Below are 57,671 nucleotides of genomic sequence, written 5' to 3'. Positions count from 1 at the left end.
GACTTCTTCTGTATAATCATCTAACTCTTTTGCATCAGCATTTTTATTGAATTCTGGCACCAACATATCATGCCTAATTCCGCTACCAATAAAAGATTTTTTTACCTTAGGGTGCTTATCTACAGCCTGATATAACTCTGTTAATGGCTTATGAGACGTATCTAAATTACTACAGATTACAGGCGAAATACAAGAAGGTGCCACACATTTATCGCAAATAGATTGCACTTTTCCCTTCATCTTATACATATTGGCAGATGGTCCTCCAATATCTGACAAATAGCCTTTAAAGTCTGGCATATTTGCTACCTTATCTACTTCTTTTAAAACCGATTCTTGACTACGACTAGCTATAAATTTTCCTTGATGTGCTGAAATAGTACAAAAACTACAACCTCCAAAACAACCACGATGTATATTTATAGAAAACTTAATCATTTCAAACGCAGGAATTGGCCCACGTTTATTGTACTTAGGATGCGGTAAACGCGTATAAGGTAAATCAAAAGAAGCATCAATTTCTTCTTCTAACATGGTAGGAAACGGTGGATTAATCACCAACATTTTATCATTAACCTGCTGAAAAATTCTGTTAGCTTTAAGCTTATTAGATTCTTGCTCAATAACCTTAAAATTTGATGCAAATTTTTTCTTATCGTTTAAACATACCGTATGCGAATGAATTTCTACATCTTCCCAATTCTTATTTTTAGGAATCGCTTCATCCTTATCTAATAAAATCGCTGTTTGTTTAATCGTTTTTAAACTAGAAAACGGTACACCTTTTTGTAACAACTCCACTACTTCTCGTAATGGTTGTTCTCCCATACCATAAACAAGCATGTCTGCTTTAGAGGTTTCTAAAATGGTTGGTAATAGTTTGTCGCTCCAATAGTCATAATGGGTTACACGACGTAATGAGGCTTCTATACCACCAATTAAAACGGGAACATCTGGAAACTTCTCTTTAAGAATCTTAGAATAAACAGAAGTTGCATAATCTGGTCTAAATCCTTTATCTCCATTTGGTGTATATGCATCTTTATCACGACGTTTTTTAGTTGCCGTATAATTACTTACCATAGGATCCATACAACCACCTGTAACCCCAAAAAACAATCTTGGTGTTCCTAGTTTAGTAAAATCTTGTAAATTGTCATGTACACTTGGTTGTGGAACAATAGCCACCTTTAAACCGTAACTTTCTAAAATACGACCAATTACAGCAGGACCAAAAGAAGGATGGTCTACATAAGCATCTCCACTGAAGAGTATAACATCTAATTCGTCCCAACCTCTTAGTTTTACTTCTTTATTAGTTGTTGGCAGCCAATCTGTAAGTTGATTCGTTTTCATAGTGCTGCAAAGATACAGCTAAAATAGTTTTGTATTAAAATTAAAGTTTTACCCATTTTATATCTCACTTTTTAAAGCTCTACGCTCTCACCTATTTCTAGTAACATTAAATCCTTATCCTTATCAAAGAATTTACGTTTAGCTTCTTCGTGGTTGATTTCAATATAACCAAAAGTATCAAAATGATAACCCAAAACTTTATCACATTCTACAAAATCACTGGCTAAAATAGCATCCTCAATTCCCATGGTAAAATTATCACCAATTGGTAAAATAGCTAAATCTAGTTTGGTCTGCATAGGAATTAACTTCATGTCCATTGTTAAAGCTGTATCACCAGCAATGTAAATGGTTTTGTGCTCACCTTCTATAATAAAACCTCCAGGTTGTCCGCCATAGCTACCATCTGGAAACGATGACGTGTGTATAGCGTTAACGTACGTTAATTTTCCGAAATCAAAATCCCAAGAACCACCATGATTCATAGGATGCCCTTCTAAATTTTTCTTTTGAAAATATTGAACAATTTCAAAGTTTGAAACAATAATAGCACCTGTGCGTTTGGCAATAGCTTCAACATCTAAAATATGATCTTGATGTGCATGCGTCACTAAAATATAATCTGCTTTTAAAGTATTAATATCAATATTTGAAGCCTTTTCATTTCCTGTTATAAAAGGATCTACTAAAATATAAGTATCCTTAATTTGAATGCCTAACGAGGCATGACCGTAAAATGTAATTTTCATATAAATAAATTTTAATATTTAAATACTAACAATTTAATCGTTTAATCATATAGAAATAAATTACTCTAATCTCATAAACTGTCTTTTCTTTCGCCCATCACTCATCATAATAAATATATCATTATTAAAAGTACCATAATATGGCAAATAGTATGTTTTACCTTTATTATCTTGAATTTTACTATAAATAACCTCTCTCGAATTATTATAGGTTATATCGTATAAAGAAGACGACTCAAACCAGCCTTGAGATACCTTAGTTCTACCATCCTTTTTTTCCAATAGGTTTTTTCCTGAATTAAGCAAAACATGAAGCTCATCATTTTTTAAGAATGCATTATAAGATGGTGCTGTTGCTCGTTTAAATATACTTCTTCCCCAATCTAAATTTCCAGAAGCACCAAACTTTAAGATTAAAATATCATTATAATGGTAGGTAGTTTGCCAATAACCTCCATTCATTCCATTAGAGATGTATGTTTGAGTTATATAAAACTCTTCTGCTAAAATGTACGTGTTACCCGCGGAATCTTCAAGAATATAATCTATATAAAAACTACTTAACTCTTTACCTTCTTTTTTGGTGCCACGTTTATCTCCAAATAAGTCTTCGTAAACATCTAATGGCAACTCATAATTTTTTTTACTAGCAATAGCAAAATTTTCAGAATCTATTATAAAATTACAACCTCCTTTTATATTACCTGAACGTTTCTCGGAATAAAAACCTAATAAATGTAGTTGATCTTTAATAGTAGAAATATTTAAGCTTTTTATATGCTGATTTTCTAGAGACACTAATAATTCTTCGTTACTATTTTCACTAACCTTATTAAGAATAAAGTCGTAATTAGCTTCTCCCTTTTTCTTTTCTCGTTTACCTTCTTTATAGAGTTTACCGAGTACAAATACTTCAGCATTATTAGATACAGAAATATCGTTATGATTAAAATACTTTTCTTTATGCTTTTGATAGCTTTTTGTGTACAATAACTCTAAAGTATTGGCATCGAAAACACGAATTGCATAATCATTAACATCTTTAAAAATATTATCTGTTGCTATTGCTAGGTACTTTCCATTTGGAGAGATATCAAAACTAGTCTGCCTATCATTTCTATTAAAAAACAATCTTCGCTTTTTGGCTACAGTGACTTCAAATAAATTCTTTTTAGTATGCTCACCAGTTTTAACATTAAAAATATGACAATAAACTATACGCTCTTTAGCCTTTGGAGAATAAACCGTAAAAACTTTAATTTCATCACCAAATACAACTTCTCCAACATACACTTCTTTTTTATTACTTTCTACTAAGGCACTGTGTAATTTATTTAGGTCTTTATCAAAAACATCAAACAAATAATCTTGTTTGCTTTCTCTCACAACTCCTGTTTGATTATTATTTGTATAAATTGTTAACAAATTTACCGCTTTTACTTTATCCTTAAACTCTTCACTTTCAACAACCTTCAATGTTGTTTTTTGAGCAAAAGAAAATAACGTAGTAATTAATAATATTACTATTAAAACAGATTTTTTCATAAAATCACTTTTATATTAAAAGTGAAATTTAATACAAAATATAACCAACACCTAATAAAATTGAATAGAGAAATGTAGATAATGCAACAACTTTTAACTGACTATCAAAATCGCTTGCAGAATGTGCGACTTTTACATTTTTAACGTGAATGATTAACGGAATAAATGCTATTAAATATAAAAAGTTATAAGGCTCAACATAATAAAGGATTGAAAAAACTGCCGTTAAAAGCATAGCTCCTATAATTAAAAAATAATGATAGTTTTTGGCACGTGTTAATCCTAATTTAACAGCAAGTGTAATTTTATTAGCTTTCTCATCGGATTCGATATCTCGCATATTATTTAAATTAAGTACTGCTACACTTAAAAAACCTAAAGCAATTGCAGGTAAAACAACAACGTGGTTAATAGTATGCATGTACAAAACATAACTGCCAATTGTGCTTACCAATCCAAAAAACACAAATACAAAAACATCACCTAAAGCTCTATAACCATAAGGCGAATCACCCATGGTGTATTTTAATGCTGCGTACACTGATAAGCCTCCTAAAATGAAAAATAAAAAGATATATAGAAAATTTGAAGCTCCAAAGGCTACCCAAATTAACGTAACTATTAATATAATAGAGATAACAATGTTTAAACGTATAGCTTCAAACATCTGAATAGGTGTAATTAATCCGCTCTGCAAAGCACGTTCTGGACCAACACGATCTTCGTTATCTGTACCCTTTACACCATCGCCATAATCATTGGCCAAATTAGACAAAATTTGTAAGCTAATGGTTGTTAAAAGCGCTAAAACAAAAACTAATAGGTTAAATTTTCCATTATAATAAGCAAAACTACTGCCTAAAATAATGCCAGATACCGACAGCGGAAGTGTTCTTAAGCGCATGGCAGAAAGCCACGGTTTAATATTGTTCATTACAGTTTCTTATGATTAAGGAATCCATTTTTTAGGAAAGTTAGGCTTTCTTTTCTCTAAGAAAGCATCACGACCTTCTTTAGCTTCGTCTGTCATGTAAGCTAAACGTGTTGCTTCACCTGCAAATACTTGCTGACCAACCATACCATCATCTGTAAGATTCATAGCAAATTTTAGCATTTTTATAGATGTTGGTGATTTAGCCAATATCTCTTGAGCCCACTCATAAGCGGTCGCTTCTAATTTGTCATGAGGAATAACAGCATTTACCATTCCCATCTCGTAAGCCTCTTGTGCAGAATAATTTCGACCTAAAAAGAATATTTCTCTTGCTTTTTTCTGCCCAACCATTTTGGCTAAGTAAGCAGAGCCGTAACCACCATCAAAACTAGTAACATCAGCATCAGTTTGTTTAAATATTGCGTGTTCTTTACTCGCTAATGTTAAATCACAAACCACATGTAAACTATGTCCGCCACCAACTGCCCAACCAGGTACAACTGCAATAACAGCTTTTGGCATAAAACGAATAAGCCGTTGTACTTCTAAAATATTTAAACGATGATAACCATCTTCACCAACATAGCCTTGGTGACCTCTGGCCTTTTGGTCTCCTCCAGAACAAAAACTCCAAATTCCATCTTTAGTAGAAGGACCTTCTGCACTTAAAAGTACCACACCAATATCTACATCTTCATTAGCATCATAAAATGCATCATATAACTCTGATGTTGTTTTAGGTCTAAACGCATTTCTTATATCTGGTCTATTAAACGCAATTCTTGCAACACCATTGCATTTTGTGTAAGTTATATCTTCATAAGATTTGGCAATTTTCCAATCTATTTCACTCATATTTAAATATTTTAAACGTAAAAGTAAGTATTAATTTTATATCTATTTTAGATGAATTCCGTCGTCTTTTATTTCAATTTGACGTTCTTTATAAAGGGAACCAATAGCTTTTTTAAAGCTTTTTTTACTCATTTGAAGTTGATGCTTTATGTCTTCGGGATTAGATTTATCATGAAGCGGAATAAATCCACCGTTATCATGCAATTCATTTAAAATAAATTCTGCATTAGGTTCAATATTTCTGTAACCTATTTGATTTAAAGAAATATCCAACTTATTATCTGGTCTTACCTTTTTAACAATCCCTTTTAACCTATCTCCTACGCTAATATCTTTGTAAATATCATCGTTAAAAATTAAGCCTAAATGTGTTTTGTTTACAATAACATTCATCCCTAAATCTGATGGATGAGACACTATTAAGTCTACTTCATCAAACTGAGCTACGGTTAATTCTTTGTTATCTAAAAACTGATTGGTTTTACTTGATGCTACCAAACGCTCGGATTCTTCATCTAAATAACAATAGACTAAATACCATCCGCCGGCTTTCATTTTAAAAGCTTGTTCTCTAAACGGACAAAATAACTCTTTAACTAAACCCCAATCTAAAAAAGCACCATAATCAGTCACTTGGTTGCATCTTAATAATGCAAAATCGCCTTTTTTAATATAAGGTTGATCTGTAGTTGCAACAGGTCTTTCTTCATTATCTAAATAAACAAAAACTTCAATAGTATCGCCTATTTCAAATTCTGTTGGCACATATCGATTTGGCAAAAGTACTTCACCATCTTCGTTATCCCCTAAAAATAATCCTGGCTCAGTGTCTCTTAAAATTTCTAATGTATTGTATTCACCTAATTTTATCATGCCACAAAGGTATTGATATTTTAAATGAATGTGGAAAAAGATTTAATTGTAACTCAAAATAATTTACATAAAAAAAGCGCTGTAATAATAAAATTACAGCGCTTTTTTTATAATTTAAAATCTAATTAAGAATAAATAGACTCTTTACCGAAATGCTTACATAATAAGTAATAAACAACAGCTCTATACTTAGTTCTGTTAGACTTACCATAAGTTTCAATTACTGAAGCGATAGCATCGTCTAATGCATCTCCTTCACTTAATCCTAATTTTTTGATCAAATAATTGTTTTTAACCGTAGCTAACTCTTTAGCATCTGAACCAGAAACAGTTGAAGAATCTGCGTTGTAAATAGAAGGCCCTAAACCAATAGTTACTTTAGTTAATAAATCCATATCTGGAGTAACACCACATTTATCTTTTAAATCTGCTGCGTACTTTACGATTAAGTCATCTCTTTTACTCATTTTTATTATCTGTTTTTTAGTTAATTAATAACGTTTCCCCTAAAGGTAGTTATTTTTTAGAAACAGATAAAATGAAAAAGTCACATTTTTTATTCATCATAAAATATTTAATTACTTAATAAACTTAAAATAGCTTAAAAGTATCTTATCATTACTACGAGATGGTGTAAAAATTTCTAACAATTTTGGCTGTTGAGATTCTTTGTAAAAGTCAATTAAATGTTCTTCTAAATGATTTTGATTATCAGCTCGATAATACAAAAAGCCAAACATATTGCACAATTGTTCTGCGGTTAAATGATGCTTGGTTTCAAAATAAGTATCAAAATTATCTGTGTTTTTATTTCCTGGTAAAATTCTAAAAATTCCACCACCTTCATTATTAATAACTATAATTCTAAAATTGTTAGGTATGTAATTATTCCAAAGTGCATTGCTATCGTAAAAAAAGCTTAAATCTCCAGTTATCAATATAGTTTGCTTTTCTTTACCAACGGCTGCTCCAATAGCTGTACTTGTACTACCATCTATACCGCTTGTTCCTCTATTGCAAAAGACTTCTATGCTTTTTGGTACTTTAAATAATTGCATATATCTAATAGCAGAGCTGTTACCAACTTGCAATAAACTAGATTTAGGAATACTTTTTATAATGGAATTAAACACTGTAAAGTCTGAAAATGGCAACCCTTTTAAGTAGATATCATGTTGCAGTCTTCGTTTTTGCCTTACCGCTAACCAAGTAGCCTTATAAGTACTTTTTGTGTGATGTGTTACTTGTGGTAAAAAAGATGCTAAAAACGTGTTTGGAAGCAGTTTAATATGTTTGTCTAAACAAAAGAAAGTGTCGTTTGCTTTGCTTAAACCAACGTGCCAATGATGTTCTGGCTTATAGGTTCTTAAAAATGCTTTTATTTTTTTAGAAACAATTAATCCTCCAAATGTTAACAACACCTCTGGTTGTAATGCTTTAAAATCAACGTCTTCTAAAGGCGCTATCATTTTATCTATGCCAGGAAAAAAATCTTTATGGTTAAGATTAGATGTGGTTTCTGTAAAAACAATGATACTATCATCATCTGCTATTTCTTGTACCCATTGTTCTTCTATAGAATTGGGTTGCATTACACCAACCAATATCATTTTTCGTTTTGCATTATGCCAAACATCAATTAAGCTCTTTATCTCAAAGGCATCTACTTTATCTGTTCTATTCTGAATTTTAAAAGGCTTTGGATTAATTGATAATTCATTGGTAGTTTCATACAAAGGTTCATCAAATGGAATATTTATATGAACCGGTCCTAAACTTAATTTTGAAACGGTTAAGGCATCATGTATTTCAGATTCATTATAAGATTGAATGTCTTTTTGAAGCCCTAAAAAACGTTCTAATTTATTCTCTAAATTTTTAAATATTGGTAATTCATTATCAGGTGTTCCGTTTTCAGAATCCTTTAAATCTAGTTTTAAATTGGCGTTATATAAAACATGTTCTCCAAAGACATTTTTTTGTTTTATGGTTTGTCCATCTCCAATATCTATTAAATGTTTTGGCCTGTCTGCAGATAAAACCACTAACGGTATATTACTGTAAAATGCTTCTGCTATTGCAGGATAATAGTTTAAAAGTGCACTACCAGATGTACATACCACAGCAACTGGATCTTGTAATTGCTGTGCAATTCCCAATGCAAAAAAAGCCGCACAACGTTCGTCTACTATGCTATAACACTTAAAAAAATCATCGTGCGTAAAACCTATATTTAAAGGCGCATTTCTGCTTCCAGGTGATATAACGATATGCTTTATATGATGCGTTTTACATAAGGTTGTAACGGTTTGTGCTAATGGAATTTTTGAATATATCATAAAATCAATGTTCTGATATTATAGTATCTCGAACTTTATTTTTTTGTTTTTCTAATTTAAAACCGAACCAATAGTTCGGGTTTTATTAACAGTCTCTTCCCATTCTTTTTCAGGATTAGAGTCTTTGGTAATTCCGCCACCAACATAAATTTGTGCTGTATTATTAACCAATTGCATGCAACGCAAATTAACGTAAAAATTAGACTTTGTTTTCACCACAGCATAGGCGTTATTTTCAACATTTCGCCTATTGGTATTTCTAGTCGTAGATTCCTTCAAATTAAGTTCACCTAAAAAACCAGTGTAAAAATCGCGATTATAATTTTCTTTTTCAAGTATAAAATCTTTGGCATTAGCTTTTGGAAATCCACACACTGCTGGTGTAGGATGCAAAGCTTCTAATATTGATTTTAAATCTGAATCATCCTTAATTAAACTTGTGATTTTAGTTTTAAGATGCAATAAACTACCTGCTCTTATTGTATCAACTTCAGATACATTTATCTGCTTGGTGTATGGTTGAATTTGAGCTTTAATATAATTGGTTACAATTTGCTGTTCTTCAATTTCTTTGGGTGTCCAGGTTGGTTTAGAAACACGTCTATAAGATTGTGTTCCTGCTAATGAAATAGTAGTGAGCTGCTTGCCTTCTACCTTTAATAATAACTCTGGTGTTGCACCAATCCATAAACCTACTTTTGGGTGATACCAACAATAAACCATTGCATTTTTATAACGATTGAATAAACGCTTAAATATAGAAATAGGATTAGCATCTTGAAGCGATTTTGATACAAATCGAGACAATACCACTTTTTCTAAATCACCATTTTCTATACTTTTTATACCTTTTGACACTAAATCTATGTGCTGAATTTTATCTAATTGGTCTTCAATAATATCAATAGAATCTATCTGGTCTGTTTCTAAAGCGTCTATCTCAATTTCAGAAATCAAACATGCTTCTTTTGGAAATAAGACGCTTTTGTCCTCTAAGTTGAATGGTGAAAATACAAAACCACTTTCGGTAAATGAATCCGTTTTATGCAAAACAGTATCATTTTGCAACCAACATTTTATTTTAGAATTAATAGGTCTACTATAAACTACAAAAGGTAATTGCTTAGTATAATGTGCTTCTAAAGTTTCAAAAAATGAATCTTCGGTCATTCGTTTTTTATTTTTTTGGAAGAGAAATGGTTGACAAACGGCAAACTGAAATTAAATTATCGGCTTCATCTGTAACTTTAATATCTAATAATTGTGTAGTTCTTCCTTTGTGTAAAAAAGTTGCTTTTGCATAAATATAACCTTCGCTAACACTTTTAAGGTGGTTAGCAGTAATTTCTAATCCACGAATAAAAAACTTTTCGGTATCTATAAATACATGCGATGCAAAACTACCTACACTTTCGGCTAAAGCTGCCGTTGCGCCTCCATGCAATACACCATCTGGCTGATGTACTTTGGGTGTTACAGGCATTCTTGCGGTTAAAAAATCGTCTCCAAAATCCACAATCTCAATACTTAAAGTTTCCATTAACGTATTCTTACTTGCAGCATTAGCTTTTGCCAACATGTCTTCTTTAGATAGTTGCATAGAATTAGTTTATTTTTATACTTCAAAGATAAAGAAACCACCTTGAATAATGAATTCGCAAGAGAAAGAAATCACATATAACACCAGTAACTCCTACTCCACTTTAAACCAGTTAACACAGCAAACTAAAACTGTATGGTTAGTTTGCCATGGCATGGGATATTTAAGTCGTTACTTCTTAAGATATTTTAAAGCCTTAAATGCTGAAGAGAATTATATTATTGGGCCACAAGCACCAAGCAAATACTATATTCAACCAAAAATGCATGTTGGTGCTAATTGGTTAACAAGAGACAATACGGAAGCCGGAATGCAAAATATTTTGAATTATTTTGATGCCGTTTTAGAAGCAGAAAACATTCCTGAAAATGTAAATCTTATCATTTTTGGATATTCTCAAGGTGTTAGTGTCGCTATGCGTTATTTGGCGAAACGACAATTAAAATGTAGTCAGTTGGTGTTACATTCTGGCGGAATACCAAAAGAACTCACACCTAAAGATTTTGAGTTTTTATCTGAAGATACTCAGGTAAAACTAATTTATGGAACGGAAGATGAATATTTAGATAAGGATAGAATTACAATAGAAACTGAACGTGCAGAATCACTTTTTGGAAATCGATTAACTGTACTTCCGTTTGAAGGTAAACATGTTGTCAATGTTGGTTTTATTAATGATTTACTGCCTTCATAAGATTATGGTAGAATATTTTAAAAAAAATGTATTGAAAAACTTAATTCTAAAGCTTCTCAATACATTTTTATTTATGTTTATTATAGAATCAACTCGTCTTTTGTAACGTTTTATTCTTCTCTTTAAGAATTGCTAATTGCTTTTCTATAAACGTAATGGCTTGTTCGGTTTTATAGCTAGATTTAGACGTGAACTCTTCCATATCTTTTAAGAATTTTTCTTTACCAGATGCAACTGCTTTAGATAAATCGTCTTTTACTTCCGTTAAATCACTAGACAGTTGGTCTTTTATATCTTTACCTTCTTTTTTAAGTTTATCTCTGGTAACGCTTCCTTTTTCTGGTGCTAATAAAACACCTGCTGCTGCACCTAATAATACACCTAATACTACTGCTCCTTTATTAATCATAACTTCTTTTTCTTTTTAATTAAACTTGTTCTACTTTATACGTCGCAGAACTTTCTGTTTTGTTACAAACAAATTTAATGCCAAGGATTTATGAACTTAAAAAGACTAATTAAATTACATAAACTTACCATTTAACGGTTAAATTCTTATCCAATCGGAAATAAGTAATGTTGAAATAATAAAATAATACTTTGCTAAACCAATCTAAATTAACCGAAATGAAAATTCTACTTACTATCATAACATTATTCATAATTTCAACAAGTAATGCACAGCTAATGGCAGAAGACGACCAATTACACTTCGCAGTTGGCGCAACAATATCTGCTACTTCATATGCACTAATTTATTCGAAAACAAAAAACTCTAAAAAAGCATTTTGGTATAGTTTAGGTCTGTCTACTTTGGCTGGTTTGTCTAAAGAAATTTATGATGGCTACATTATAAGTGGAAAATTTGATTCAGATGAAGCTGCATATACAGTTCTTGGCGGCTTTGTAGCGAGTTATACGTTTAATATTTTTACAAGACAAAAGAAAAAACCAGAACTACAAGATGAAGAACTACCTGAGAACTAACGCTATGTTTAGAATCATTTAATTTTTCTAATGAACATTAAATTGTCATTATTAGCCATCCCATTAGGGTTGCAACCAGGTTTACCTTCAGGAATTTCAATACCTAAGTTTTCATAATGTGTAATCCAACCACTATGAAATTGATGTGTTTCAGCATTTTTAAACGTCATAGGTTCTAATTTAAAAATAGAATCTGCCTTAAATAGCTCATAAATATACTCCGAACAATAATACCCTTCATCTTCTAAAATATAGGTGCTGTTATAAGAATTACCTAAAAGAGATTTAGCTTTAACTAATGCGGTTTCTATTTGCTTATCTTCTAAGGTTTTTATTCGATATAAATCCACAGTATAACCTATAGAATCTTTTGCAGTAATAAAAGCTTCTAAAGGTTCTCTAATAACGCCCTTTCCTAAATCTGAGTGATAAACAAAAACATCACCATTGCTTACCTCGCAAATCCCAATATGTGAGTAATTTGTAGATTTTGAAGTTTGTGTAACTTCATTTATAGCTTGAGATAAATCACTATGTGCATTTCCTCTAAAAATAATATCACCAGACTTTATTTTTAGTGAATCGGTACTACAAGAAATACATAAAACAACTAATAAAATAGACACAATCGGCTTCAAATCTAGCTTATTAATTTGTTTACAATGTCTTTAACAGGAAGAATAGCATTAGTGTGCTCAATACTTGGGCCTGCAACCCAAACCGTCTTATATGTGGCTTTTTTTGCAGCTTTTTCTGTAGCTTTCATCCCTATAGAAAACCGTATCATTTTAACCCATTTCTTAAGACTCTTATTCTTATTTAAAAGGTTTTCTATCCAAGTTGCTTTTGTTCCAATTTTTTGAACGTATGGTGTATTTATTACTGTACAAGGTGTACCAGAAATTCGTTCTGTCATTACAATATCTTTAGCACCATAATCTACACAAGCCTGTTTGTATTCTTCCGTAACACCTGATTCAATAGATGCAATAAACGGACTCCCAACAGAAACACCTTCTGCACCATAATTCAGCATTTTGTCTATATCTGCTTTACAACCAACTCCACCAGCAGAAATTACTGGTATACTCAATTCTGAACTTAAAAGAGTGGTTAGTTCTTGTGGTGAAAGGTTACCTCTATGTCCACCAGCTTCATTATTTACAGCAATAGCTGCATCGGCACCTAACTGTTCTACTTTTTTGGCAAAGCGTAAATCTGTAACATCACAAATTACTTTAATACCAACGGCATGTGCCTGTCTAATGGTTTCTTCTGGACTACCTAAGGAGGTAATTATAAAATCGCATCCTTCTTCGCAAATGGCTTCTAATTGCGCTTTGTATTTAATATTAGATTTATTAACTATTAAATTAAAACCAAATGAACCACCTTCTACTTTTGCTGCTTTTAATGCCTTAATTGCAGCTCTTAATTCTTCAATTGTTCTGTAATTTAATGCTGGTATACAGCCTGCAATACCACTTTTCATAGCTTCTGTGACCATAGCCACATTAGAGACTAAAAACATTGGTGCTTGAATTATTGGATATTTAGTATTTAGTAATTGTGTTAATTTGGTTTGCATTGTAGAGATATTTTTAAACAAATATAGTATAATTTTTATTATGCGTGCATAATAGTTTTATTCTAAAAACCGATAATATCCGCATTTTAAATATGCTCCTTCTGCAAAACTGACAGGATGGTCACTGTCGTGTTTTGTCTTTAATTCTATTTCAAATAATCTATGCTGAGCATTTAAAACTCTATTGTTTAAGTCAAAAAAAGACTGAGCAGTTACTCTAGAAGAACATGATGCAAGAACGAGCATACCATTTTTAGACGTAAGCATAATACCAAGTTCAGCTAATTGGGCATATTTCTTTTTAGCTAAATCCACTTCAGATTGCTGTTTAGCGAAACTTGGTGGATCAATGACAACTACATCATACCTTTTTCCTTTCTCAATTAATAACTTCATTTCTTCAAACGCATCTCCAGAAATGGTTTTATGTTGACCAGAATATTTATTTAATTTCCCATTAGCCCTTGCCATATCTAAAGCTTGTTTGCTTATGTCTAAACTTGTGACTTCAGATGCATCATTAGCCAAAGCATGTACTGAAAATCCGCCTGCATAAGAAAACACATCTAACACCTTTTTTCCTTTGCTAAGCTCTCCTACTCGTTTTCTATTGGCTCTATGATCTAAAAAATAGCCTGTTTTATGACCTTTTATAACATTTGCTGAAAAATTAACATTATGCTCAACAAATTCTACAACTTCATTTTTAAGGATTCCAAATATTACCTCACCATCTTTTAAAGTATGATTTTTACTATTTTGTAAACCCCTACTTAGGCGCATAACAATAGTTTCAGCTTTAGAAGTTTGCTGCAAGCTTTCTAAAATAGCTTGTAAATAAGGTAACCAAATTTCAGAATATAATTTAACGACTAATACCGTATTATAAACATCTGCAATTAAGCCTGGAAATCCATCATTCTCTCCAAACAGCAACCGATAACTATTAGTGTTTGTTCTCAGTAAATCTTTACGTTTATTATAGGCTAATTCTATTTTATGATGAAAAAAATCAGCATCAATCTTTACTTTAGTTTCGGCATTATGAATGATTTTAATTCTAATTGGCGAATTACCATCATATAAACCCAAGCCAATAACCTTATTTTTATTTTTACTAAATATTATAGCTAAATCTCCTGTTTTTGCATTATCAGTAATCTTAACTATACTATTAGAAAACACCCAAGGATGTCCTTTAACCACAAATTGTTCGCCTTTAGCACTAAGCTTTACAGCCAAATTTTTAGTTTCGGGTGTATTAAAGTTGATATTAAATTTCATAAGTATTCTTGGCAATTTTTTGAGTTTTCTAATATAAAACGTACAAAATTAACTTTATAATTTTAGCAATTTGGTAATTTGTAGGATAAAATATACAGTTTGACTACCAAAGGATTTTAAAACTTTTAATGGTAATATATTTGAGCGATAACCCGAACCTATCATTGATCGCAGGTACAATAGTTAATGTACATACAAAGATTGGAAAATTATGTATTTTAAATACGAAATCTTCTCTAGATCACGATTCTGAAATGGCTGACTTTTCTAGCCTAGCTCCTAGTGTTAACGTTAGTGGCAATGTAAAAATTGGCGAATGTTCTTCAATTTGTCTTGGCGCTTCTATTATACAAAATTTAAGTATTGGTTGTCATACAGTTGTAGGTGCTGGTTCTTTAGTTTTAAAATCTATCGGTAATTATAAGCAAGCCTTTGGTAGCCCAATTGACACTGTAAAGAGCCGAAAAGCAAATGCTGTTTATTTACAATAAACCCTTGTAATACCATTAAAACAAATTGTATTTATAGATTTAATTTAAAAACATCGTAATCAAAATTTACTAAATTAATCTGTTTCCGTTGTAATAGCCAAATTTAAAATTCATATGCTTATATTTGTTTGTAAGAACCAACTCTATCAATGGCAATTGTTGCCATAACCTCTTTGCAAACTGATGAAAAACATTTTAATTTATGGCGCTTCTGGTCATGCAAAAATGATTGTAGATGTTATTAAAAAAAATAATAGCCATAATATTATGGGATTTATTGACACTTACAAGCCTTTAGGTTACCAATTAAGTAATTATAAAGTTATTGGTCATAGAGAACATCTAAAACAACTCTCTATAGATTTAAATATTGAAGGAATAATCATAGCTATTGGAGATAATTTTACAAGACAAAAAGTTTCTGATAATATAAGACGTATTTTGCCTAATATTCAATTTGAAACTGTGGTACATCCAACTGCTACTTTAGCTGGTGATATTATTATTGAAGAAGGTTCTGTAATTATGGCTAAAGCGGTTATAAATGCTGGTGCCAAAGTCGGAAAATTTTGCATCATTAACACAGCATCCACGCTTGGACATGATTCCGTTATGGCAGATTATTCTAGCTTAGCATCTGGTGTTACTATTGCTGGCACTGTTAAGATTGGTTTTTGTTCTGCAATATGTTTACGCTCCATTATAATACAAAATGTTGAAATTGGTAACAATACAGTTATTGGTGCAGGATCATTAGTTTTACAATCCATAGGCGACTTAAAATTAGCTTATGGAAATCCCGTAAAAATTATAAAAGACAGAAAAGTAGATTCAAAATATTTAAGTTAAAATTAATGAGATGCTATTGAATTTTGCGAGACATAAATTCTTCTGGTTTTTAGATGGTTTAAAAGGAAGTAAAATTAAAAATCAACTTATTGAAATTAAACTTGGTGTTGAGCAACCTAATTCTACACAAGCTCAACAATTAAAAGATAAATATATACAACAGTTGCTTAGTCATGCTGTTGCCTCTACATCATTTTACAAAACGTATACAGATTATACTGAACTTTCTAATTTTCCTGTGATTAGAAAAACAATTATTCAAGATAATTTTGAAGCGTTTCAGTCTAGAATATTTAAAAATGAAAATAACTTTAAAGTTTCAACTAGCGGATCTACAGGTGTTCCGTTTTTCTTATTTCAAAACAAAAATAAACGTCATAGAAACCATGCAGATGCTGTATATTTTTATAATCAATCTAATTTTAAAATAGGAAATAGACTATACGAACTAGAGGTTTGGAGAGACCATAATAAAAAAGGGAAATTTAAATCTTGGATACAAAATATTGTTCAATTTGATATTTCTAGATTAACAGATCAAAGAATTATTACCTTTTTCAAACTTCTAAAAAACAATAAACAGTCTAAAACTATACTCGGTTTTGCCTCTGCACTAGAAATGATTGCGCAGTATCTAGAAAGGCATAATCTATTGTTTAAAGATTTAAAAATCAACTCGATTATAGCAAATTCCGAATATTTAAATTCTTACACAAAAACCACTCTAGGTAAGCACCTTAATACAACTATTTTATCTCGATATTCTAGTGAGGAAATTGGAATTATTGCTCAGCAAACTTTATATAATCCAGATAAATTTATAATCAATCATGCGAGTTACCAAGTAGAATTATTGAATTTAGAAAATGATTTGCCAGCAAAACAAGGTGAGCTAGGTAGAATTGTAGTTACAGATTTATTTAACTACGCCATGCCAATTATTAGATACGATACAGGCGATATTGCTAAACTTGAAAAAGATAGTAACGGTATAACCTATTTTACTCAAATTGAAGGTAGAAAAATGGACCTCATCTATGACACAAAAGGCAACTTACTCTCCTCTTTTGTAGTTTATACTAAATTTTATAAATATTATAGCTTACTTAAACAGTATCAATTTATACAACAAGATGCTAAAGAATATGAAGTTAAATTAAACCTTCAGGAGTCCACCTTTCCTTTTGAAAACCAATTAATAGCTGATATTAAACTAGATTTTGGTGAAGATGCAGTTGTACATATTACTTATGTAGATGAAATACCAGCTTTATCATCTGGAAAAAGAAGAAAAGTGATTAATAATTATAATGGTTAGTTTTTTGATTTTAATGCTATTTTTAATATTTCATCTGTAAAATCACCAAACAAAGGTCCATTTGTAATTTGATGTAAATCTACATCTTGATAATACGTATTATATTCAATAAAAATTGGCGAATTATCTTTGTCTATACCAATATCCCAAGATATAAATTTAAAATATGGAACTTTGGGATGCATGGCCTTAACCATGTTTAAAACCTCAACGTAATTAGGAATTTGAAAGCCTTTAAAAGCAACATTGGTATGCGATGCTGTATAAACTTTACCATCTTTAGAATACCCTTTATCTTTTAGCTTTCCGTTTTTGTCAATACCACAAACTATGCCTCCTCCAGAAAAATTATCGGTATGGCTGCCTTGCTGACCTATTCTCAGTACAGCAGACAAAACATGTGTACCGTCCTCTTTAAGATACGTCATTAATCTCAGCGTATTAAGAGACGAAGGGTTTAAAGACGCTAATGCCTCGCTTTGTTGCACACTTTCTTGAACAATAAAGTCCTTTTTGTAATACATAAACAATTCTAACAAAGTAAAATTTTTAAAGGACGTTATATTGTTGTCAACAGTAAACGTCTCTACCATTGTTCCGTTTCCAGAATCAATTGTTGGTTTAATAACCAGTGATATATCATTAGATTTACAAGTTTCTAATGCCATTTTCTCAGATACAATAGCACCATTTATATAATAGAATCCATTTATGTTTTGCACAACACATTTAGGCTGATGTATATTTTTAAATAAATTATAAGATAAGTTTTTATCTAATAATGCAGGCCATTGCCGCATTTGATTAAATTTTGGTGAAATAATAGCACAGAACACATCTTCTGGTATATAATTAGTATAAAACTCACCATTAATACTTTTATAATATTGATGCCAATAGGTATTAGAAATTTTACAGCCTTTGGATTTAAAATAAGCCCTTGTTTCTTCTATTTCTTTAGAATCTAACTTGGGTGTCCTGTTACTTTTAAGGGTTATTTTAATTGATTTCCTGGTATTCATCTTTAAATTAAATGCCACTAAGCGTTTCTTGGCATCTAGAATATGCTGTGTAAATAGATGTTTAAGAGAATGGTAAATAGGCATCAATTAGAAGTTTAGTACAAACTTAAGATTTCATTTTATAGAAACTTAAAATTAATTTGATAAATTAAAAATAAAAAACGCAATCAAATTAATGATTGCGTTTTCTAAAATTACACTGCTGCTCTGGCCACTAAGCTAATTCCCCTTTAATAAATTGTCATTGGAGAATAAAGAGTTTTAAGCCATGATACACAGATTATATTTATGAGATTCCTGCATTTGCAAGAATAACAAGTTATTTCACCTCTTCAAAATCTACATCTTCCACATCGCTAGAATCGTCAGCTGGTTGTTCAGCTCCTGCTTCTGGTCCGCCTGCAGCTCCACCTTGCGCTTCTGCTTGTGCTTTGTACATTTCTTCGCTTGCTACTTTCCATGCTTCATTGATTTTCTCTAAAGCTGGTTCAATAACTGCGATATCTTTTGTTTCGTATGCTTTTTTCAATTCTTCAAGTGCATCTTCAATTGGCTTTTTCTTATCATCAGATAATTTATCACCAAATTCTTTTAATTGACTTTCAGTTTGAAAAATCATAGAATCTGCTTCATTTAATTTTTTAGCATTTTCTGCTGCTTTAGCATCTGCTTCTGCATTTGCTTCTGCATCTGCTTTCATTTTCTGAATTTCCTCTTCTGTTAATCCAGATGATGCTTCAATTCTTATATCTTGAGATTTTCCTGTGGCTTTATCAGTTGCAGAAACTTTAATAATACCGTTAGCATCAATATCAAACGTTACTTCAATTTGAGGTGTACCACGTCTTGCTGGTGGAATACCATCTAAGTGAAAACGACCAATAGTTTTATTATCTGCCGCCATTGAACGCTCACCTTGTAATACGTGAATCTCTACTGATGGCTGATTATCTGCTGCTGTTGAGAATACTTGCGATTTCTTGGTAGGTATTGTAGTGTTAGCTTCAATTAACTTAGTCATTACATTACCCATAGTTTCAATACCAAGAGATAATGGTGTTACATCTAATAAAAGAACGTCTTTTACATCACCTGTTAATACTCCTCCTTGGATACCTGCACCTAAAGATACTACCTCATCTGGGTTTACACCTTTACTTGGTGCTTTTCCGAAGAAAGATTCTACAGCTGCTTGTACAGCAGGTATACGTGTAGAACCACCTACTAAGATAATTTCATCGATATCTGATTTTGATAATCCTGCTGCTTTTAATGCCGATTCACATGGCTCAATAGTACGCTTAATTAAATCGTCAATTAACTGCTCAAATTTAGAGCGTGTTAATGTACGTACTAAGTGCTTTGGTCCACTAGCAGTAGCAGTAACGTATGGTAAATTAATTTCTGTTTGTGCAGAAGACGATAATTCGATTTTTGCTTTTTCAGCAGCTTCTTTTAAACGTTGTAATGCCATTGGGTCTTTACGTAAGTCCATATCTTCATCCTTAATGAACTCTTCCGCTAACCAATCGATAATTCTTTCATCAACATCATCACCACCTAAGTGTGTATCACCATCTGTAGATAATACTTCAAATACTCCATCTCCTAATTCTAAGATAGAAACATCATGTGTACCTCCTCCAAAATCAAATACTACGATTTTTTGGTCCGTACCTTTTTTGTCCATACCGTAAGCTAAAGCAGCAGCAGTAGGCTCGTTAATAATTCTACGAACTTTTAAACCAGCAATCTCACCAGCTTCTTTTGTTGCTTGTCTTTGTGCATCATTAAAATATGCTGGTACTGTAATTACAGCTTCAGACACATCTTGACCTAAATAATCTTCAGCAGTTTTCTTCATTTTTTGAAGAATCATTGCTGATAATTCTTGAGGTGTATATAAACGACCATCGATATCTACTCTTGGTGTATCGTTGTCACCTTTCACTACTTTATAAGGTACGCGTTCTGCTTCATTTTTAGACTCAGAATACTTATTACCCATAAAACGTTTAATAGAATAAACTGTTTTTGTTGGGTTAGTAACCGCTTGTCTTTTTGCAGGATCTCCTACTTTAATTTCACCACCTTCTACGAAAGCGATAACTGAAGGTGTTGTTCTCTTACCTTCAGCGTTTGGGATTACAACCGGCTCATTACCTTCCATTACAGAAACACAAGAGTTGGTTGTACCTAAATCAATTCCAATAATTTTACTCATAATTATATTTGTTATTAGTTTTCCGCTTCCACGGAAAGTATCGTATTTTATTTTTTAACTCGATTAGTATTAGTCAATGATTATGCCATGACAAAAAATATGACATGATGTCACTTTAACTAATTGTTATGAGAATTAATCATTAAACCATCAATAGTAAACTTTTGCTTAACATTCTTTAAAATTTGTTCATTCTTAAATAATATTTAGTATATAGTGAAGCAACGTTTGGTTAATAATTTCACGCAATTAAAAACAACCAAACATTATGAAATACTTTTTACAATTTTTTACCTTATTTATCTCATGCATAGCAAGTGCTCAGCTAAACACTGGCGATTTAGCTTTTACAGCATTTAATGCAGATGGAGACGACGATTTTGCGTTAGTAACATTTGTAGATATTCCTGCAAATTCTGTTATTTATTTTTCTGACAAGGAATGGGAAGGCTCTCAATTTAATTCTGGAGAAGCTAATTACGAATGGAATACAGGTGCAACCATTATACCTGCTGGAACTGTAATGACATTTTACGCCATTAGCGCAACGCCAAACGTGTCTCATGGAACTATAGTTGGCTCTCCTGGAGGAATTTCTGCATCTGCAGAGGCTATTTTTGTTTATCTTGGTACTGACATTGATACACCAACAACCTTTATTACCGCTGTGGCAAATGCCTCATCTGCTTATGATGATGGTGCAGGAACTGGTTTAACAGGAACCGGATTAACAGAAGGTTCTACTGCTATAACTTATCCTAGCGGAACTGATATAGCTGCATACAATGGTCCCAGAACTGGCTTTACTGCAAATGGGTACTTAGTCGCTTTAAATGACATGTCTAATTACGATATGCAAGATGCAAGTGGCGATCAAAGTATTGACTCTATTGAGCCAGATGTTCCTTTTGATACTACAATGTTCACTATTTCAACATCTGACACAAATCCTCCAAGTGTTGCTAATGCCGTTTCAACAGCACAAACTACAGTTGAAGTCACATTTACAGAAGCGGTAACACAAACAAGTGCTGAAATGTTAAGTAATTATACCTTTAGTCCATCTTTAACGGTAAATTCTGTTGTATATAATAATAGTACACTTACGGCAACAATAACACATTCTGGATTCATTGAAGGCACTGCGTATACTTTAACAGTTAATGGATTAGAAGACACCTCCAGTAATACTCAAACGGTACCTTATGTTAGCGATAACCTATTTTACAATGCCTTAACATCTGGTTTAATAATTACTGAAATTATGTATAATGCACCTTCTGATGATTCTAATGCTCTAGAATTTTTAGAAATCTATAATAATAGTGCGTCTTCAATTAATCTTGGAGGAATTACAGTTAATGATGAAGGTAATTTTGTTTACACTTTTCCTGAAATGACATTGGCAGCTGGAGCTATAGTTTTACTTGCTACAGATAAGACAACTGCAGATGCTTTTTATGGTGTTACATTTTTAGATATGCCACAAGCTATATCTAATGCTCTAGGTAATGGAGGTGAATTATTAGAAATTAAAAATACTTCTAATAGTGTAATTAGTCAGGTAGAATATAGTGATGATGCACCATGGCCAACAACTGCTGATGGTGATGGTCCTTCGTTAGAGTTACTAAATCCTAATGAAAACTTCACTGATGGCACTAATTGGACACCCTCTACCAATCTAGTTGGTCAATCTATTGGAGAAGATGTTTTTGCTTCGCCAGGATCATATACTCCTATTACTTCTGTTACACCTCAAATCAGTTTTTCAGAAAGCACCTATAGTTTAAATGAAGATGAAACTTCTATTAATATTTCAATTGAATTATCTTCTGCTACAAGTCAAATGGTATCTGTAGATGTAAATCTAATTACAGAATTATTAACAGCAACTGAGATTGATGATTTTAGCTTTACAAATGAAACTATAAATTTTCCTGCAAATTCTACAGAACCTATTAACATCTCAATACCTGTAGTAGATGATGCCATAGCAGAAATGGATGAACTATTTATTTTAGAACTTTCAAATCCTACAAATGCAACACTTAGTGAAAATTATAACACTGGAGTTTACATCATAGATAATGATACTAATACACCTATTGCAACAGATATTTTAGGCATAGAATATGTAACTAGTTATTTAGTAGATGGCAACGGTTCTGCAGAAATTGTTGCACACGACCCAGTTTCTCAGCGTTTATTTGTTTTAAACTCAACAGGACAGAAATTAGAAATAATAGATTTTTCTGATATCAATGCCATTACAACTATAAGTTCTATAGATTTATCTACTTATGGTGACCCAACAAGCGTGGCATATTATAATGGTATTGTGGCATTAGGAATCTCTAAAGGACCTTTAGAAGATGGTATTGTTGTATTTACAGATATAGATGGCGCTAATCAAAATTCTGTTGTAGCAGGTAACTTACCAGATATGGTTGGGTTTACTCCAGATGGCACAAAACTACTTGTAGCTAATGAAGGACAACCAAATGACGATTATTCTGTGGATCCAGAAGGTAGTATTTCTGTTATTGATATTACAGGAGGCCTAGGGAATATTGTTCAAGCCAATGTAACGCATATTAACTTTAATAATTTCGATTCTCAATTAGCATCTCTTCTAGCTGATGATGTAAGAATATTTGGCCCTGGAGCAACAGTTTCTCAAGATTTAGAGCCAGAATTTATTACCTTTTCTAATGATTCTCAAACTGCATACGTATCTCTTCAAGAAAACAATGCTTTAGGTGTTATAGATTTAACTACAAACACCATTACATCTATCATTCCTTTAGGGTTAAAAGACCACAATTTAGCTGGTAACACTTTAGATGCTTCAGACGATTCTGACTTTATTTTCTTAGCCAATTGGCCAATAAAAGGTATGTACATGCCAGATGCTATTGCCTCTTATGAGGTTGCAGGTACAACCTACATTGTTACAGCTAACGAAGGTGATGCCAGAGAATACAGTACCTATGCAGAAGAAGAACGTGTAAGTGATTTAAACTTAGACACAACCGTTTTTCCTGATGCAGCATATTTACAATCCGATTTCAATCTAGGAAGACTAACGGTAACATCTGCCAATGGTGATATTGATAACGATGGCGATTTTGATGAAATCCATGTTTTTGGATCTCGTTCTTTTAGTATATGGAATGCCTCTACAGGAAATTTGGTTTATGACAGTGCAGATGATTTTGAACGTATAACCTCTATAGACCCAACTTATGGCTCATTATTTAACGCTAGCAACAGTAATAATAACTTTAAAAACCGTAGTGATAATAAAGGTCCAGAGCCAGAAGGTGTAACAATTACAGAAATTAATGGCGAATTTTATGCCTTTATTACTTTAGAGCGTGTCGGTGGATTTATGACCTATAATATTACTGACCCAAACAATCCTATTTTTGAAAAATATATCAATAATAGAGACCTAGGTGATAATGAAGGCGGAGATTTAGGACCAGAAGGTATTATATACGTCACGCCTGAAAATAGTCCAAATGACACTGGGTTAGTAATTATGGCAAACGAAGTAAGTTCTACTCTAAGTTTCTATAAACTTAACGCAACAGCATTAAGTACTGATGAATTTACAAGTAATTCCGAAACATTAAAAATGTATCCTAACCCATCTAAATCAAATCAGACTATATATTTTAATAAAGCTGTTTCTTTTTCTCTATTTGATATTCAAGGTCGCGAAATATTAACAAAAGAACACACCATGAATTTACAACTGCCTAGTTTAATAGCTGGCACTTATGTTTTAAAAACTAAAAGTGGAGAGCGCATTAAACTAATTATTAACTAAATTTCAATTATATTAGTATTTAGAACACCTTCATTTGAAGGTGTTTTTTTATTTATTAGCTCTAATTAGTATAACAAAATACTTAAATCTTAATTTTTTCTAAAAAAGGCATACTGTTTGATAAGAATAAACAATACATTAGTAATTAATTAAATATATTCATCATGAAAAAAATTGCCTTTTTATTATTTACGTTTACTTTATTATTTACCGCTTGCGAAGGTGACCAAGGACCTCCTGGTTTAGATGGTGTTAATTTTGTTGGACAATCCTTTGAAAGAACCATTAGTTTTTCGGCGCCAGATTATCAGCAAAGCATTGAAATTCCATTAGATATAGACTTATATGAGTCTGACATGGTCCTAGTATATCACCTTATTGATGTAATAGACGGTTATGATGTATGGAAATCCTTACCCGAAACGGTTTATATAAATGCCGGAGAAGAATTTCAATATAATTATGAACATAACTTTGATTTTGTAACAATCTTTATTGAATCTCACCCTACTTTTGATTACAGTTTATTATTAGATGAAGAAAGAATAAATCAAACATTTAGAATTGTAGTATTACCCGTAGATTTTATATCTAGTAATAATATTGATGTTAACAATTATTCTGATGTAATGCAATACGTAGAATAATACTTTTAATAAAATATATCACTTATAAAACAGCTTTAGTTTAAAAACCAAAGCTGTTTTTTTTATGCCTTTCAACTTAAACAAAATGTATATTTGCGCACAACAAAATTGTTAATGCAATGGAAAGTATTTCTGTTTTTGATATGTTAAAAATTGGCGTAGGACCATCGAGTTCTCATACCCTTGGACCTTGGAGAGCTGCAGAACGTTGGATTAAAGAACTGAAAGACAAAAAACGTTTTGATAAGGTTGAAAAAATCACGGTAGACCTCTACGGTTCTTTATCTTTAACAGGTAAAGGCCATGCCACAGATTTCGCTGTAATTTTAGGGTTAACAGGAGCCGACCCAGAACGTATACCTGTACAAAACATTAATTCTATTGTTAATGAAGTAAAATCAACCAACAGCTTACCATTTAATAACGAAAAATCAATACCTTTTAGTTTTAAAGACAATATAGTTTTTAATAGAAAGTTTCTACCTTTTCACTCTAATGGAATGGTTTTTACTGCACAAATTAACGGCAGAAATTATAAATCTACCTACTACTCTATTGGTGGTGGATTTGTTGTACAAGAAGAACGAAAAGTTGCTAAGGCTAATAAAATAATATTCTATTGTACATTTCCATATCCAATTGCCTATGGCGATGAGTTACTAAAATACTGTCATCAACTAAACCTTCCTATATCTGGAGTTGTACTAGAAAATGAAAAATCAATAAGAGACGAAAACTCAATTGATTTTGAATTAAAACGCGTTTGGCATACTATGTTAGAATGTATGTACGTTGGTTGCCATACAGAAGGAAATTTACCAGGAGGTTTAAATGTAAGAAGACGTGCTTATGATATGCACAAAAATCTTATTGGTAATGCTAACTATAATAACCCACAAGAATGGTTAGAAAGCATAAGAACAACCGAAGTTAAATTTCGTCAAATTTTAAAATGGGTAAGTTGTTTTGCTTTAGCGGTTAATGAAGTTAACGCTTCTCTAGGTCGTGTGGTAACAGCGCCAACTAACGGAAGCGCAGGTGTTATTCCGGCAGTATTAATGTATTATATGGTTATTGAAAATCATGAAGCCAATTTTAATCACGTTAAAAAATTCTTATTAGTGGCTGGCGAAATTGGCAGCATCTTTAAAAAAGGTGCAACAATTAGTGCTGCAATGGGTGGCTGCCAGGCCGAAATTGGTGTATCTTCTGCAATGGCTGCTGGTGCATTAACCGAATTATTAGGCGGAACTCCAGAGCAAGTTTTAGTTGCTGCTGAAATTGCTATGGAACATCATTTAGGTTTAACCTGCGACCCAATTGGTGGTTTAGTACAAATTCCTTGTATTGAACGTAATTCTATGGGAGCAATTAAAGCCATTAATGCCGCAGAATTAGCCTTAGACACAGACCCAAAAAACGTTAAAGTTCCTTTAGATAAAGTTGTAAACACCATGTGGGAAACAGCCAAAGATATGAATACCAAATATAAGGAAACTTCTGAAGGTGGTTTGGCAGTTGGAGTTCATTTGACGGATTGTTAAATAAGTCCATCCTTACCTTACAAAAAGGAAGGGACTCTTACTCAAATCAATTATAAAAAACAAGGTATATTAAACCTACTGCTAGAAATCCATATAAACTTTCTCAAAGTGAAGACATCTTAATCAAATAGAAAAAAATTTAATTAACGCCTATTATTTGCACCTAACGTTTTGCACGGAAGACAGAAAACAAATCTAATCCCATAATTATCTAGTCTATTCACTGAAAACTTAACAAATCTCTTTATTTTTACAATCAATAAATAAACATAACAATGTCAACAGCAAAAAAAGAATATAAAAGAATTACGGTAAAAAGTCTTGTAGATATGAAGTCTAGAGGCGAAAAAATATCAATGCTTACCGCTTACGATTATACCATGGCAAAAATAGTAGATGGCGCAGGTATAGATGTTATTTTAGTTGGCGATTCTGCTAGTAATGTTATGGCTGGCCACGAGACTACACTGCCTATCACTTTAGACCAAATGATTTACCATGCCTCTTCTGTTGTAAGAGCAATTGACAGAAGTTTAGTTGTTGTAGATTTACCTTTTGGAAGTTACCAAAGCGACCCAAAAGAAGCCTTACGTTCTGCCATTAGAATAATGAAAGAATCCGGAGGACATGCCGTTAAAATGGAAGGTGGTAAAGAAGTTAAAGATTCTATTAAACGAATACTTAATGCCGGAATCCCAGTAATGGGACACTTGGGCTTAACACCTCAATCTATCTATAAATTTGGAACATACACAGTAAGAGCTAAAGAAGAGCAGGAAGCAAAACAATTAAAAGAAGATGCTTTAATGCTAGAAAAAGCAGGTTGTTTTGGGATAGTTTTAGAAAAAATTCCTGCAAAATTAGCGCAAGAAGTTGCTGAAAGCGTTTCTATACCTGTAATTGGTATTGGAGCAGGTAATGGAGTTGACGGACAAGTTTTGGTTTTACATGATATGCTGGGTATGACACATGAGTTTAACCCAAGATTTTTGCGTCGTTATATGAACCTTTATGAAGAAATGACAACAGCTATTAGTCAATATGCTGAGGATGTAAAATCTGTAGATTTCCCAAGTGATAAGGAGCAATATTAAATAAAAGCCCCTTTAATTCCCCAAAGGGGAAAACTGTAACTGGTAATGAATTTCTTTAAAACTCAGTGAGTCTTTATGTAAACTCTGTTATTCTCTGTGTAACAATTTTTAAATATGCCTAAAGTTCTTTCATCAAAAAACAACCTCCAAGTTCTTTACGAAGACAATCACATCATTGTTGTGAACAAACGTGCTGGAGATATTGTACAAGGTGATAAAACTGGAGACAAACCCTTAAGTGAAGTTGTTAAATCTTATTTAAAAGATAAATACAATAAACAAGGGAATGTCTATTTGGGTGTTGTGCATCGCTTAGACAGACCAACTACTGGTATTGTACTTTTCTCTAAAACTAGTAAAGCTTTACCACGACTAAACAAACTGTTTGCAGAGAAAACAGCAAAAAAAACATATTGGACTTTAGTTAAAAACCAACCACCAAAAACAAGTGGCACTTTAGTGCATTGGCTAAAAAAGAATCCTAAAAACAATAAATCTACAGCCTATATTAAAGCAGTTGAAGGTAGTAAAAAAGCAATTCTTCATTATAAAATAATTAAAACTTTAGATAATTTCTATCTATTAGAAATAGATTTAGAAACCGGAAGACATCATCAAATTAGAGTGCAACTTTCTTCAATTGGATGTCCAATAAAAGGTGATTTAAAATACGGTTTTAACAGAAGCAATAAGGATGCAAGTATTAGCTTACATGCCAGAACACTATGTTTTACACACCCTGTAAAGAAAGAAGATTTAAAATTAACAGCTCCGTTACCAAAAGATGTGCTTTGGCAAGCCTGCAACCTCTAATCTGTTTTGTAAGGATATTTTAATGTTAAACGTGTTCCGTTGTCTTTAGAAGATACTAACTGAAAGTCTGCATTTAACAATTCTGCACGTTTTTTCATGTTTACTAAACCAGAACTTTTGGTTGCTGTTTCAATATTAAAACCAGTACCATCATCTTTTAATTTAATAATTAATTCTTTTTCTTGATACTCTAATTTTACTGAAACCTGTTCTGCGTCTGCATATTTTAAAGTGTTTGAAACAAATTCTTGTAGAATTCTAAACAAAATTATTTCATCTTTTGTATTTTCAAAATCTACCTTATCTCCTACTATTTCTAAACTTGCCTGTATCAGTCCAGATTTATTTAATCGCGCTACTTCATTATTAACAGCAGCATCAAAACCTAAACTACTAATGACATCGCTATTTAATGATTTTGACAAAGCCCTTACTTCTTCTAAGGCATTATTTAATGCATCTGCCGCATTATCTACTTTAGACTTTACATCATCTTTTACAGCATTACTTGCTACTTTCATTTGCATACTAGAAAGCACTAACATTTGGCCAACATTATCATGCAATTCTCTACCAACTTGTCTTAAGGTTTCTTCTTGTATTTCTTGTTGGGTTTTAATAAGCTCATTATCAAATTCTTTTTGTTGCTTAACACTATCAATCAACAATTGATTTTTTCGTTTTTGAAATATAACGAAAAATAACACAAATGTTATAGCTAAAGTTAATGTTGTAAATATAACATAAGAAATTAATGCTATTTCTTCACTACTGATTGTTTTTTGTAAAACTGCAACGTATAAAGAAAGCCGAACGTATAACATGAGTATAATAATATATTGGCGATTAAAAGGTAAAGCGATTGGAATTCTATAAAATCTTTATTGATTTCATAAAAATAACCATCAAAAATAAATAATGGACTTACTGATAAATGCCACAGTAAAACACCTGTACTTAAATAGAAAATAGGTGACTTATAAAAAAACAATATTTTATCACTGCTTAGTAACTCATAATAATAAAGCAAAACAAAAGTAAAAATGGCTAATGTTTGCATTAAAAAATCATATGGTATCGATGCTCTAAAAAAATTGCCGCTAAGACAAAAATATAATATAGTAGAACAAGTAATAAAAACTATAATAAAATTCACTAGTTTCTTAGAAACATTAATTTTGAGTATTCGTTTAAAAAACAGACCTAAAAAAAATAAAGTTGACAAATCAAAAATATTATAAAGCCATGTATTTCTGCAAAACACACTATTTTTTATCCAAATAAAAATTTCATTATCATAATTATTTAATAAAATATAACCATACATTCCAAAAGTTTCAACAAAAACAATTACCCAGAGAAACCAAATAAAAGGCCGAACACTCTGGGCTTTTGTCATTAAGTAGTAATAAGATCCTGATAAAGCCGCAATAAGTTCAATGATATGAAAAATAAAATCATCAAAATTCATTCATTTACGTTTAATATACTTTATTGTGGATAATTTGCTCCTGGTGGTTTACCTTCACCACCTCTATTCAATCCGTCAGCATCAGAAATATCAGGATTCGCACCTCCTCCACCTTTACCTTCGTCTGCAGCAGTTGTTGGCACTAAAAACAGAGTGGTTAAACCCTCTGCATCAGACTCACAACCTTCTTCAGGCTCGTGTGCGCCACAATAAATTCTTATACCATTCATTTCAAAGCCCAATTCTTCTGCTTGTTCTTCGGCATGTTTTAAATAGGCTTTTAATTCTTTTAATGAATACCAAGACGACCTGTTGTCATCTGTTTTAGTAATATCTTTGCTAATTAGAGTGTGACGAGTTGTGTACGCGTCGTTAAGTTTTTTAGCTTCTGAGGGAGTGATTAGTCCATTAATGTTGCTCATAATTAATTATTTGGTTTGATTGGATGTAAATTACTCATTTAATTTATAATGTTAAAGAAATTTATAAATTTTCAAAATATTTTAAGTTTTCAATTGTATTAATATACTACTTCCTGTGGTCTTTTGACCTAAAATAGTAATAGCGTTTTCTGTTAGCTGTAAAACTCGTGGATAACCACCTGTGGTTTGGCTATCTCGCATTAATACAATTAATTGTCCAGCAGGAGTTAGCTGAACTGTTCCTGGTAAAACTGGTGCTGTTAAGATAGATTCTAAATTATTTTTAACCAAAGGCAAAAGTTGATAAGCCATACGATTATTGTATTTTGACACTGTAAAGTTTTGGTTTAAAACCAAGTCTTGCTGCTGTTGCGTCAGTTTATTAAACTCTGGGCCTTTGGTTACCTCAATGCTATTAGCTCTAAGATATGCATCTTTATATCTAATCTTGGCATTTTTAGTACCTTCTAACTCAACTGTTTCAGCAATTGGTAGAATATCGTCATCACTAATTTTAAAGGGCTCTGTGATAACTTTAAGCATACTTCTGCTGCCTAAAACCATATCTGTTAGAAATCCACCTTTTACAGCAACATAAGTTCTAAAACCACTTTTAGCATATCCTAAAGACAAAACAGCGTTTGAACTCACCATAATAGATTTGTACATATCTACAGATTCACCATTAATTTTAGGATTCATATCTCCACCTGTAATGGCAATTATGGTTGGAACAAGAAATTGTAATTTTGCGCCAATCATAGTCATTTCTAAAACGGCTGATTTTTTTTCATTCCCTAAAATCTGGTTAGCAAAATCACTAGCATATTTATCCATAACACCAGAAACTGGTACTCCAAAATTTCTATATCCAAATCGTCCTTGATCTTGAATTGTAGAAAAAAATCCTGATTTCAATACTTTAATCATTGACAAAAAGAGATTGAATATTGAACGATGCATTTTTTATTTCAGCTTGAAATTCTAAATATTCAGATTTAGAAATCGCATAAAATTTCACCTTATCACCAGCCTTAATATAACATGGCGGATTCGTTTTTGGATTAAATAATTCTAAAGGTGAATTACCAATAATATGCCAACCTCCAGGACTGTCTTGAGGATAAATTCCAGTCTGGTTTCCACCTATTGCCACCGAGCCTTTTTTAACGTTTAAATTGGGTGTTGTTTTTCGGTCTAAATGCAGTTGAGAATTTAAGCCTCCCAAATATAAAAAGCCAGGTAAAAATCCAATAAAAAACACTGTATAAATTGGTGCTGTATGAAGTGTTATTATTTCTGATTTTGATAACTTTTTTTCTATGGAATAATTCTTTAAGTCAGTACTAAATTCATCGTCATAACAAACTGGAATCCTAATAGTATTACAATTTTTAATTTGCACTTTAGAAGTATCTAAATATAGTGATTTTAAGTCTAAAAAAGCACTATTGATGTTTTCTATAGTTGATGCATAAATAACTAATATTGAATTATATGAACAAATTACCTCAACAATATCTTTAATACTACTATTTTCAATTTTATTTTTAAAAAACAAAACATCTTCACCTATATTTTTATCAATAAACGCTGGCCATTCTATTAAAATAGAACGTTCATTATATTGCGAATACTTCAAGTGACACATCATTATTCTTTATTGAATTTTAATATTTTGCTCGGTTAAATTACGATGTAAAAATTGTAATATTTCAAGCGCATTTTTTGTGTCTCCATGCACACAAATTGTAGATGCTTTTATAGGCACTTCTACTCCATTAATCGTGTTGATTTTTTGGTGTTTTATAACACCTAAAACATGACTCAAAACAGCCTCTTTTTTATGCACTATAGCATTAGTGTTTTTACGTGAAACTAAAGACAAATCATCATTATAATTTCGGTCTGCAAAGGCTTCAAATTCCACTTCAATATGTTCTTTAATTGCTAAATCTGCGAGTACAGAATTATAAGGTGCATACAATTTAATAGGTACATTTAAGCACTTAAAAACTCTTACAATTACGTTTGCGGTTTCCAAATCTTTTGCTGCCAAATTATATAATGCACCATGCGGTTTAATGTGGTTTAGTTTTAAACCTTCAGACTTTAAAACCGATTGTAAATTTTCAATTTGAGATTTTAGACTTTCAAATAATTCGTCATCTGAAAGCTTCATAATTACTCTTCCAAAATTTAATTTATCAGGAAAAGAAGGATGTGCTCCTATTTTTACACCGTTTAATTTAGCTAACTTAACAACGGTTTTCATGGTTTGTAGATCACCTGCATGCCCTCCACAAGCAATATTACAAGACGAAACAAAAGGCATTAGTTGCGCCTCATTACCGATACCTTCTCCTACATCTGCATTGATATCTATTTTAAAATGTTTCATGTTAAATCAATTCAAAAACACTTAAAACTCCTTTTAATCCAAGAAATATGGAAATCATTAAAATAATTAGTCCAAAGAAATTCTGAAGTTTAGAATTTTTATAAGTTCCTAAAACCGAAGACTTATTCATTACCCACAACAGAAATCCAGCAATAACAGGTAATAGTATCCCATTAGCCACTTGTGCAAATTTTATAATTTCAATAGATTTAAATCCTACAGAAGAAAACACAACGCCTAACAATAGAATAACCATCCAAACAGCTTTAAACCTTTTAGATTTTAAACTGGCTTGCCAGCCCAAACAACCACTTGCCACGTAAGCCGCAGCCAAAGGCGCTGTAATTGAACTAGTAACACCTGCTGCAAACAACCCGATAGCTAAAAAGTATTTTGAAAAACTACCAAACAAAGGCTCTAAACCCAAGGCTAAATCTGCAGCATTATTTATGGCTTCTTTTTGTATGGCAGAAGCAGAGATTATAATACACATAGAGACCATACCACCTAAAACCACAGCTATCAACGTATCCTTTTTAGCTGATTTAATATCATTTTTAGAAGTCCATTTGGTTTTTGCCAGAGACGCGTGCAGAAAAATATTATAAGGCACAACCGTTGTACCAACCAACGCAATAATGCTTAAAATACTATCCTTTGGTGCTTTTGGTATAAAAATGCTTTTAAAAATAGCTGTAAGATTCGGTTGGGTTAAAATAGCCGTTGTAATAAATGCTAAACTCATAAGAATCACCAAAAAGACAAACACTTTTTCTAACACTTTATAATTACCAATGTAAAGTAGCACAAAAGCGATTGCACCAATAAGCAAACTTATTACATTAAGGTTTAAGTTACCTATTTGCCAAAGGACATTCCCAACAATGGTTTCCATACCTAAGGCTCCACCAGAAATATTTCCGGCTTCATAAGCTGCATTTCCAATAACAATAGCACTAAGAATTAAGATAATCGCTAACACTTTTACCACTGGATGTTGAATTTCTTCTCTAATAATTTCTGACAATCCTTTTTGAGAGACAATACCTAAACGTGCAGCCATTTCTTGTAAAACTACCGTTGCAAAAATAGATAACACCATTGCCCATAATAATGTAAAGCCAAAATTTACACCAGCTAGTGTACAGACCGTTACCGTTCCAGGACCAATAAATGCAGCTGCTATCAATGGACCAGGACCTATATTTTTAAAGAATTTTAAAATCATTAATCAACAGACTTCAAAGCGTAAATAGCAAATGTTCCTAACCAATGACTTCCCTCATAACTATCACCCACAATACTTGGCAACGAATAATTAATGTGCTTATTAGCTAAATTTTTAAGATGATTAAATTGAGGCAAATCTTTAGCGATATAGTTTAAACTCCATGCTCTAGAAAAGTTTACACCATCTAAATGCACTAATTTCCCGTCTGTTCTATCTGACACTTCTCCAACAGACCAATCAAAGCTTTCATCACTTAATTCTGGCAAAAAATCATTAAACCAAGACAAGAAAGCTTCTTCAGATAATACACGTTTCATTAAAGCAGCTTCCTCTACACAGGGAGACAAAAAATCAAAACCATTTGGTTCCCATCCCAAAGGACAATCTTGGTCATTTTTATAAAAATCAATGGCGCGCTCCTCTATCAATTCTACAAAGGCTTCGTTTTCTACAGTAATTGCATAGTCATAAGCAAAACTCATCCCAAACGCTGTATTTGGATGCTCACCAACCCTTACTGGGTAATTTAATTTTGGTAAAAACTCTAAATAACGCCCCACAATTAAATCTGTTAAGGGTTGCAAATTAGTTTCTAAAGTTCTTGCAGTATCACCTTCCCAAGTATGTAATTCTTCTGCTAGCTTTAACAACCAAGCCCAACCGTACGTTCTTTCAAAAGACTTACTAAACTCACCTTCAAAGTACACTAATTCCTTTTTAATATTTTCTTTAGATATATTCTGAAGTAGTTTTTGCTCTATTTCTTCACTATTTTCTAAATCTGGAAATTGTTTCAAAAGCGACACCAAACTCCAGTGTCCATGAACCGCAGAATGCCAATCGAAACAGCCATAAAACGCAGGATGCAATTCTTTTGGCGATTTTAAATCTGAAGCACTACCGATAATTTGATTAAGCTTATTTGGATATTCCGTATCCATACAATGAAATGGCAATTGTGCTAATCGTTTAGCTTGCTCTAAATTTAGAGTTGGCTTTTTAACAATTTCAACTTTTGAAGACATATCAATAGTATTAGTTGGTTTTTCAGTTGTGTTATTACAGCCATAAAAAGATAATAGACCTACAACGATTATATAATTTAATAATTTAGAATTCCTTTTATTCATCTTGTTATATGATTTATTAGTAAATGTACAATTAATTTATCAACAAGTGATACGCATAATTTTGTTAGAATGAGGCCAAATTCTATATTGATAATGAGATTTATGCAATTTAGGCACCAAAAAAGCACAATCACATAATTAACTTATCGGATTACTTTAATATTTTATCGAATTTTCATTAAAAAGGACCTTCAAAAACACTTCTCACAATAGGTAATAATATTATTTGATTATTTTCGCTTCCAACAGAACTAATATATATCCTTAATATTTATATGAAAACAGTAATGATTTTAGGTGGTGCCAAAGGTGTTGGAAAAGAAATACTTAAAAACTGTATAACCATAGGCTATAATGTCTCTTTTTGTGGTAGAGATAAAAAATTAGGACATGAAATCATCAATACTTTCAGTGAAAAGGACAACTTATATTTTCACGAACTAGATTTAAACAATTTAGAGCAAATTGAAAATTACTACAAACAAACTATAAAAAAATTTGGTCGTATTGACGCTTTAATTTTATATGCAGGCATTACACCTGTAGCATCATTACTAGATACTGAAGAAGATTTATTTGACAGCGTATTTAATGTAAATGTAAAAGCCGCTTACTTTTTAGTAAAGCATGTAATAAAATCCATGATAGAACAGAAAACAGGATCAATTGTGTTTTTTGGCTCTGCACACATGGATTATGGCATGAAAGACAGATGCGCATATGCACTAACCAAAAGTACACTATACACATTATCTAACCACATTGCACATCACTATGCAGAATATGGCGTTAGATCCAATTATGTTGTTATGGGCTGGACAAATACAGAAGGTGAACTAGAATTAAGATTATCTGAAGGGATATCAGAAGAAGAACTTAAAAAAGAAGCCGCAAAAAGCCTACCAATGGGTCGTATGTTAAATAGTGCTGATCCAGTACCTGCTGTAATGCATTTTATATCAGACCAGTCTGCCATGACTACAGGATCATTAATTAGAATTACTGGAGGACAATATATTTAAAGAATTTTATGACGCATTCACTGGTTTATCAATCTAACTCAGAGCTTTTAGAAGGCCCTATTTTTGACGAAGAAAACAGACTTCTTTATTTTGTTTCTATCCTTGATGGCTTAGTGTTCTGTTATAATGCAGAAACCAAAGAATTTTTAACCATAAAATTAGACTCACCAGTTGGCTGCGTTTATATCTTAGGTTATAAAAAAGTAATGGCAGCATCAAAAAACGGATTTTATAAAGTTGATTTTGAAACATTAAGATCAACATTTTCATTTCAATTAGAAATTGACAATGCTGTAAGGTACAATGATGGAATTGCAGACCCTAAGGGTCGATTTTTAATAGGCACTATGGGTTATCCGCAGGTAATAAATCATATAGGCAAGGTATTATCTTATCATAATGGTACACAAAAAACCTTAATAGAAAACACCACAATTTCTAACGGCTTAGCATTTTCTTTAGATAATAAATTCCTTTATTTTATTGATACACCTACCAAAAAAGTAGCCAAATATCATTACAACATCAATACTGGTGAGGTAAAATTCCATTCTTATGTTATAGAATTTACCGATATAGGCCAACCTGATGGCATGTGCATTGACAAAAAAGGCCTTTTATGGATTGCAGAATGGGAAGGCGCTTGTATTTCTCAATGGAATCCAGAAAACGGACAAAAAATTAAAGACATTCAACTACCATTTAATAATATAACCTCTTGTTGTTTAGACAATCGCTCTAACTTATATGTAACAACAGCCCAAAACAATTCTAAAACCGAACCAAAGGGAGGCAGTCTGTTTTATATAGAACTAAATAAAAACTAATACTATGTCTAAAATTGAAATTAGTGTAATTGTTCCAATTTATAGGATTGAAAAATATTTACCAAAATGTATTGAAAGCTTAATTGATCAATCTTTTTTAGACTTTGAACTACTATTAGTAAATGATGGAAGCCCTGACAATTGCCCAGAAATCTGCGATAACTATGCTAAAACGGATTCTAGAATTAAAGTAATTCATAAAAAAAATGGAGGACTTTTAACAGCACGAAAGGAAGGATTAAAAAATGCAATAGGAAAATATATTGCCTATGTTGATGGCGATGACTGGGTAGACAAATACTACTTAGACACATTATTTAAATTAGCCGAAGCAAACGCCGCAGATTTGGTAGTCACTGGTCAATTTAGAGAGTTTAATGGAAAAATTGAAACCATAAAACCTAAATACAGAGGTGTATATAATGCACAAGACATAAAAACTAAAATAATCCCAAAAGCTATCTATAACGGTAAGTTTTGCGAGCATGGAATCTCTACATATGTTTGGAATAAGTTATTTAAGAGAGAATTGCTTGAAACTATCTTAAATGATGTACCTAATGATATTATAATGGGAGAAGATGCTGCCATCACCTATTCATATTTAACAATTGCTAAAAAACTTGTTATAAGTGAAATTCCACTTTATTACTATAGACAAAGACACGACTCCATAGTAAAATCCATTGAAGACCCTAAAATAGAATATTATAGATTAGGCTTATTAATGAACTTTCTAAAAATAAAACTAAGTTCTGTATTAGATATTGAAACATTAAACAAACAACTTAAACTATATTTATACTCTCAAATTTTAGTGCGATCTGGTGGAATAATCCTAAACGACAATGATGAAATAATTTTTAATCCGTTTTTGAAAACTAAAAAGAATTCAAAAATTGTAGTTTATAGTTCTGGGTCATTTGGCCAACATATATTAACAACTAATATTAAAACAGACTATTTTAAAATAACAGAATGGATAGATGTTGATTACCACGAACTGATTATTGGTGATAACCACGTAATGCCATTAAGCGCCATAAACAACTCTGAATTCGACTATTTAATTATAGCAACAATTAATAATTACACCCACGAGTCTATTAAAACAAAATTAGGCTTAATGGGTATAGATCAAGATAAAATAGCAAAAATCAATACAGATTTAGAAGAAATTTCTCAACTATTAATTGATTTAGGTTTCAACGACGATTTTATGTTTATAGACAACTAAATACAGAATTCGTCTTATAATTAATATTAATAAAAAACAACTAAGACTTTTAATAAGCGCCTTAGCAATAACAACTCCTTTTATGTCAAAAAAACTAATTATTCTTGGTGGAAATCCAGAAACAGCAATTTTAGTTAAAACAGCAATTTCAATGGGTGTCCACACCATTGTTGTTGACCCAAACCCAGATTCTCCTGCAAAGAAAATTGCAGATGAGAGTTACGATATTGAAGTATTTAATATTAACGAAGTTGTAGATTTAGTAAAACGCCTCAAAGTAGATGGTGTTTTGGTAGGTGTTGCTGACATTTTAGTATTGCCATACAGCAAAATTTGTAAAGAATTAGGAATTCCTTGTTATGCTACAGAGAAGACTGTTGAAGCTTTTTGCAGTAAAGACGGTTTTAAAAAACACTGTATAGAACAAAACATTCAAGATATCCCAGGAATTTACATTAGCGAATCTTCTCAAATAGACGATTCTAATACCATGAAATTCCCTGTAATGATTAAACCAGTTGATAATGGTGGTGGCGTTGGAATGAAAATCTGTAGAGATAAAGTTGATTATAACAATTCTGTGAAAACAGCTTTAAAATTTTCTAAAAAAGGTGTTGTCTTGGTTGAACGCTATATGGATTGTGATGATATGGCAGCCTATTACACATTTAAAGATGGTGTACCATACCTGTCAGCAATATCTGATCGTTTTACCACAAAAAAGCAAGGCGACTCAAGCCCTGTTTGTATTGGCGCAGTATTCCCTTCAAAATATACTGAACAATTTGTAAAAGAAGTTCACCCAAAACTTTGTGTTTTTTTTGAAGATTTAGGTGTACAAACAGGCGTTTTAAATATTCAATTCTTTGTAGAAGATGGTATTTTTTATGCCTATGATCCAGGATTTAGATTACAAGGTGAAGCACCTCATATTCCTATTGCGCATATCAATGGTTTTGACCATAGAGAAATGCTCGTAAACTTTGCCTTGACTGGAGAATTTGGAGATAAAGACTTTGCTTCTCAAAATGATTACAATTTTAAAGGGAAGAAAGCTTGTACTATTTGGGTTTTATTGAAACAAGGACAAATTAAATCTATTGAAGGCTTAGAAGAAATAAAATCTGACGATAAGGTGATTTTCGTTTTAGATAGATTTAAAACAGGCGATGTTGTAGAACCTTTAATGTTAGGAACCGAAAGACAAGTATTTGCTAGAATTTATTTAGTTGCAGACACCATTAAAGATATCAACAATAAAATTACAGAATTTCAAAGCTTACTTAAAATTGAAAACGCTAATGACGAAGATATGATTCTGCAATGGCTACAACCATTTAACGAAGATGATTACTCTAACTAAAACAACAAATCTGTTATAGTTTTATCCTAACCAACCATCGCGATCTAAACTACGGTATTGTATCGCCTCACTAATATGAGCACCTAAAATATCGTTAGAACCTTCTAAATCAGCAATTGTACGAGAAACTTTCAATATCCTATCATAGGCTCTAGCAGATAAGTTTAACCGTTCCATTGCTGATTTTAATAATTGTAAGGAAGCCTCTTCTAGCTTACAATATGTACGGATTTGTTTGGTATTCATTTGAGCGTTGTAATGAATATTTTCTAAACCTTTAAATCGATGTGTTTGCTTTTCTCTTGCTTTAGTAACTCGTTTCCTTATATCTACCGAAGACTCACCAGTTCGTTCATCTGATAATTTCTCAAAAGGCACAGGTGTTACTTCTATATGAATATCGATTCTATCTAATAATGGTCCAGAAATTTTACCCATATACCGTTGCATTTCTGCCGGAGAAGAAGTTATTGGCGCATCTGGATCATTAAAATAACCGCTTGGACTTGGATTCATGCTTGCCACTAACATGAATGACGATGGATACGTCACCGTGAATTTAGCTCTAGAAATAGTCACTTCTCTATCTTCCAGAGGCTGACGCATCACTTCTAAAACTTCGCGTTTAAACTCTGGCAATTCATCTAAAAACAACACACCATTATGCGATAATGAAATTTCACCTGGTTGCGGATAACTTCCACCTCCAACAAGTGCAACATTAGAAATGGTATGATGTGGGCTTCTAAACGGCCGTTGTGCCATGAGACCAGTATGTGCTTTCACTCTACCAACAACCGAATGTATTTTAGTGGTTTCTAAAGCTTCGTGCAAGGTCATTGGCGGTAAAATACTCGGCAAACGTTTTGCTAACATGGTTTTACCAGAACCTGGTGGACCGATTAAAATAATATTATGCCCTCCTGCAGCAGCAATTTCCATACAACGCTTTATAGACTCTTGCCCTTTTACATCTGCAAAATCAAATTCCGGAAAATCGAGATTTTTAAAAAATTCTTCTCTAGTGTTAATAATCGTTTGCTCCAGAGGTTCACCATTATCAAAATGATTAATGACTTGCATTATGTTTTCAACACCAAAAACATTTAAATCATCAACAATAGCCGCTTCTTTTGCATTCTGAATTGGTAAAATAATATTCTTAAAACCTTCTTCCCTTGCCTTTACAGCAATCGGCAAAGCACCTTTAAATGGTTGCAAACTTCCATCTAAGGACAATTCTCCCATAATGAGATAATCCTCTAAATTTTCAGCTTTAATTTGATTTGATGCCGACAAAATTCCTATGGCTAAAGTTAAATCATACGCAGAACCTTCTTTGCGCAAATCGGCAGGTGCCATGTTTATAGTAATCTTTTTACCTGGAATTCGGTAACCGTTATTCTGAAGTGCTGCTGCTATTCTGTAATTACTTTCTTTTATAGCGTTATCCGGAAGACCAACTAAATGATAACCAACACCTTTATCTACATTGACTTCTACTGTTATGGTTGAAGCTTCCACGCCAAAAACGGCACTGGCAAAAACTTTTTTAAGCATGAATTTATATTTCCCTAAAAATAGAGATAAATCGTTTATAAAAAAATTGAAATCTAGAAATCAATGATTTAGACACTAAATTACAACGGTTATTACCGTATTTACTATAGTTTTAATAATCTTATTTTTTAAATGTCCTAAGCGTAATTTTGAAACACCAGCTTGATAAAGTGCATTTAAAATTAATACATCTTTCTGACTTTCTAATAACCATTTATAGTCATCTACCGTTAATTCTCCTGCTTGTAGCAATTTAGTCCAACGTTCAATTTTAACCTTAGACAGTGTTAAAAACACCTCTACATCTGCTTTGGTTTCTTTTTTAAAATCACCATAACTTTCTCCTAAAACTAACAGTAATTCGTCTTTTAACAGCTTCAATAATTCTTCTATATCCATTTTAGTTAATAGTTGTTAGTTTAAAAAGTTAAGAATATTAGTTTCATTGGTTTTATTCTTTTGACCTTCATATTTAATGATAAGATCAAGGGCTTCTGAAACTTGAACTTTCGCTTCGTCTATAAACACCTGAGACAATTGATCCTTTTCTTTCCAACGTTTTAAAAATCCGGCTAATAAGTTTCGTTCTTCATTGGTAATGGTTTTCCACATAGTGTAACTCACTTCATTATCTGGCTTGTTCTTTTCATATTCAACCATTTTTTGAAGATCTAATTGTAGCGTTCTAACTTCAGTCTCATGTGCTAAATAATCATTTACAGCCTCATCCATTAAATTAAGACTTTCCACCTTTATTGAAATGGCTTGTTGATAAGAATATTGATCAAAAACTGCGGTTTTTAAACTTTGGCAAGACACAAAAACCATTGCTACTATAGCAATCCCTAAAACAGATTTTATAGAAATAGATTTTAATGCTGTTTTATTCTGAAATAATTTGAGGAATTTCATACTTTTTCAATTTATTTGATTTTAAAGTTAAAAAAAGATTTTCACTCAAGGAAGCTCGTTTACAAACTCCAAAGCACGCCTTTCATTGTAATACACATTCCCTTTATCTATAAAACCAACGTGACCTCCATATTTTGGCATTTCTAAATACAAGTTAGAATTGTGTTTAGCCTCTTTTACAGGAAAACATTCTGGCGATAAAAACGAATCATTGAGCGCATTAATAATTAAAGAAGGGACTTTAATATTTGGTAAAAACTGTAAGCAACTCGCCTTGTCATAATAGTCTAAAGCACCATTAAAACCATGTGCTTTTGAGGTATACACATCGTCAAAATCTATTAAAGTTTTAATTGAATTAAACTCCTTAATTGTAATATTTTTAGGGAATTGCTCTAATTTTGGTTTTAGCTTTTCTTTTAAATGTGCCAAAAACCGAATGGCATAATGTTTATTTTTAAAACTTAATAATTCGTCACATGACCCTTTTAAATAGCAAGGCGCAGAAACCGCAATTACCGCTTTTAATTCTTTAGGTAAACCTTCTCTTTCTCCCACATATTTTAAAGCCATATTTGCACCAAGACTAATACCTTTTATGTATACTTCATCGTAAACACCTTTAGATAAAACATGTTGTATAACGGCTTCTAAATCTTCAGTGGCACCAGAATGATAACTTCTAAACAACCTATTTGGTTCACCACTGCAACCTCTAAAATTTACACCAACAGCATCGATATTATTATTGTTAAACAGCTTTGCTGTACCTTTCATATATGGTCGCTGCGCACTGCCTTCTAAACCATGCAATAGAATAATTACCTTATTGGTTTTTTGCTCAGTGTAACTCCAATCTAAATCTAAAAAATCCGTATCTGGCAATATAATGCGCTCCCTTGTTTGCTCAACGCCTTCAACTTTGCGTGCTAAACCAGAAAATACAGTTGATGTAAAACTTGTTTTTGCCCAAAATGGTGGTTTATAAGTTGATTGTATTATTGGCATTCTATGTTGTTATCAATGTTTTAATCAAAGTTTCTCGATACAATTTTTTCGTTCCTCAAAAATCACTCGAAGTGACGACTTATTGAATTAACACCTCTTATTTAAGTATCGTAAATTCTATAGAGGAATCATTATAAACTTTATGCGTTTGCTTTTGAAAATCGGATTCCCTTGCTTCAAAAATATTATCTACATAAGTCTGCGGATTTGCATCTATATAAGGAAAAAATGTACTTTGTACTTGCACTTGAATTTTATGTCCTTTTTTAAAGGTATGAAACACATCTTGCAACTTTAAATTCACAGCAGTTTTCTCATTAGGTACAAAAGGTTCTGGTTTAGACATACTGTTTCTAAAACGTCCACGTAACACCTCACTCCTAACCATCATATGATAATTACTCAGTTTTAAATGGTCTTGAACATCGTCCGTGTTTTCAGTATCTGCAGGAAACACGTCAACAACTTTAACAATCCAATCGGCTGCTGTACCTGTTGTAGACACCTTCAACTTTGCTAAAATATCGCCAGCAAGTGTTACATCGTTTTCTAAAATTTCGGTTTCAAATGTTAATACATCTGGACGTCTAGATGCAAAACGCTGATCGTCTGTCATAAATTTTCTTGGTGTAAATCCAACTTTAATATCTTCAGTGTAAGGTACTGGTTTCTTTGGATCACTTATAAAATCTGACGTAGCGATATTCCTAGTAGCACGCTGTGTTAAACGCTCATATGGTTGTAAAAAGTAGTTTTCTTTAGCTGTATTTTGTGGTGGCCAGCTTTCAAAAGATTGCCATGCTTTTGTACCTGTATTAAACATGTGCGCTTCAGGTAAACCTGTTTCGCCATTGGCTTCACCTTTAAGGAAATGATTAAAAAATTTGGTCTCTATATTCTTCTGAAAATAATCTGAAATACTATCTCCAAAATGGATATTCCCAACTACTTGTCGTTCTTTAGTTCTTGCCCAATCACCATGACTCCACGGGCCAAAAACAACAGTATTATAATTGTCACTGTTTTTTTCAATGCTCTTATACGTGTTAAATGGTCCGTATAAATCTTCAGCATCAAATAAACCACCAACAACCATTGTTGCTGGTTTTATATCTTTTAAATGCTGTATGATTCCCCTACTTTGCCAAAACTCATCATACGTCACATGGGTTTTTATTTGCTCCATAAACACGTTAGTACTATCATAAAATGCATTAAGCTTGCTTAATGGCATATGATCTAAAAAGAATTGATGCTGATCTTCTGTTCCTAAATCGGGTAACTTATACCAAGCTTCTGTTGTAGGTTCATTTTTCATATACCCAAATAAACCTGTTGCCCTCCAATAACTCAACAAATAGGCTCCGTTGTGAATAAAATCATCAAAAAAGAAATCTCCTATACAAGCCTGAGGCGAAACCGCTTTTAAAGCAGGATGTGCATCCAAAAGTGAATACGTAGCATAGAAACCAGGATAAGAAATACCATAAGCACCAACATTTCCGTTATTGTTTTCTACGTTATTTACCAACCATTCTATAGTATCGTAAGTATCACTTGCTTCATCAAATTGCTTACCAGTTTTATTAGGAATATACGCACGCATATTATCGTAAACGCCTTCACTGTTCCAACGACCACGCACATCTTGATAAACCATAATATTACCTTCTTCCATGAGATATTTGTTTGGCCCTATTTTACTTCTAAACTCAGCTTCTCCATAAGGTCGACAACTGTAAGGCGTGCGCATCATTAAGATTGGGTAAGTCTTAGACGTATCTTTTGGCGAATAGATCGTTGTATGTAGCTTAATACCATCTCGCATCTCGACCATCACTTCTTTTTTAGTGTAATTATCTTTTACGAAAGTATCTTCTACTTTTTCAGTTTCAGGATTTTCGAGTGCTTGGTGTTTTTCTTCTTTGCAATTAACTAAAACTAAAAAGAGTACTAAAACAATGGTGAAATTCTTAATCATATTTAGGCTGGATTTTTTTGAAAGGTTTAAATATAATGAGATTGTTAGACTTTTAGATAACTAGATTAGATAGCTAATAACTTTTAACTTTAATTAACAACCAAATCCGTAAACTTAAATTTTCCGCCATTAAAAAGTCCTTTATCACTTAGTTTTAAAGCAGGAATCACCAACAAAGCCATAAAAGACAAACTCATATATGGCGCGTGAAGCTTACTTCCTAATTGCTTTGCCATTTTATCCAATTCAGAATATTGCTTACCTATAACTTCTGCATTTTGGTCGCTCATAATGCCAGCCACAGGTAATGGAATAACTTTTTCCTTAGTGTCTGAAACTGCACAAATACCACCTTCATTTTCAATCAAAAGGTTAACCGCTTTACAAATAGCTTCATCCGAAACACCAATAGCGATTATATTATGCGAATCGTGACCAACAGAACTAGCAATAGCACCTTCTTTTAAACCATAATTTTTAATAAAAGCGATTGCTGGTTTATCATTTTTATAACGATTAACAACCGTCATTTTTAAAATATCAGTATCTGTATTAGACACCAAATTTCCGTCTTTGATTGTGGCTGTTGCGATAATTTCATTAGTAATTAATTCACCTTCCAAACATTCTATAACTCTAATTTCTTTCGCTTTAGATGCTAACCTGAAATCTGAAACCTCTTTTTTTGTGGTGTTGAAATTATTTAAATTTTCAAATTCCACATGTTTCACTTTTGAAACACCATTATCTGAAACCAATTCACCGTTAATATATGTTTGAAGCGTTTTAAAGTCTTTTAAATCTTCTACAACAATACAATCCGCATCATCGCCAACATTGAGTAACCCAACATCTAAATTGTAATGTTTTACAGGATTAACACAAGCCGCTTGTAACACTTTAAAAACATCATTACCCTTAGCAACAGCTCTTGCACAAATTTGATTGATATGACCTAATAATAAATCATCTGGATGCTTATCATCGCTACAAAACATCATGTTTTCATAATGCTTGTCTAGCAAATCTATAAGCGCATTAAAATTTTTGGCAGCACTACCTTCTCTAATAATAACTTTCATGCCTTTTTGGAGTTTCTCTAAACCTTCTTCATAAGTAAAACACTCGTGATCAGTAGAAATTCCTGCTGCGATATATTTTGTTAAATCATCGCCTCGCAATCCTGGTGCATGCCCATCAATTGGTTTATTGTAATGTTTAGCCCATTCTATTTTCTTCAGCACTTCGGCATCATCATAAATTACGCCAGGATAATTCATCATTTCGGCCATATATTTAATATCCGGATGTTCCATTAAGGCTTTAATATCATCAGAATCAATAACAGCTCCTGCAGATTCAAAACTTGTCGCTGGCACGCAAGATGGTGCCCCAAAATTAAATTTAAAAGGCGTTTGTTTTCCGTTTTCAATCATAAACTCCACACCTTTTACACCAAGCACATTGGCAATTTCGTGTGGGTCAGAAACAGTAGCAATGGTTCCGTGATTAACAGCAATTTTTGCAAATTCACTTGGTACTAACATTGAGCTCTCAATATGGATATGTGCATCTACAAAACCTGGTAAAATGAAATGATTTTCTTCACAGTCTTTCTTTTCGATAGCTATAATTTTTCCATCTTTAATCGTGATTTCTCCTTTGAAAATATTACGATGCTCAACGTCTACGATGTTTCCTTTTAATTTCAAATTTTATAATTTATTTTCTATTATCTATATAGGCTATTTTTAAATCTATTTCACTATATTACAAATATTTAAGTTCTAAAAACTAAATAGTAACTTTAAATATTTTTTTAGTCTTAGATTTTACTTTAAATCGTTCATCTGCACGTTTACCAATAACCCAAACCACTTTATTATCTGAAGTTAACACCCAAGTATTTTCTTTTTCTACTAACGATGCCTTTTCGTCTTTTAGGTATTTACTGATTTTCTTTTTGCCCTTCATTCCTATAGGTTGAAATACATCTCCTTCTTTCCAAAGTCTTAATTCTAGCGGAAATTTTAATAGGTCTTTATCAACGTAAACAATGAGGTTTGAGGTTTCAGAAATTTCATCAACATTATTAAATGATAAAACTCCAAATGGTGTTTTTACTTCGTCATCATATTCTGATATCAATAGAGATTTTTCGCATCGGTCAGAATGATTTAATGTGGTTAAAATTAAAAACTCACGATGCTTTATTAAACGATGCGAATTAGACTTTACCAACTTACCAGATTGTGCATCTAATAACTCCACAACATCATTCCACGCTGTGAAACCATAATTTTTAAATAGCTCAAACAAATAAGCTTTAGGATTTTTAACCGCTTTAAATTCTGAAATTTTATAGGTCGTTCCTAAATCATCTTCCGAAATAATAGCTCGTTTCTTAAAATCGAATAATTGCTCTTCAACTACCAATTGTGTATCGTTAAGATGACTCAGCGTATTTTGAAAACTATCTAATAATTGCGGATTAATTTCTTTTAAAATCGGCACTACTTCGTGTCTTAATTTATTTCTTAGATATTTTCTAGACGCATTACTCGCATCTTCTCGCCAAGTAATTTGATTTTCTTTTGCAAAGGTTTCAATTTGAATTCTAGAAAATGGCAACAACGGTCTTACTACATTATCATTTACCGTTGGGATTCCGGTTAAACCATTCAATCCTGTTCCTCTTGTAAAGTTAATGAGAAAGGTTTCTAAATTATCGTCCGCATGATGTGCTGTGAGAATATAATCGAAATTTAATTGTGCTGCTAATTCCTTAAACCAGTCGTAACGTAACTCTCTCGCAGCCATTTGTATGGAACGTTTATGTTCTGTGGCATAAGCTGTTGTATCAAAATTTTGAATAAAAACTTCAACATTTAAATCTTTAGCTAAATCCATAACAAAGGCTTCGTCTTTATCACTTTCTTCTGCTCTTAATTTAAAATTACAGTGTGCTAGTGAAAAATTCAGATTCATGTTTTGGCATAAATGTGCTAAAACTACACTATCTATTCCACCGGAAATAGCAATTAGTAGTTTGCCATCTTTCAACATGGAAAGCTTTTCAATTATATGATTTTTGAAGTCTGTTAGCACACTTCAAAGATATTGAAATTATTCAATGCAAAAGAGGCTCTAAAACAGTTAATTTTTATACGTCTTAAGCCAAAATCACGGCTGTTAAAATGACTTTTATCATATTGACGTATTTACTTTTTAGTTAACTTTAAATGAATTTAAAATTATTAGGTCATGAGTGTATCAGAAGAATTAACGTCGACAACTGCACGAAATGCCTTTGAAAAAAAGGTGCTTTCTGCCATACCACATTTACATCCATATGTAAAACACAGAATTTATATTGCTGAATCTACAGGGATTTTACCAAAAAATATGTTTTCCTCAAACGGAATTATTGACGAAAGTATCATTGAACTGTACAATAAAGACTTTGATATTGATGCTGAACCATTAGCTGTAAAACTTGAGCTTTTTAAATTAGTAGATAATTACATGAATGCATTATTTAAAAACGAAGCACATCACCAAGACACTATTAGCACGCATCACATGCTTAACAAAGAAATTTCAAAACTTGGCGAAGATTATACTATTGATGGTGATTTTGATTTTATCTTAAACACAGAGCTCAATGATATTTCTTACAACCAAAGCGAAGGTGAAATTTTACAACTATATTCAGATAAAGAAACCTCTATTTTAAGTGCTTTTGAAGTAAAAGATTTATCTACAAAACAATCGCCTAGAGCTTTTGATAAGCTTTACAACTGGTTACCATTTAATGTCTCTAACATAATGGATTTATACATTTTTGGGAAATTAGATTTTGAATCTATTGCTAAAATTAAAAAGATTGAACAGAAACGTGTTGAAAACATTTTTGATAAGGTTAAGCGTACCTTTAGAAGACATATTGAGTAGCATATTGTAATTTTTCTCCCAAAGTCGCGGAGTCGCAAACAAATTATCAGTAACACATATTTCTCGTGTATTAGTTTTTCCCTTTGGGGAATTAAAGGGGCTTCTCTAAAACTTCTCGCATGGCTTTTGCCTTTATGAGACATTCCTCGTATTCTTTTAGAGGGTCGCTTTTTGCTGTAATAGCACCTCCTACTGAATAAGAAATGTATTTTTTTGAAGCGTTGTAGAGTATACTTCTAATAATAACATTAAAATCGAAATCGCCATTTGGTGTAAAATAACCTACAGAACCTGAATATAAGCCTCTTTTGGTTTCTTCTAGGTTTTCAATAATTTGCATTGCCGATAATTTAGGAACACCTGTCATGCTTCCCATTGGGAATGTGGTTTTTATGATATCGACAGGGTTTGTATCCGATTCTACTTGCGACTGAACCGTAGAAATCATTTGGTGTACTTGTAAAAATGAATATACTTTACACAGCTCCTTCACTTTTACACTTCCTTTTATAGCTGTATGCGACAAATCATTTCTAACCAAATCTACGATCATAATATTTTCGCTACGCTCTTTTAAATCTTTAGATAAATCGCCTGCTAGTTTTAAGTCTTCAGATTTGTTTGTAGAACGCTTTGCGGTTCCTTTTATAGGTTGTGAAATTACCGTTGTACCTTCTTTTTTAATATAGCGTTCTGGCGACGCAGACATCATGTACTTATCTTCTAACTTTAAAAAACTTGCAAATGGTGGTTTTGAGATTTCATTTAGTTTCTTAAAGGTATCTATTGGATTTATTTCACTGTCCTCTGCATAGAATTCTTGACAAAAATTGGCTTCATAAATATCGCCTCGTTGAATGTGCGCAAGCATTTTGTTGACTTTCTCAAAGTACTCGTCTTTATGAATTCTTAATTTTATTTTGATTGGATTATGAGATTTCTCGCTTTCACTCGAAATGACGATAGATTCAATTAATTTTATATCATCTTCAATCTCATCATCAACCATTCTTAAATATTGAATTTCAACCTGATTATCTTTAAACAAAAACAGTTTTTTAGGTTGAAAGAAATACAAATCTGGAAACTCTAAACCATCAAAATTTTCAGATTTTAAGCGCTCTGTGGTGTTTTTTAAATCGTAGGTTAAGTAACCAAAAATCCAGTCTTTAGTTGATTTTTGAAACTCTTTTAACTTTTCAAAAGCATCAAAAAAATCTGTGCGTAACGCAGTAAACGCATCTACAGCTAATACTGCATCATAGTTACTGTATTGGTCTGTATGTTGGTTAGAATCTAACCACAAAATATCATCAAATTGTTGCGACCAAAGCAACAGATTTTGCTTAAAGTTCTCAATGTTTTTTGGCTGATGGTTTTGTGTTGTTCTCAATAAAAAAATAATTGCTGCAATTTACCTAAATTTAAACTCGGAAGGAAATAAATTTGACTTCAAAGCTATTTCAATACTTACTTAAGAATTGTATATTTCAAAAAAAATAGGAATGTATGCATAGTTTACAAAACGACTTGTTAAAAATCAATATAAAAACTAAAGGTGCTGAATTGTGTAATATAACTTCAGCAAAAACTAACACTGAATTTTTATGGCAAGCAAACCCTGAGATTTGGGGAAGTCATGCACCAAACTTATTCCCAATTATTGGCTGCATGAAAGACAATAGCTACACCTATAATAACAAAAAATATCAAATGCCAAAGCATGGATTTGTAAGACATAATGAAAATTTTGTAGTTAAAAATCAATCCGATTCTAGTATTACATTTAGTTTATCATCTAATGCCGCGTTATACGAGCTATATCCTTTTTTGTTTGAGTTTAAAATTACCTATACACTTTTAGAAAATACACTAACCATTAATCATACGGTTACAAATGTCGATAATAAAACGATGTATTTCTCTTTAGGTGGGCACCCAGCTTTTAATTGTCCGCTTTCTATAGATGAAGATTACACTGATTATTTTCTAGACTTTGAACAAAACGAAAATAGTAAAACCTATCTACTAAATACGGATAACGGTTTATTAACCAACGAAACAAAACCTGCCTTTTCAGATGGACATAAAATCAACTTAAAACCAGATTTATTTAATGCTGATGCTTTAATTTTTAAAGACTTAAAATCGAGGGCTGTAAGCTTAACACACAAAACAAAAGGAAAAGTTTTAACCGTTAACTTTAGAGGGTTTAAGCAATTAGGGATTTGGGCAAAACCAAACGCGCCTTACGTTTGTATTGAGCCTTGGTTAGGTATTGCAGACAACGAAACTACCGACCAAAAAATAGAAACTAAAGAAGGCATTTTGAGTTTAAAATCTGGTGCTATTTTTGAAGCCAACTACAGCGTTGAAATAGAAAAAAACCTTTTGGTGTAAGTTGAGCAATAAAATAGTAGCTTTGCAGCAAAACTTTGCAACGTGACTTTTCAAGACCTTAATTTAAATACACCTTTATATAACGCCTTAGATGATTTAGGGTTTACGACACCTACTCCTATACAAAAAGAATCATTTAATGTGGTTGCTTCTGGTAAAGATGTTGTTGGTATTGCACAAACAGGTACAGGTAAAACATTAGCTTACATGCTACCTATTCTTCGAAATCTTAAATATTCTAGACAAGATAATCCTAGAGTTTTGGTTTTAGTACCAACGAGAGAACTGGTAGTTCAGGTAGTTAGCGAGATTGAAAAATTCTCTAAATACATTAACAACCGTGTGTTAGGTGTATATGGCGGCACTAACATTAATACACAGAAACAAGCCGTTGCTCAAGGTCAAGATATTATTGTAGCAACACCAGGACGTTTGTACGATTTAGCTGTGAGCAGAGTGTTACAATTAAAATCTGTTCAAAAGTTAGTAATTGATGAAGTTGATGTAATGCTAGACTTAGGTTTTAGACATCAATTAATGAATATTTTTGATATCCTTCCGCAGAGAAGACAAAACATTATGTTCTCTGCTACTATGACTAAAGATGTTGATGAATTAATTTCCGATTTTTTTATAAATCCTTCTAAAATATCAATTGCAGTTTCTGGTACACCATTAGAAAATATAAAACAAGAACGCTACGATGTGCCTAATTTTTACACTAAAGTGAATTTGTTAGAACATTTACTTCATGATAAAGAAGAATTTTCTAGAGTGTTAATATTTGTAGCCTACAAAAAAATGGCCGACCGATTATTTAATCAGCTTGAAGAATTATTTCCAAGCGAATCTTGTGTTATACACTCTAACAAAACACAGAACTATAGATTACGAAGTATTGAGCAGTTTAGAGAAGGTGAACATCGTTTATTAGTTGCTACAGATGTCATGGCTAGAGGATTAGATATTGAAGGCGTGTCTCATGTTATTAATTTTGACACACCAGATTATCCTGAAAATTATATGCACAGAATTGGTAGAACTGGTAGAGCTGAAAAACAAGGTCATTCTATTTTATTATCTACAGAAAAGGAGCAAGAAGGTTTAGAACGTATTGAAGCATTAATGCAAATGAAAATTGAAACGCTTGAGATACCTGAAAATGTTCAAATTTCTACCGAACTTATTGAAGAAGAACGTCCTCAGATTAAAGAACGCAATAATCCAACAAAACGAAGCGACGCAAACAAACCAGGACCAGCTTTCCATGAAAAATCAGAAAAGAATTCTAAGACTAACTTAGGCGGTTCTTATAAATTTAAAATGGCTGCGAAGTATAAAAAGCCAAAAACAAGAGGTGACAAAAATTATAATCGCAGAAATAAAAAATAAGTTTTAGTTACTATATAATTAACCAATATCGTCTTAATCATTACACATATACAACAGACTATTTTGTAATAATTAGCTATATAATTAAAACAATAAATTCCTTATTTTTTTTAATATAAATATATAAAAAGCCCTTTTCAAATAATTAAAAAGGGCTTTGATATCTCAAGCACATGCAGGATCGTATTCTATGCAAACATAAAATCTATAACCCTAACCTTATAGTTAATCCTGCAGTTGTACTTGATTTTCAATTAAATCTTTTATAGGAACAATAAGTTTTCCTTTTGTATTTTTAAGTATCACTGAGATACTTTGTACAGCCTCCACAGTGAATATTTCATCGTTAAATATTATTTTCTGTCCAACCTCATAAGTTTTACGAGCATAAAACGTACTTAATAATTTCCCTACAACTTCTCTTGCTCCTAAACCAAATGCTATTGCAAATGCTAATAGAAATGCAGCAATAATCATATTAACATTATTGGTAATGATTTCTGTATCAATACCTGCTTGGTTTAATGCTGTAATGGAGATAAAGGTAAGCAATAAAAAGAATACCGCTTGGCTGATCATTTTACCACCAGATAAATCCATAGATTCAAACAATGATTTTAAACCTTTCTTTACAAAATTTGCAAATAAAAGCCCAATCATAAAAATTACTAAAGCTGTAAATAATTTTGGTAAATAATCTAAAAGCTCTCCTATCTTTAACGAAATAGATTTAAGATTTAGTATATCTAAAATCATCAAAGACAACATAATATACATTATCCACTTAACAAAACTAGAAACAACCTTTTCAGTATTAAAACCTAATTCTTTACCTTCTACTATTTCAATTTCATTAATCTTTTCATCAAGCTTAGAGACCTTTGCTAACTTCAGAATTTTTTTAATGATTTTTACAACTATTTTAGTAGCAAAAAATCCAATTATAAAAATAAAAAACGCTCCTATTATATTAGGGAATATAGCAGAAATCTCTAACCACATTGTTGTAAGAGATTGCATCGCTAAATCTTTAAATTCTGTTACTTTATCCATACTAATAATTTTATCTTAGGGTTTATTAAGTATATTAAATTTCTCTTTTACTTGTTACAGTATCAATGATATGACCAATATTATACGAAAACAATTCAGCAATTTCCATTAAGAGTTTAGCCATGGCAATATCATGCATAACTCTCCCTTTCAGTTCTGCCGGAACTTCCTTTAAAGGTTGGTTTATTTGCTTAAATGGATTTTCCATCTTTAGTATAATTTGAGTACTTCTGTACCAGTTTTTCTTTTGCTCTTTTTAAACGCATTTTAACTGCACTTTCACCAATACTTAAGGCTTGAGCTAATTCTTTTATTGATAAATTATCTTGATATTTTAATAATAAAATCATTTTTTCATCAGGAGATATCAACTCCATAACTTTCTTTAACTGCTCTACCCTCATGTTCTGAAACTCTAATGTAGAATCAACATCTTCACCTATATTCTCTATATCAACATTTTCCGAACTTACAGATTTCTTTTCTAATTTCTTAGCCGTATTTCTAGTGACGTAATTAACACAATGATTATAAGTAAAAGCATATAACCAAGTAGAAAATTTAGACTTCCCTTTAAAACTTGCTAATTTAACAAAAACTCTTAAAAAAACATCTTGAGTTAAATCCTTAGCTTCATCTACACCATTAGCAAACCCATAACATTTGTTATATACCATACTCGCATATCTATCATACAGCACCTCAAACAACATAGTGTCGTTGGTTTTTATGATTGCTTCTACAAGCGCTTCATCGGTTAAACTATGAATAGCGTCTTTTGTCAAGGGATTTTATTAATCTGTAAATTGGTTAGTTATCAGTTTTAAGACACAGAATTTATAAATGTGTCACAATATTAAATAAATTATTTTTTTAAATCATATTCAATATCAGCTAAATGATGCTGAAGTGCTTTGGCAGATATTTGTATTTCCCATATTAAAAATAATAAAGAAACAATTAACAATATCAAACCTAATCCAAAAGCCCATACCGCAACAATATTGAGTTTTACATAAATTAAGAACATAGTTAACACACAAAAAAGCAAACTACTAATACCAGCAATTTGCATATATCTTGTTAATCTTACTCTTAGCTTTAAATTATTAATTTGTCTTAAAATGGAAGTATCTTGGCGTTCTACGTATTGCTTACTAAGATTTCTAATGATTGCGGCATAAGCCAAAAACCGATTGGTATATGCTAACATTATTAACGAAATAGCAGAAAACAATAATGCCGGTGTTGTTAACGTTAATTCTTCCATTTAAAAATTTTAACAAAATTAGTAATAAAATTGGTTAACCAATAATAAATATACGTCTGAAATATAGAATTAACAGAAAAATACTTAACTTTTTATCAGTTTCTAGTATCAATTAGTCGAAGTTATCTGATAGAAGTTTTGCAACGTGTAATTTTTTTTTAACTTTAAGAAAATAAATTCCCAAATTTAAACGTTGCATAGTGCAGCTATTATACTGAAAACCTGCTAAATGAGTAATTACCTTCACAAAACAATACCAAACCTAAAGCCGTTTAGCTACGAACATCACCACGATTCTCTTTTGATTAATCAACAGTGGTTATTAGTTAATGGTATTTCTAAAAAAAAATCTATTTACACGTTTAAAAAAGACAATGTTTTAGAGATCTCTAGACAAAATAATGTTATTACTACAACATGGAATATCAATTTATTAAACAAATTCTCTATAGAAACTGAAGATGGTTTAATTAACGTTGAAGTGTTTTTTAAAGATGATGACATCTTAGTGCTCAACAATCAAGACAAAGAGGAATTTGCGATGTATATTAACACTACAAACTATAAGGACGAAGTTAATAACGTAGATGATATTAATACGTACTTGAGAGAAAAATATAAAAAGAAAGTAAGTAGTGTTATCTATGATCATGAATTTTACTACATTGAAAATTCTAAAGAATATGGTCCTTTTAAAGTTGAAGAATTAGCCGAAAAAGTTAAATCTGGTGAAATTAGTTCATATTGCTTTGTAAAAGACATTAATGAATATGATTATAGCAAACGCTTGCGCATTGAAGATTTGTTGCATGAATTATAATTTTACTAATAATTTTTAAAGTTCATTGCTTTACATTCTAAGGAATACCTTACTGTTATATAATACGCTTTAATTCTAACTTTATCCAATTCAATACACAGTGTTAGTTTAAATAATAAATTCTTGTTAAAAATATTTTTTTAATAGTAATACTATTACCTTTGCAATCAAATTTATTATTTATGATAAACTTACTATCAAATCTAAAAATTTCTGTACCAGATAAGATTTACATTAAAGATCCCGAAACTTCCAATTTAGGTAAGCGAATTATTGAACACAGCATATTATTAATAGACGAAATAGGTTTTGATTGTTTTACATTTAAAAAATTAGGTGCAAAAATTGGCTCTAATGAAAGTTCTATCTACCGCTATTTTGAAAGTAAGCATAAACTACTTTTATACTTATCATCATGGTATTGGGCTTGGATAGAATACCAAATGGTATTTGCAACATTTAATTTACCAAATCCTAAAGAAAAGCTTATTAAAGCTATAGAAATTATTACTATGAACATTGAGGAAGACCAAAATTTTTCTCATATAAATGAAGTTGTGTTAAACAGAATTATTATTAATGAAAACTCTAAGTCTTACTTAACTAAAAAAGTAGATAGTGAAAATAAAGATGGGTATTTTGTAGTATATAAACGTATGATACAACGCTTAAGAGATATGATTATTGCAATAAACCCAGATTATAAATATTCTTCTAGCTTAGCTAGTACCATAGTAGAAGGCGCTTTACATCAGCACTTTTTAAAAGAACATTTTATTTCAATTACAGACTGTAATAACCATGTTACACCAACCACATTTTTTAAAGAACTAACCCTCAACACAATTAGTAAATAACAATTATGGAAAAAAATAAAATTAAATCACCTTGGAGAAGACTCATTGGACTATTAAAACTAGAGAAACGAGACTTATTTCAAGTTGTATATTATGCTATTTTTTCTGGAATTTTAGCGCTCACGCTTCCATTAGGAATTCAGGCTATTATCAATTTACTTCAGAGTGCTCAAGTAAGTACGTCATGGATTGTTTTGGTAATATTAGTAACTATTGGAGTTTCTTTTGTAGGCGTATTACAACTTATGCAAATGCGTATTATAGAAACCATACAACAACGCATATTTACAAGGGCTTCTTTTGAATTCACTTATCGTTTTCCTAAAATTAAAATGACGGAATTACGAAATAATTACCCACCAGAATTAGCTAATAGGTTTTTTGATACTTTAAATATTCAAAAAGGATTATCAAAAATACTTATAGATATACCGGCTGCGATTCTTCAAATTATTTTTGCCTTAATTCTACTTTCATTTTATCACCCATTTTTTATTGCCTTTGGCTTTTTACTACTTATCTTAATTTATGTAGTATTTAAATTTACAGCAGAAAAAGGTATGCAAACAAGTCTTTTAGAATCTAAACACAAATACAAAGTAGCACATTGGATCCAAGAAGTAGCAAGAGCTGTAATTAGTTTTAAATTATCTGGTAAAACAAGTTTAGCAATAGATAAAAACGACGAATTAGTTAACGACTATTTAAAAGCAAGA

General features: G+C 31.7%; 56 protein-coding genes (2 of these 56 running past the window's edge). 20 read left to right on the top strand and 36 right to left on the bottom strand.

The annotated features are described in order from the left end of the window. The 10 genes from GN138_RS00810 to GN138_RS00765 all read right to left on the bottom strand — a co-directional run. Positions 1 to 1,356, bottom strand: partial view of a YgiQ family radical SAM protein gene (locus GN138_RS00810; protein WP_157361419.1) — the 5' portion only. It extends 615 nt beyond the left edge of the window; 1,356 of the gene's 1,971 nt are visible here — the first part of the coding sequence; the start codon lies at positions 1,354 to 1,356; the stop codon falls past the left edge of the window. Between the two features lie 71 nt (positions 1,357 to 1,427). Beyond that, entirely contained in the window at positions 1,428 to 2,105 is a 678-nt protein-coding gene (locus GN138_RS00805) for a metal-dependent hydrolase (protein WP_157361418.1), read from the bottom strand. 60 nt (positions 2,106 to 2,165) lie between these two features. After that, positions 2,166 to 3,650 carry a hypothetical protein gene (locus GN138_RS00800; RefSeq protein ID WP_157361417.1) on the bottom strand — a complete coding sequence of 495 codons (1,485 nt, stop codon included), beginning with the start codon at positions 3,648 to 3,650 and terminating at the stop codon, positions 2,166 to 2,168. Positions 3,651 to 3,678: 28 nt separating this feature from the next. Continuing rightward, positions 3,679 to 4,584, bottom strand: a complete 906-nt coding sequence (menA, locus tag GN138_RS00795; RefSeq protein ID WP_157361416.1) for a 1,4-dihydroxy-2-naphthoate octaprenyltransferase — start codon at positions 4,582 to 4,584, stop codon at positions 3,679 to 3,681. A 15-nt stretch (positions 4,585 to 4,599) separates the two neighbouring features. Then, the gene (locus GN138_RS00790) at positions 4,600 to 5,439 is read right to left on the bottom strand and encodes a 1,4-dihydroxy-2-naphthoyl-CoA synthase (RefSeq protein WP_157361415.1); all 840 of its coding nucleotides are present in this window, start codon (positions 5,437 to 5,439) and stop codon (positions 4,600 to 4,602) included. Positions 5,440 to 5,481: 42 nt separating this feature from the next. Further along, positions 5,482 to 6,312 carry a CvfB family protein gene (locus tag GN138_RS00785; protein WP_157361414.1) on the bottom strand — a complete coding sequence of 277 codons (831 nt, stop codon included), beginning with the start codon at positions 6,310 to 6,312 and terminating at the stop codon, positions 5,482 to 5,484. 125 nt (positions 6,313 to 6,437) lie between these two features. Next, positions 6,438 to 6,779 (bottom strand): DUF2853 family protein, encoded by a 342-nt coding sequence (locus GN138_RS00780; RefSeq protein ID WP_157361413.1) that lies wholly within the window; start codon positions 6,777 to 6,779, stop codon positions 6,438 to 6,440. 111 nt (positions 6,780 to 6,890) lie between these two features. Next, positions 6,891 to 8,651 (bottom strand): 2-succinyl-5-enolpyruvyl-6-hydroxy-3-cyclohexene-1-carboxylate synthase, encoded by a 1,761-nt coding sequence (gene menD / locus GN138_RS00775; RefSeq protein ID WP_157361412.1) that lies wholly within the window; start codon positions 8,649 to 8,651, stop codon positions 6,891 to 6,893. Positions 8,652 to 8,702: 51 nt separating this feature from the next. Continuing rightward, positions 8,703 to 9,821, bottom strand: coding sequence for a chorismate-binding protein (locus GN138_RS00770; RefSeq protein WP_157361411.1), 1,119 nt, complete (start codon positions 9,819 to 9,821; stop codon positions 8,703 to 8,705). A gap of 7 nt (positions 9,822 to 9,828) precedes the next feature. Further along, positions 9,829 to 10,251 (bottom strand): PaaI family thioesterase, encoded by a 423-nt coding sequence (locus GN138_RS00765; protein WP_157361410.1) that lies wholly within the window; start codon positions 10,249 to 10,251, stop codon positions 9,829 to 9,831. 49 nt (positions 10,252 to 10,300) lie between these two features. Here GN138_RS00765 and GN138_RS00760 point away from each other — a divergent pair, with 49 nt between their 5' ends. Further along, positions 10,301 to 10,945: an alpha/beta hydrolase gene (locus tag GN138_RS00760; RefSeq protein ID WP_157361409.1), complete on the top strand. Its 645-nt coding sequence runs from the start codon at positions 10,301 to 10,303 to the stop codon at positions 10,943 to 10,945. 88 nt (positions 10,946 to 11,033) lie between these two features. Here GN138_RS00760 and GN138_RS00755 read toward each other — a convergent pair whose 3' ends face one another. Then, positions 11,034 to 11,354 (bottom strand): YtxH domain-containing protein, encoded by a 321-nt coding sequence (locus tag GN138_RS00755; protein WP_157361408.1) that lies wholly within the window; start codon positions 11,352 to 11,354, stop codon positions 11,034 to 11,036. 218 nt (positions 11,355 to 11,572) lie between these two features. Between GN138_RS00755 and GN138_RS00750 the strand changes: the two genes are divergently transcribed. Next, positions 11,573 to 11,932, top strand: a complete 360-nt coding sequence (locus GN138_RS00750) for a hypothetical protein (protein ID WP_157361407.1) — start codon at positions 11,573 to 11,575, stop codon at positions 11,930 to 11,932. A 14-nt stretch (positions 11,933 to 11,946) separates the two neighbouring features. Here the strand turns inward: GN138_RS00750 and GN138_RS00745 are convergent, their stop codons facing one another. Genes GN138_RS00745 through GN138_RS00735 form a run of 3 tightly spaced genes read right to left on the bottom strand, consistent with a single transcriptional unit; the run spans position 11,947 to position 14,804 of the window. Continuing rightward, complete coding sequence (locus GN138_RS00745; RefSeq protein ID WP_157361406.1) at positions 11,947 to 12,570, bottom strand: YiiX/YebB-like N1pC/P60 family cysteine hydrolase; 624 nt, start codon at positions 12,568 to 12,570, stop codon at positions 11,947 to 11,949. 2 nt (positions 12,571 to 12,572) lie between these two features. Continuing rightward, a complete protein-coding gene (locus GN138_RS00740) occupies positions 12,573 to 13,520 on the bottom strand; it encodes an NAD(P)H-dependent flavin oxidoreductase (RefSeq protein WP_157361405.1) in 948 nt (315 codons plus the stop codon). A 57-nt stretch (positions 13,521 to 13,577) separates the two neighbouring features. Then, the gene (locus tag GN138_RS00735; RefSeq protein WP_157361404.1) at positions 13,578 to 14,804 is read right to left on the bottom strand and encodes a class I SAM-dependent rRNA methyltransferase; all 1,227 of its coding nucleotides are present in this window, start codon (positions 14,802 to 14,804) and stop codon (positions 13,578 to 13,580) included. Between the two features lie 128 nt (positions 14,805 to 14,932). On the opposite strand from GN138_RS00735, the gene GN138_RS00730 reads away from it, so the two are divergent. The 3 genes from GN138_RS00730 to GN138_RS00720 all read left to right on the top strand — a co-directional run bounded on the left by GN138_RS00730 (position 14,933) and on the right by GN138_RS00720 (position 17,462). After that, on the top strand, positions 14,933 to 15,295 hold the full coding sequence (locus GN138_RS00730) for an LbetaH domain-containing protein (protein ID WP_157361403.1): 363 nt from the start codon (positions 14,933 to 14,935) through the stop codon (positions 15,293 to 15,295). A gap of 183 nt (positions 15,296 to 15,478) precedes the next feature. Next, on the top strand, positions 15,479 to 16,144 hold the full coding sequence (locus GN138_RS00725) for a NeuD/PglB/VioB family sugar acetyltransferase (RefSeq protein WP_157361402.1): 666 nt from the start codon (positions 15,479 to 15,481) through the stop codon (positions 16,142 to 16,144). A gap of 10 nt (positions 16,145 to 16,154) precedes the next feature. Continuing rightward, complete coding sequence (locus GN138_RS00720) at positions 16,155 to 17,462, top strand: phenylacetate--CoA ligase family protein (protein WP_157361401.1); 1,308 nt, start codon at positions 16,155 to 16,157, stop codon at positions 17,460 to 17,462. Here the strand turns inward: GN138_RS00720 and GN138_RS00715 are convergent. Together GN138_RS00715 and dnaK are read right to left on the bottom strand one after the other, a co-directional pair. Continuing rightward, complete coding sequence (locus GN138_RS00715; RefSeq protein ID WP_157361400.1) at positions 17,459 to 18,568, bottom strand: sugar-transfer associated ATP-grasp domain-containing protein; 1,110 nt, start codon at positions 18,566 to 18,568, stop codon at positions 17,459 to 17,461. The genes GN138_RS00720 and GN138_RS00715 overlap by 4 nt on opposite strands. A gap of 235 nt (positions 18,569 to 18,803) precedes the next feature. Next, positions 18,804 to 20,708, bottom strand: a complete 1,905-nt coding sequence (gene dnaK / locus GN138_RS00710; RefSeq protein ID WP_157361399.1) for a molecular chaperone DnaK — start codon at positions 20,706 to 20,708, stop codon at positions 18,804 to 18,806. Between the two features lie 268 nt (positions 20,709 to 20,976). Here dnaK and GN138_RS00705 point away from each other — a divergent pair, with 268 nt between their 5' ends. The 5 genes from GN138_RS00705 (at position 20,977) to GN138_RS00685 (ending at position 28,644) form a co-directional block, all read left to right on the top strand. Continuing rightward, the gene (locus GN138_RS00705; RefSeq protein WP_157361398.1) at positions 20,977 to 24,546 is read left to right on the top strand and encodes a choice-of-anchor I family protein; all 3,570 of its coding nucleotides are present in this window, start codon (positions 20,977 to 20,979) and stop codon (positions 24,544 to 24,546) included. Between the two features lie 164 nt (positions 24,547 to 24,710). After that, a complete protein-coding gene (locus tag GN138_RS00700) occupies positions 24,711 to 25,193 on the top strand; it encodes a dihydrolipoamide dehydrogenase (RefSeq protein WP_157361397.1) in 483 nt (160 codons plus the stop codon). Between the two features lie 119 nt (positions 25,194 to 25,312). Then, the gene (locus GN138_RS00695; RefSeq protein WP_157361396.1) at positions 25,313 to 26,737 is read left to right on the top strand and encodes an L-serine ammonia-lyase; all 1,425 of its coding nucleotides are present in this window, start codon (positions 25,313 to 25,315) and stop codon (positions 26,735 to 26,737) included. Between the two features lie 275 nt (positions 26,738 to 27,012). Further along, positions 27,013 to 27,831 (top strand): 3-methyl-2-oxobutanoate hydroxymethyltransferase, encoded by an 819-nt coding sequence (panB, locus tag GN138_RS00690; RefSeq protein ID WP_157361395.1) that lies wholly within the window; start codon positions 27,013 to 27,015, stop codon positions 27,829 to 27,831. 114 nt (positions 27,832 to 27,945) lie between these two features. Further along, positions 27,946 to 28,644 carry an RluA family pseudouridine synthase gene (locus GN138_RS00685; protein WP_157361394.1) on the top strand — a complete coding sequence of 233 codons (699 nt, stop codon included), beginning with the start codon at positions 27,946 to 27,948 and terminating at the stop codon, positions 28,642 to 28,644. On the opposite strand, the gene GN138_RS00680 is transcribed toward GN138_RS00685, so the two are convergent. The 8 genes from GN138_RS00680 to GN138_RS00645 form a co-directional block, all read right to left on the bottom strand. Further along, positions 28,641 to 29,468, bottom strand: coding sequence for a sensor histidine kinase (locus GN138_RS00680; RefSeq protein ID WP_157361393.1), 828 nt, complete (start codon positions 29,466 to 29,468; stop codon positions 28,641 to 28,643). The two genes, GN138_RS00685 and GN138_RS00680, sit on opposite strands and share 4 nt — an antisense overlap. Then, positions 29,402 to 30,115: a hypothetical protein gene (locus tag GN138_RS00675; RefSeq protein WP_157361392.1), complete on the bottom strand. Its 714-nt coding sequence runs from the start codon at positions 30,113 to 30,115 to the stop codon at positions 29,402 to 29,404. Before GN138_RS00675 ends, GN138_RS00680 begins: the two co-directional genes overlap by 67 nt. A 20-nt stretch (positions 30,116 to 30,135) precedes the next feature. Beyond that, positions 30,136 to 30,537: a hypothetical protein gene (locus GN138_RS00670; protein WP_157361391.1), complete on the bottom strand. Its 402-nt coding sequence runs from the start codon at positions 30,535 to 30,537 to the stop codon at positions 30,136 to 30,138. Between the two features lie 81 nt (positions 30,538 to 30,618). Further along, positions 30,619 to 31,467, bottom strand: a complete 849-nt coding sequence (locus GN138_RS00665; protein ID WP_157361390.1) for a 5-oxoprolinase subunit C family protein — start codon at positions 31,465 to 31,467, stop codon at positions 30,619 to 30,621. Further along, positions 31,460 to 32,188: a 5-oxoprolinase subunit PxpB gene (gene pxpB / locus GN138_RS00660; RefSeq protein ID WP_231743037.1), complete on the bottom strand. Its 729-nt coding sequence runs from the start codon at positions 32,186 to 32,188 to the stop codon at positions 31,460 to 31,462. The genes GN138_RS00665 and pxpB overlap by 8 nt, the downstream gene beginning before the upstream one ends. A gap of 9 nt (positions 32,189 to 32,197) precedes the next feature. Next, a complete protein-coding gene (gene pxpA, locus GN138_RS00655) occupies positions 32,198 to 32,938 on the bottom strand; it encodes a 5-oxoprolinase subunit PxpA (protein WP_157361388.1) in 741 nt (246 codons plus the stop codon). Between the two features lies 1 nt (position 32,939). Beyond that, complete coding sequence (locus GN138_RS00650; RefSeq protein ID WP_157361387.1) at positions 32,940 to 34,166, bottom strand: Nramp family divalent metal transporter; 1,227 nt, start codon at positions 34,164 to 34,166, stop codon at positions 32,940 to 32,942. Next, positions 34,166 to 35,299 (bottom strand): DUF2891 domain-containing protein, encoded by a 1,134-nt coding sequence (locus GN138_RS00645; protein WP_157361386.1) that lies wholly within the window; start codon positions 35,297 to 35,299, stop codon positions 34,166 to 34,168. The genes GN138_RS00650 and GN138_RS00645 overlap by 1 nt, the downstream gene beginning before the upstream one ends. Before the next feature lie 275 nt (positions 35,300 to 35,574). Between GN138_RS00645 and GN138_RS00640 the strand changes: the two genes are divergently transcribed. The 4 genes from GN138_RS00640 (at position 35,575) to GN138_RS00625 (ending at position 39,748) form a co-directional block, all read left to right on the top strand. Continuing rightward, on the top strand, positions 35,575 to 36,321 hold the full coding sequence (locus GN138_RS00640) for an SDR family NAD(P)-dependent oxidoreductase (protein WP_157361385.1): 747 nt from the start codon (positions 35,575 to 35,577) through the stop codon (positions 36,319 to 36,321). A gap of 8 nt (positions 36,322 to 36,329) precedes the next feature. Continuing rightward, complete coding sequence (locus GN138_RS00635; protein WP_157361384.1) at positions 36,330 to 37,148, top strand: SMP-30/gluconolactonase/LRE family protein; 819 nt, start codon at positions 36,330 to 36,332, stop codon at positions 37,146 to 37,148. Positions 37,149 to 37,152: 4 nt separating this feature from the next. After that, positions 37,153 to 38,385 carry a glycosyltransferase family 2 protein gene (locus tag GN138_RS00630; protein WP_157361383.1) on the top strand — a complete coding sequence of 411 codons (1,233 nt, stop codon included), beginning with the start codon at positions 37,153 to 37,155 and terminating at the stop codon, positions 38,383 to 38,385. An 82-nt stretch (positions 38,386 to 38,467) separates the two neighbouring features. Continuing rightward, positions 38,468 to 39,748, top strand: a complete 1,281-nt coding sequence (locus GN138_RS00625) for an ATP-binding protein (RefSeq protein ID WP_157361382.1) — start codon at positions 38,468 to 38,470, stop codon at positions 39,746 to 39,748. 21 nt (positions 39,749 to 39,769) lie between these two features. Here GN138_RS00625 and GN138_RS00620 read toward each other — a convergent pair whose 3' ends face one another. The 7 genes from GN138_RS00620 to tilS form a co-directional block, all read right to left on the bottom strand. Further along, complete coding sequence (locus tag GN138_RS00620) at positions 39,770 to 41,308, bottom strand: YifB family Mg chelatase-like AAA ATPase (protein ID WP_157361381.1); 1,539 nt, start codon at positions 41,306 to 41,308, stop codon at positions 39,770 to 39,772. Between the two features lie 75 nt (positions 41,309 to 41,383). Beyond that, complete coding sequence (locus tag GN138_RS00615) at positions 41,384 to 41,707, bottom strand: hypothetical protein (RefSeq protein WP_157361380.1); 324 nt, start codon at positions 41,705 to 41,707, stop codon at positions 41,384 to 41,386. A gap of 15 nt (positions 41,708 to 41,722) precedes the next feature. Then, the gene (locus GN138_RS00610) at positions 41,723 to 42,220 is read right to left on the bottom strand and encodes a hypothetical protein (RefSeq protein WP_231743009.1); all 498 of its coding nucleotides are present in this window, start codon (positions 42,218 to 42,220) and stop codon (positions 41,723 to 41,725) included. A 45-nt stretch (positions 42,221 to 42,265) separates the two neighbouring features. Then, positions 42,266 to 43,228, bottom strand: coding sequence for a YheT family hydrolase (locus GN138_RS00605; RefSeq protein WP_157361379.1), 963 nt, complete (start codon positions 43,226 to 43,228; stop codon positions 42,266 to 42,268). A gap of 97 nt (positions 43,229 to 43,325) precedes the next feature. Continuing rightward, on the bottom strand, positions 43,326 to 45,209 hold the full coding sequence (locus tag GN138_RS00600; protein WP_157361378.1) for a CocE/NonD family hydrolase: 1,884 nt from the start codon (positions 45,207 to 45,209) through the stop codon (positions 43,326 to 43,328). An 89-nt stretch (positions 45,210 to 45,298) separates the two neighbouring features. Next, positions 45,299 to 46,921, bottom strand: coding sequence for an adenine deaminase (ade, locus tag GN138_RS00595; RefSeq protein WP_157361377.1), 1,623 nt, complete (start codon positions 46,919 to 46,921; stop codon positions 45,299 to 45,301). A gap of 82 nt (positions 46,922 to 47,003) precedes the next feature. After that, complete coding sequence (gene tilS / locus GN138_RS00590; RefSeq protein ID WP_157361376.1) at positions 47,004 to 48,275, bottom strand: tRNA lysidine(34) synthetase TilS; 1,272 nt, start codon at positions 48,273 to 48,275, stop codon at positions 47,004 to 47,006. 198 nt (positions 48,276 to 48,473) lie between these two features. On the opposite strand from tilS, the gene GN138_RS00585 reads away from it, so the two are divergent. Beyond that, positions 48,474 to 49,163, top strand: a complete 690-nt coding sequence (locus tag GN138_RS00585; RefSeq protein ID WP_157361375.1) for a hypothetical protein — start codon at positions 48,474 to 48,476, stop codon at positions 49,161 to 49,163. Positions 49,164 to 49,254: 91 nt separating this feature from the next. Here the strand turns inward: GN138_RS00585 and GN138_RS00580 are convergent, their stop codons facing one another. Further along, positions 49,255 to 50,556, bottom strand: coding sequence for an anthranilate synthase component I family protein (locus tag GN138_RS00580; RefSeq protein ID WP_157361374.1), 1,302 nt, complete (start codon positions 50,554 to 50,556; stop codon positions 49,255 to 49,257). Between the two features lie 116 nt (positions 50,557 to 50,672). Between GN138_RS00580 and GN138_RS00575 the strand changes: the two genes are divergently transcribed. Together GN138_RS00575 and GN138_RS00570 are read left to right on the top strand one after the other, a co-directional pair. After that, on the top strand, positions 50,673 to 51,563 hold the full coding sequence (locus GN138_RS00575) for an aldose 1-epimerase family protein (RefSeq protein WP_157361373.1): 891 nt from the start codon (positions 50,673 to 50,675) through the stop codon (positions 51,561 to 51,563). A gap of 42 nt (positions 51,564 to 51,605) precedes the next feature. After that, positions 51,606 to 52,955, top strand: coding sequence for a DEAD/DEAH box helicase (locus tag GN138_RS00570; RefSeq protein WP_317162688.1), 1,350 nt, complete (start codon positions 51,606 to 51,608; stop codon positions 52,953 to 52,955). A gap of 225 nt (positions 52,956 to 53,180) precedes the next feature. Here GN138_RS00570 and GN138_RS00565 read toward each other — a convergent pair whose 3' ends face one another. The 4 genes from GN138_RS00565 to GN138_RS00555 all read right to left on the bottom strand — a co-directional run bounded on the left by GN138_RS00565 (position 53,181) and on the right by GN138_RS00555 (position 55,278). Then, positions 53,181 to 54,008: a mechanosensitive ion channel family protein gene (locus tag GN138_RS00565; RefSeq protein ID WP_157361372.1), complete on the bottom strand. Its 828-nt coding sequence runs from the start codon at positions 54,006 to 54,008 to the stop codon at positions 53,181 to 53,183. A gap of 34 nt (positions 54,009 to 54,042) precedes the next feature. Next, a complete protein-coding gene (locus tag GN138_RS15975; RefSeq protein ID WP_197429295.1) occupies positions 54,043 to 54,216 on the bottom strand; it encodes a hypothetical protein in 174 nt (57 codons plus the stop codon). After that, a complete protein-coding gene (locus GN138_RS00560; protein ID WP_157361371.1) occupies positions 54,200 to 54,793 on the bottom strand; it encodes an RNA polymerase sigma factor in 594 nt (197 codons plus the stop codon). Before GN138_RS00560 ends, GN138_RS15975 begins: the two co-directional genes overlap by 17 nt. 80 nt (positions 54,794 to 54,873) lie before the next feature. Then, complete coding sequence (locus GN138_RS00555) at positions 54,874 to 55,278, bottom strand: DUF2721 domain-containing protein (RefSeq protein WP_157361370.1); 405 nt, start codon at positions 55,276 to 55,278, stop codon at positions 54,874 to 54,876. Between the two features lie 229 nt (positions 55,279 to 55,507). On the opposite strand from GN138_RS00555, the gene GN138_RS00550 reads away from it, so the two are divergent. The 3 genes from GN138_RS00550 to GN138_RS00540 form a co-directional block, all read left to right on the top strand. Further along, complete coding sequence (locus GN138_RS00550) at positions 55,508 to 56,098, top strand: hypothetical protein (protein WP_157361369.1); 591 nt, start codon at positions 55,508 to 55,510, stop codon at positions 56,096 to 56,098. A gap of 182 nt (positions 56,099 to 56,280) precedes the next feature. Beyond that, positions 56,281 to 56,955 (top strand): TetR/AcrR family transcriptional regulator, encoded by a 675-nt coding sequence (locus GN138_RS00545; protein WP_157361368.1) that lies wholly within the window; start codon positions 56,281 to 56,283, stop codon positions 56,953 to 56,955. 5 nt (positions 56,956 to 56,960) lie between these two features. Then, a protein-coding gene (locus tag GN138_RS00540) for a peptidase domain-containing ABC transporter (protein ID WP_157361367.1) crosses the window boundary here: on the top strand, positions 56,961 to 57,671 show its start. It continues 948 nt past the right edge of the window; 711 of the gene's 1,659 nt are visible here — the first part of the coding sequence; the start codon lies at positions 56,961 to 56,963; the stop codon falls past the right edge of the window.

Origin of the sequence: Winogradskyella endarachnes, from assembly GCF_009741275.1 — a bacterium.
Lineage (GTDB): Bacteria > Bacteroidota > Bacteroidia > Flavobacteriales > Flavobacteriaceae > Winogradskyella > Winogradskyella endarachnes.
The sequence above is the reverse complement of the archived record's forward strand: the minus strand, read 5'-3'. Positions and strand labels throughout refer to the sequence as shown.

Coding starts and splice junctions, on each gene's coding strand:
- GN138_RS00805 (WP_157361418.1), bottom strand. CDS start 2,105: ATGAAAATTACATTTTACGGTCATGCCTCGTTAGGCATTCAAATTAAG.
- GN138_RS00800 (WP_157361417.1), bottom strand. CDS start 3,650: ATGAAAAAATCTGTTTTAATAGTAATATTATTAATTACTACGTTATTT.
- menA (WP_157361416.1), bottom strand. CDS start 4,584: ATGAACAATATTAAACCGTGGCTTTCTGCCATGCGCTTAAGAACACTT.
- GN138_RS00790 (WP_157361415.1), bottom strand. CDS start 5,439: ATGAGTGAAATAGATTGGAAAATTGCCAAATCTTATGAAGATATAACT.
- GN138_RS00785 (WP_157361414.1), bottom strand. CDS start 6,312: ATGATAAAATTAGGTGAATACAATACATTAGAAATTTTAAGAGACACT.
- GN138_RS00780 (WP_157361413.1), bottom strand. CDS start 6,779: ATGAGTAAAAGAGATGACTTAATCGTAAAGTACGCAGCAGATTTAAAA.
- menD (WP_157361412.1), bottom strand. CDS start 8,651: ATGATATATTCAAAAATTCCATTAGCACAAACCGTTACAACCTTATGT.
- GN138_RS00770 (WP_157361411.1), bottom strand. CDS start 9,821: ATGACCGAAGATTCATTTTTTGAAACTTTAGAAGCACATTATACTAAG.
- GN138_RS00765 (WP_157361410.1), bottom strand. CDS start 10,251: ATGCAACTATCTAAAGAAGACATGTTGGCAAAAGCTAATGCTGCAAGT.
- GN138_RS00760 (WP_157361409.1), top strand. CDS start 10,301: ATGAATTCGCAAGAGAAAGAAATCACATATAACACCAGTAACTCCTAC.
- GN138_RS00755 (WP_157361408.1), bottom strand. CDS start 11,354: ATGATTAATAAAGGAGCAGTAGTATTAGGTGTATTATTAGGTGCAGCA.
- GN138_RS00750 (WP_157361407.1), top strand. CDS start 11,573: ATGAAAATTCTACTTACTATCATAACATTATTCATAATTTCAACAAGT.
- GN138_RS00740 (WP_157361405.1), bottom strand. CDS start 13,520: ATGCAAACCAAATTAACACAATTACTAAATACTAAATATCCAATAATT.
- GN138_RS00735 (WP_157361404.1), bottom strand. CDS start 14,804: ATGAAATTTAATATCAACTTTAATACACCCGAAACTAAAAATTTGGCT.
- GN138_RS00730 (WP_157361403.1), top strand. CDS start 14,933: ATGGTAATATATTTGAGCGATAACCCGAACCTATCATTGATCGCAGGT.
- GN138_RS00725 (WP_157361402.1), top strand. CDS start 15,479: ATGAAAAACATTTTAATTTATGGCGCTTCTGGTCATGCAAAAATGATT.
- GN138_RS00720 (WP_157361401.1), top strand. CDS start 16,155: ATGCTATTGAATTTTGCGAGACATAAATTCTTCTGGTTTTTAGATGGT.
- GN138_RS00715 (WP_157361400.1), bottom strand. CDS start 18,568: ATGCCTATTTACCATTCTCTTAAACATCTATTTACACAGCATATTCTA.
- dnaK (WP_157361399.1), bottom strand. CDS start 20,708: ATGAGTAAAATTATTGGAATTGATTTAGGTACAACCAACTCTTGTGTT.
- GN138_RS00705 (WP_157361398.1), top strand. CDS start 20,977: ATGAAATACTTTTTACAATTTTTTACCTTATTTATCTCATGCATAGCA.
- GN138_RS00700 (WP_157361397.1), top strand. CDS start 24,711: ATGAAAAAAATTGCCTTTTTATTATTTACGTTTACTTTATTATTTACC.
- GN138_RS00695 (WP_157361396.1), top strand. CDS start 25,313: ATGGAAAGTATTTCTGTTTTTGATATGTTAAAAATTGGCGTAGGACCA.
- panB (WP_157361395.1), top strand. CDS start 27,013: ATGTCAACAGCAAAAAAAGAATATAAAAGAATTACGGTAAAAAGTCTT.
- GN138_RS00685 (WP_157361394.1), top strand. CDS start 27,946: ATGCCTAAAGTTCTTTCATCAAAAAACAACCTCCAAGTTCTTTACGAA.
- GN138_RS00680 (WP_157361393.1), bottom strand. CDS start 29,468: ATGTTATACGTTCGGCTTTCTTTATACGTTGCAGTTTTACAAAAAACA.
- GN138_RS00675 (WP_157361392.1), bottom strand. CDS start 30,115: ATGAATTTTGATGATTTTATTTTTCATATCATTGAACTTATTGCGGCT.
- GN138_RS00670 (WP_157361391.1), bottom strand. CDS start 30,537: ATGAGCAACATTAATGGACTAATCACTCCCTCAGAAGCTAAAAAACTT.
- GN138_RS00665 (WP_157361390.1), bottom strand. CDS start 31,467: ATGATTAAAGTATTGAAATCAGGATTTTTTTCTACAATTCAAGATCAA.
- pxpB (WP_231743037.1), bottom strand. CDS start 32,188: ATGTGTCACTTGAAGTATTCGCAATATAATGAACGTTCTATTTTAATA.
- pxpA (WP_157361388.1), bottom strand. CDS start 32,938: ATGAAACATTTTAAAATAGATATCAATGCAGATGTAGGAGAAGGTATC.
- GN138_RS00650 (WP_157361387.1), bottom strand. CDS start 34,166: ATGATTTTAAAATTCTTTAAAAATATAGGTCCTGGTCCATTGATAGCA.
- GN138_RS00645 (WP_157361386.1), bottom strand. CDS start 35,299: ATGAATAAAAGGAATTCTAAATTATTAAATTATATAATCGTTGTAGGT.
- GN138_RS00640 (WP_157361385.1), top strand. CDS start 35,575: ATGAAAACAGTAATGATTTTAGGTGGTGCCAAAGGTGTTGGAAAAGAA.
- GN138_RS00635 (WP_157361384.1), top strand. CDS start 36,330: ATGACGCATTCACTGGTTTATCAATCTAACTCAGAGCTTTTAGAAGGC.
- GN138_RS00630 (WP_157361383.1), top strand. CDS start 37,153: ATGTCTAAAATTGAAATTAGTGTAATTGTTCCAATTTATAGGATTGAA.
- GN138_RS00625 (WP_157361382.1), top strand. CDS start 38,468: ATGTCAAAAAAACTAATTATTCTTGGTGGAAATCCAGAAACAGCAATT.
- GN138_RS00620 (WP_157361381.1), bottom strand. CDS start 41,308: ATGCTTAAAAAAGTTTTTGCCAGTGCCGTTTTTGGCGTGGAAGCTTCA.
- GN138_RS00615 (WP_157361380.1), bottom strand. CDS start 41,707: ATGGATATAGAAGAATTATTGAAGCTGTTAAAAGACGAATTACTGTTA.
- GN138_RS00610 (WP_231743009.1), bottom strand. CDS start 42,220: ATGAAATTCCTCAAATTATTTCAGAATAAAACAGCATTAAAATCTATT.
- GN138_RS00605 (WP_157361379.1), bottom strand. CDS start 43,228: ATGCCAATAATACAATCAACTTATAAACCACCATTTTGGGCAAAAACA.
- GN138_RS00600 (WP_157361378.1), bottom strand. CDS start 45,209: ATGATTAAGAATTTCACCATTGTTTTAGTACTCTTTTTAGTTTTAGTT.
- tilS (WP_157361376.1), bottom strand. CDS start 48,275: ATGTTGAAAGATGGCAAACTACTAATTGCTATTTCCGGTGGAATAGAT.
- GN138_RS00585 (WP_157361375.1), top strand. CDS start 48,474: ATGAGTGTATCAGAAGAATTAACGTCGACAACTGCACGAAATGCCTTT.
- GN138_RS00575 (WP_157361373.1), top strand. CDS start 50,673: ATGCATAGTTTACAAAACGACTTGTTAAAAATCAATATAAAAACTAAA.
- GN138_RS00565 (WP_157361372.1), bottom strand. CDS start 54,008: ATGGATAAAGTAACAGAATTTAAAGATTTAGCGATGCAATCTCTTACA.
- GN138_RS15975 (WP_197429295.1), bottom strand. CDS start 54,216: ATGGAAAATCCATTTAAGCAAATAAACCAACCTTTAAAGGAAGTTCCG.
- GN138_RS00555 (WP_157361370.1), bottom strand. CDS start 55,278: ATGGAAGAATTAACGTTAACAACACCGGCATTATTGTTTTCTGCTATT.
- GN138_RS00550 (WP_157361369.1), top strand. CDS start 55,508: ATGAGTAATTACCTTCACAAAACAATACCAAACCTAAAGCCGTTTAGC.
- GN138_RS00545 (WP_157361368.1), top strand. CDS start 56,281: ATGATAAACTTACTATCAAATCTAAAAATTTCTGTACCAGATAAGATT.